The organism is Streptomyces yangpuensis, assembly GCF_001005295.1.
In the GTDB taxonomy this organism is placed as follows: domain Bacteria; phylum Actinomycetota; class Actinomycetes; order Streptomycetales; family Streptomycetaceae; genus Streptomyces; species Streptomyces yangpuensis.
The window spans coordinates 486,504-543,824 of sequence record NZ_LBMK01000002.1; the positions used below are offsets into that span (position 1 = coordinate 486,504).

The 57,321-nt window shown below is 70.8% G+C and carries 47 protein-coding genes and 2 pseudogenes (1 of these 49 cut by a window edge); 33 read left to right on the forward strand and 16 right to left on the reverse strand.

Annotated elements, in window-relative coordinates; genetic code table 11:
- The 5 genes and pseudogenes from AAT21_RS37940 to AAT21_RS07600 form a co-directional block, all read right to left on the reverse strand.
- The coding region (locus AAT21_RS37940; RefSeq protein ID WP_235438716.1) for an AMP-binding protein at positions 1 to 705 on the reverse strand (705 nt) is incomplete at both ends.
- A 1-nt stretch (position 706) separates the two neighbouring features.
- Positions 707 to 2,200, reverse strand: a pseudogene (locus AAT21_RS39975) (condensation domain-containing protein); the annotation flags it as partial.
- Positions 2,197 to 3,177 carry a 2,3-diaminopropionate biosynthesis protein SbnA gene (gene sbnA, locus AAT21_RS07590; RefSeq protein ID WP_046775972.1) on the reverse strand — a complete coding sequence of 327 codons (981 nt, stop codon included), beginning with the start codon at positions 3,175 to 3,177 and terminating at the stop codon, positions 2,197 to 2,199. The pseudogene AAT21_RS39975 and the gene sbnA, both read right to left, overlap by 4 nt.
- 21 nt (positions 3,178 to 3,198) lie before the next feature.
- Positions 3,199 to 4,002 (reverse strand): ABC transporter permease, encoded by an 804-nt coding sequence (locus tag AAT21_RS07595; protein WP_046775973.1) that lies wholly within the window; start codon positions 4,000 to 4,002, stop codon positions 3,199 to 3,201.
- Positions 3,999 to 4,985 (reverse strand): ATP-binding cassette domain-containing protein, encoded by a 987-nt coding sequence (locus tag AAT21_RS07600; protein WP_052757692.1) that lies wholly within the window; start codon positions 4,983 to 4,985, stop codon positions 3,999 to 4,001. Before AAT21_RS07600 ends, AAT21_RS07595 begins: the two co-directional genes overlap by 4 nt.
- Positions 4,986 to 5,342: 357 nt before the next feature.
- Here AAT21_RS07600 and AAT21_RS07605 point away from each other — a divergent pair, with 357 nt between their 5' ends.
- Together AAT21_RS07605 and sbnB are read left to right on the forward strand one after the other, a co-directional pair.
- Positions 5,343 to 7,595 carry an MMPL family transporter gene (locus AAT21_RS07605; protein WP_046775974.1) on the forward strand — a complete coding sequence of 751 codons (2,253 nt, stop codon included), beginning with the start codon at positions 5,343 to 5,345 and terminating at the stop codon, positions 7,593 to 7,595.
- Positions 7,596 to 7,649: 54 nt separating this feature from the next.
- Positions 7,650 to 8,657, forward strand: coding sequence for a 2,3-diaminopropionate biosynthesis protein SbnB (gene sbnB, locus AAT21_RS07610; RefSeq protein ID WP_046775975.1), 1,008 nt, complete (start codon positions 7,650 to 7,652; stop codon positions 8,655 to 8,657).
- A gap of 161 nt (positions 8,658 to 8,818) precedes the next feature.
- On the opposite strand, the gene AAT21_RS07615 is transcribed toward sbnB, so the two are convergent.
- Positions 8,819 to 10,744, reverse strand: coding sequence for a serine hydrolase domain-containing protein (locus AAT21_RS07615; protein ID WP_046775976.1), 1,926 nt, complete (start codon positions 10,742 to 10,744; stop codon positions 8,819 to 8,821).
- A gap of 176 nt (positions 10,745 to 10,920) precedes the next feature.
- Between AAT21_RS07615 and AAT21_RS07620 the strand changes: the two genes are divergently transcribed.
- From AAT21_RS07620 to AAT21_RS07640, 5 genes are all read left to right on the forward strand, one after another.
- Positions 10,921 to 12,168 carry a sensor histidine kinase gene (locus tag AAT21_RS07620; protein ID WP_235438718.1) on the forward strand — a complete coding sequence of 416 codons (1,248 nt, stop codon included), beginning with the start codon at positions 10,921 to 10,923 and terminating at the stop codon, positions 12,166 to 12,168.
- Positions 12,153 to 12,797 carry a LuxR C-terminal-related transcriptional regulator gene (locus tag AAT21_RS07625; RefSeq protein WP_046775977.1) on the forward strand — a complete coding sequence of 215 codons (645 nt, stop codon included), beginning with the start codon at positions 12,153 to 12,155 and terminating at the stop codon, positions 12,795 to 12,797. Before AAT21_RS07620 ends, AAT21_RS07625 begins: the two co-directional genes overlap by 16 nt.
- Before the next feature lie 132 nt (positions 12,798 to 12,929).
- Complete coding sequence (locus AAT21_RS07630; RefSeq protein WP_046775978.1) at positions 12,930 to 13,538, forward strand: HdeD family acid-resistance protein; 609 nt, start codon at positions 12,930 to 12,932, stop codon at positions 13,536 to 13,538.
- A gap of 68 nt (positions 13,539 to 13,606) precedes the next feature.
- A complete protein-coding gene (locus AAT21_RS07635; RefSeq protein WP_046775979.1) occupies positions 13,607 to 13,987 on the forward strand; it encodes a PadR family transcriptional regulator in 381 nt (126 codons plus the stop codon).
- The gene (locus AAT21_RS07640; RefSeq protein ID WP_046775980.1) at positions 13,984 to 14,553 is read left to right on the forward strand and encodes a hypothetical protein; all 570 of its coding nucleotides are present in this window, start codon (positions 13,984 to 13,986) and stop codon (positions 14,551 to 14,553) included. The genes AAT21_RS07635 and AAT21_RS07640 overlap by 4 nt, the downstream gene beginning before the upstream one ends.
- Before the next feature lie 30 nt (positions 14,554 to 14,583).
- Here the strand turns inward: AAT21_RS07640 and AAT21_RS07645 are convergent, their stop codons facing one another.
- The gene (locus tag AAT21_RS07645) at positions 14,584 to 15,633 is read right to left on the reverse strand and encodes an SMP-30/gluconolactonase/LRE family protein (RefSeq protein ID WP_235438719.1); all 1,050 of its coding nucleotides are present in this window, start codon (positions 15,631 to 15,633) and stop codon (positions 14,584 to 14,586) included.
- 90 nt (positions 15,634 to 15,723) lie between these two features.
- Between AAT21_RS07645 and AAT21_RS07650 the strand changes: the two genes are divergently transcribed.
- The 4 genes from AAT21_RS07650 to AAT21_RS07670 all read left to right on the forward strand — a co-directional run bounded on the left by AAT21_RS07650 (position 15,724) and on the right by AAT21_RS07670 (position 19,660).
- Entirely contained in the window at positions 15,724 to 16,161 is a 438-nt protein-coding gene (locus AAT21_RS07650; protein ID WP_200904349.1) for a MarR family winged helix-turn-helix transcriptional regulator, read from the forward strand.
- A gap of 399 nt (positions 16,162 to 16,560) precedes the next feature.
- Positions 16,561 to 17,571, forward strand: coding sequence for an alpha/beta hydrolase (locus AAT21_RS07660; protein WP_046777150.1), 1,011 nt, complete (start codon positions 16,561 to 16,563; stop codon positions 17,569 to 17,571).
- 248 nt (positions 17,572 to 17,819) lie between these two features.
- Entirely contained in the window at positions 17,820 to 18,872 is a 1,053-nt protein-coding gene (locus AAT21_RS07665; protein ID WP_052757693.1) for an alpha/beta hydrolase, read from the forward strand.
- Complete coding sequence (locus tag AAT21_RS07670) at positions 18,869 to 19,660, forward strand: trypsin-like serine peptidase (RefSeq protein ID WP_046775984.1); 792 nt, start codon at positions 18,869 to 18,871, stop codon at positions 19,658 to 19,660. The genes AAT21_RS07665 and AAT21_RS07670 overlap by 4 nt, the downstream gene beginning before the upstream one ends.
- Before the next feature lie 36 nt (positions 19,661 to 19,696).
- Here AAT21_RS07670 and AAT21_RS07675 read toward each other — a convergent pair whose 3' ends face one another.
- The 3 genes from AAT21_RS07675 to AAT21_RS07680 form a co-directional block, all read right to left on the reverse strand.
- Positions 19,697 to 20,689, reverse strand: coding sequence for an EamA family transporter (locus tag AAT21_RS07675; RefSeq protein ID WP_079025501.1), 993 nt, complete (start codon positions 20,687 to 20,689; stop codon positions 19,697 to 19,699).
- A gap of 44 nt (positions 20,690 to 20,733) precedes the next feature.
- Positions 20,734 to 20,895, reverse strand: coding sequence for a hypothetical protein (locus AAT21_RS37385; RefSeq protein ID WP_157879651.1), 162 nt, complete (start codon positions 20,893 to 20,895; stop codon positions 20,734 to 20,736).
- 79 nt (positions 20,896 to 20,974) lie between these two features.
- Positions 20,975 to 22,087: a threonine synthase gene (locus AAT21_RS07680; RefSeq protein WP_046775986.1), complete on the reverse strand. Its 1,113-nt coding sequence runs from the start codon at positions 22,085 to 22,087 to the stop codon at positions 20,975 to 20,977.
- A gap of 201 nt (positions 22,088 to 22,288) precedes the next feature.
- Here AAT21_RS07680 and AAT21_RS07685 point away from each other — a divergent pair, with 201 nt between their 5' ends.
- The 7 genes from AAT21_RS07685 (at position 22,289) to AAT21_RS07715 (ending at position 30,652) form a co-directional block, all read left to right on the forward strand.
- Entirely contained in the window at positions 22,289 to 23,863 is a 1,575-nt protein-coding gene (locus tag AAT21_RS07685; RefSeq protein WP_046775987.1) for a S8 family peptidase, read from the forward strand.
- A 161-nt stretch (positions 23,864 to 24,024) separates the two neighbouring features.
- A complete protein-coding gene (locus tag AAT21_RS07690) occupies positions 24,025 to 25,209 on the forward strand; it encodes a DUF4190 domain-containing protein (RefSeq protein WP_046775988.1) in 1,185 nt (394 codons plus the stop codon).
- Between the two features lie 159 nt (positions 25,210 to 25,368).
- Complete coding sequence (locus AAT21_RS07695) at positions 25,369 to 26,121, forward strand: GntR family transcriptional regulator (RefSeq protein WP_030966263.1); 753 nt, start codon at positions 25,369 to 25,371, stop codon at positions 26,119 to 26,121.
- 452 nt (positions 26,122 to 26,573) lie between these two features.
- Positions 26,574 to 26,759, forward strand: coding sequence for an SPOR domain-containing protein (locus AAT21_RS07700; RefSeq protein ID WP_030664389.1), 186 nt, complete (start codon positions 26,574 to 26,576; stop codon positions 26,757 to 26,759).
- 39 nt (positions 26,760 to 26,798) lie between these two features.
- Positions 26,799 to 27,230 (forward strand): (deoxy)nucleoside triphosphate pyrophosphohydrolase, encoded by a 432-nt coding sequence (locus AAT21_RS07705; RefSeq protein WP_046775989.1) that lies wholly within the window; start codon positions 26,799 to 26,801, stop codon positions 27,228 to 27,230.
- A 154-nt stretch (positions 27,231 to 27,384) separates the two neighbouring features.
- The gene (locus AAT21_RS07710; RefSeq protein ID WP_046775990.1) at positions 27,385 to 27,825 is read left to right on the forward strand and encodes an ATP-binding protein; all 441 of its coding nucleotides are present in this window, start codon (positions 27,385 to 27,387) and stop codon (positions 27,823 to 27,825) included.
- A gap of 232 nt (positions 27,826 to 28,057) precedes the next feature.
- Positions 28,058 to 30,652, forward strand: coding sequence for a SpoIIE family protein phosphatase (locus AAT21_RS07715; RefSeq protein WP_063838070.1), 2,595 nt, complete (start codon positions 28,058 to 28,060; stop codon positions 30,650 to 30,652).
- A gap of 38 nt (positions 30,653 to 30,690) precedes the next feature.
- Here AAT21_RS07715 and AAT21_RS07720 read toward each other — a convergent pair whose 3' ends face one another.
- The 6 genes and pseudogenes from AAT21_RS07720 to AAT21_RS07745 all read right to left on the reverse strand — a co-directional run bounded on the left by AAT21_RS07720 (position 30,691) and on the right by AAT21_RS07745 (position 37,631).
- Positions 30,691 to 31,404, reverse strand: coding sequence for a PspA/IM30 family protein (locus tag AAT21_RS07720; protein WP_046775991.1), 714 nt, complete (start codon positions 31,402 to 31,404; stop codon positions 30,691 to 30,693).
- 188 nt (positions 31,405 to 31,592) lie between these two features.
- Positions 31,593 to 33,589 (reverse strand): annotated as a pseudogene (locus AAT21_RS07725) (TPM domain-containing protein); the annotation flags it as partial.
- Between the two features lie 174 nt (positions 33,590 to 33,763).
- Positions 33,764 to 34,534 (reverse strand): succinate dehydrogenase/fumarate reductase iron-sulfur subunit, encoded by a 771-nt coding sequence (locus tag AAT21_RS07730; RefSeq protein ID WP_046775993.1) that lies wholly within the window; start codon positions 34,532 to 34,534, stop codon positions 33,764 to 33,766.
- Positions 34,531 to 36,432: a fumarate reductase/succinate dehydrogenase flavoprotein subunit gene (locus AAT21_RS07735; protein ID WP_046775994.1), complete on the reverse strand. Its 1,902-nt coding sequence runs from the start codon at positions 36,430 to 36,432 to the stop codon at positions 34,531 to 34,533. The genes AAT21_RS07730 and AAT21_RS07735 overlap by 4 nt, the downstream gene beginning before the upstream one ends.
- Position 36,433: 1 nt before the next feature.
- Entirely contained in the window at positions 36,434 to 37,258 is an 825-nt protein-coding gene (locus AAT21_RS07740; protein ID WP_046775995.1) for a hypothetical protein, read from the reverse strand.
- Between the two features lie 148 nt (positions 37,259 to 37,406).
- The gene (locus AAT21_RS07745; protein WP_046775996.1) at positions 37,407 to 37,631 is read right to left on the reverse strand and encodes a hypothetical protein; all 225 of its coding nucleotides are present in this window, start codon (positions 37,629 to 37,631) and stop codon (positions 37,407 to 37,409) included.
- A gap of 346 nt (positions 37,632 to 37,977) precedes the next feature.
- Here AAT21_RS07745 and AAT21_RS07750 point away from each other — a divergent pair, with 346 nt between their 5' ends.
- The 15 genes from AAT21_RS07750 to mshB all read left to right on the forward strand — a co-directional run.
- Positions 37,978 to 40,347: an ABC transporter family substrate-binding protein gene (locus AAT21_RS07750; RefSeq protein WP_063838071.1), complete on the forward strand. Its 2,370-nt coding sequence runs from the start codon at positions 37,978 to 37,980 to the stop codon at positions 40,345 to 40,347.
- Positions 40,348 to 40,681: 334 nt separating this feature from the next.
- The gene (gene typA / locus AAT21_RS07755) at positions 40,682 to 42,586 is read left to right on the forward strand and encodes a translational GTPase TypA (RefSeq protein ID WP_046775998.1); all 1,905 of its coding nucleotides are present in this window, start codon (positions 40,682 to 40,684) and stop codon (positions 42,584 to 42,586) included.
- A gap of 472 nt (positions 42,587 to 43,058) precedes the next feature.
- On the forward strand, positions 43,059 to 44,714 hold the full coding sequence (locus AAT21_RS07760; protein ID WP_235438720.1) for a peptide ABC transporter substrate-binding protein: 1,656 nt from the start codon (positions 43,059 to 43,061) through the stop codon (positions 44,712 to 44,714).
- 199 nt (positions 44,715 to 44,913) lie between these two features.
- A complete protein-coding gene (locus tag AAT21_RS07765; RefSeq protein WP_046775999.1) occupies positions 44,914 to 45,840 on the forward strand; it encodes an ABC transporter permease in 927 nt (308 codons plus the stop codon).
- A 23-nt stretch (positions 45,841 to 45,863) separates the two neighbouring features.
- Positions 45,864 to 46,787 (forward strand): ABC transporter permease, encoded by a 924-nt coding sequence (locus AAT21_RS07770; protein WP_046776000.1) that lies wholly within the window; start codon positions 45,864 to 45,866, stop codon positions 46,785 to 46,787.
- A 9-nt stretch (positions 46,788 to 46,796) separates the two neighbouring features.
- A complete protein-coding gene (locus AAT21_RS07775; RefSeq protein ID WP_079025504.1) occupies positions 46,797 to 47,888 on the forward strand; it encodes an ABC transporter ATP-binding protein in 1,092 nt (363 codons plus the stop codon).
- Positions 47,881 to 48,933, forward strand: coding sequence for an ABC transporter ATP-binding protein (locus AAT21_RS07780; protein WP_046776001.1), 1,053 nt, complete (start codon positions 47,881 to 47,883; stop codon positions 48,931 to 48,933). The genes AAT21_RS07775 and AAT21_RS07780 overlap by 8 nt, the downstream gene beginning before the upstream one ends.
- Positions 48,934 to 49,072: 139 nt before the next feature.
- On the forward strand, positions 49,073 to 49,999 hold the full coding sequence (locus AAT21_RS07785) for a GNAT family N-acetyltransferase (protein ID WP_046776002.1): 927 nt from the start codon (positions 49,073 to 49,075) through the stop codon (positions 49,997 to 49,999).
- A 107-nt stretch (positions 50,000 to 50,106) separates the two neighbouring features.
- Positions 50,107 to 51,735: a peptide ABC transporter substrate-binding protein gene (locus tag AAT21_RS07790; protein WP_046776003.1), complete on the forward strand. Its 1,629-nt coding sequence runs from the start codon at positions 50,107 to 50,109 to the stop codon at positions 51,733 to 51,735.
- Between the two features lie 88 nt (positions 51,736 to 51,823).
- Entirely contained in the window at positions 51,824 to 52,747 is a 924-nt protein-coding gene (locus tag AAT21_RS07795) for an ABC transporter permease (RefSeq protein ID WP_046776004.1), read from the forward strand.
- 85 nt (positions 52,748 to 52,832) lie between these two features.
- Positions 52,833 to 53,759: an ABC transporter permease gene (locus AAT21_RS07800; RefSeq protein ID WP_200904351.1), complete on the forward strand. Its 927-nt coding sequence runs from the start codon at positions 52,833 to 52,835 to the stop codon at positions 53,757 to 53,759.
- Positions 53,760 to 53,771: 12 nt separating this feature from the next.
- Positions 53,772 to 54,755 (forward strand): ABC transporter ATP-binding protein, encoded by a 984-nt coding sequence (locus AAT21_RS07805; protein ID WP_046776006.1) that lies wholly within the window; start codon positions 53,772 to 53,774, stop codon positions 54,753 to 54,755.
- Positions 54,748 to 55,812: an ABC transporter ATP-binding protein gene (locus AAT21_RS07810; protein WP_046776007.1), complete on the forward strand. Its 1,065-nt coding sequence runs from the start codon at positions 54,748 to 54,750 to the stop codon at positions 55,810 to 55,812. The genes AAT21_RS07805 and AAT21_RS07810 overlap by 8 nt, the downstream gene beginning before the upstream one ends.
- 360 nt (positions 55,813 to 56,172) lie before the next feature.
- Positions 56,173 to 56,367, forward strand: coding sequence for a hypothetical protein (locus AAT21_RS07815; protein WP_030036986.1), 195 nt, complete (start codon positions 56,173 to 56,175; stop codon positions 56,365 to 56,367).
- A 107-nt stretch (positions 56,368 to 56,474) separates the two neighbouring features.
- A protein-coding gene (gene mshB, locus AAT21_RS07820; protein ID WP_046776008.1) for an N-acetyl-1-D-myo-inositol-2-amino-2-deoxy-alpha-D-glucopyranoside deacetylase crosses the window boundary here: on the forward strand, positions 56,475 to 57,321 show its 5' portion. The gene runs 50 nt beyond the window's last position; only the first 847 of its 897 coding nucleotides appear in the window; it begins with the start codon at positions 56,475 to 56,477; its stop codon lies off the right edge, out of view.

Below are 57,321 nucleotides of genomic sequence, written 5' to 3' on the forward strand. Positions count from 1 at the left end.
CCAGGAGTCGATGGCGGCGCGGAGGAGGGAGGGGACGACTTCGAGGATGGTGACGTTGTCGGTGGTGATCCGGCCGAAGAGTTCCTGGGGGTCGGCGGCGGTGTCGCGGTCGACGACGAGGAGGCGTCCGCCGGTGACGAGGGGGGAGAGCATCTGCCAGACGGAGATGTCGAAGGTGACGGGGGCGTTGTGGACGACGACGTCGTCCGAGGTCAGGCCGAGGTCGTCGATCTTGGCGAGGAGGTGGTTGACCATGCCGGCGCGGTGGACCATGGCGCCCTTGGGGCGGCCGGTGGAGCCGGAGGTGAAGATGATGTAGGCGAGGTCGTCACCGCCGCCCACGGGCGGGGAGAGTTCGGTGTCGCAGGTGCCGTCCCAGGTGACCACGGCCGGTGTGCTCGATGTGGCGGCCAGCAGTTCGGCGGCCGTCTCCTGCAGTCCGGGTCCGGTGTAGAGGACGTCGGGCCGGGAGTCGTCGAGGAGTGCGGCGGTGCGGGCCGTGGGGGCCCGCAGGTCGAGGGGGACCCAGGCCGCTCCGGCGCCCAGGACGCCGAGGATGCCGGTGACGAAGGGGATCCCGGGCTCGCACAGCATCGCCACCCGCGATCCGGGACGCACTCCGGCCGCGGCCAGACGACGGCTCAGAGCCGAAGCGAGACCGACCAGCTCACCGTAGGAGACACAACCCTGCGGATCGCGCACCGCNGGCCGCGGCCAGACGACGGCTCAGAGCCGAAGCGAGACCGACCAGCTCACCGTAGGAGACACAACCCTGCGGATCGCGCACCGCAGTCTTCTCGGGCTCCTCGACAGCCAGTGCCCGTACACGCTCCACGACCCCGGCGTATGTCTCGTCGATCGCGGTGGCGTTCCACCCCGCGCGCAGCGCGGCCGACTCCTCCGGCAGCAGGATGCCGAGCTGGTCGACGACCGCGTCCGGCCCCGCCTCGGCCAGCGTCCCCAGCCAGCCGAACAGGCGGCGCTGGTGGAGTTCGAGCTCCTGCTGCGTATAGCGCGAGGGGTTCGCGTCGAGGCGCACCGCGTAGCCGTCCTCGGCCGAGTCGAGATAGATGATCTGCATGTCCTCGACCGGGCCGGTCGACAGATTGTGCAGGAGTCCGGCGCACTCGCCGAACGTGTAGTCGAAGCCCGATTCGAGGACGTTGACGGTCGGCCCGAGCGAGCGTCCCGCGTCCCCGGTGAAGCCGAGGTCGCGACGGATCCGGTCGCCCCGGTAGTTCTGGTGGCGCAGTGTGGCGCGCAGCTCGCCCGCACTGTCGCGCAGGAAGTCCGCGACCGTACGGCCCGGCAGCACCCGTACGGGATGCGGCACGAAGTTGGCGCGCATCCCCGGAACGGCGCGGGCGGCCGCCGTGGCACGGGCCGGCACCGCGAGGGTGAGCAGGGCGCGGTCCACACCGGCCGCCCGCTGGACGTACGCGCCGGTCGCGGCGATCAGCAGCGTCTGCCAGGTGATGCGGGAGTCCCAGGCCAGCGCCCGCAGCCGCTCGACCGCGGCCGCGGGCAGCACGGCCTCGCACCGCAGCGAACTGCGGGCAGGCCCGCCGGGGCGCGGCGAGAGGCTCACCGGCTCGGGCTGCTCCTCGAAGCGGCCCCGCCAGAACTCCTGCTCCCTGGCGTACTTGGCGGTCGCGGCGTACGCGTCCTCGTCGTCGGTGAGCGTGCGCGGATCGGGGAAGGCGCCCTCGGCGTCCGGATCCGCGTACAGCGCGGCGAGCCGGTTGTAGATGAGGACGCGGCTGAACCCGTCGACCAGGATGTGGTTGACCCGGATGTAGAACAGCAGGTGGTCCGGGCCGAGCCGCAGGAGTACCGAACGCAGTGTGCCCGCGGTCAGGTCCGGCGGCGTGAGCAGGTCCTGGCGCATGAACGCCTCTGCGGCGTCCCGCGGCTGCGGCTCCCGCGACAGGTCGAGCGTCTCTACGGGGAAGTCCCCGACGGCGGCGAGCTCCTGGCGCGGCTCGCCGTCGAGCTCGGTGAACAGGGCACGAAGGGTGCCGGCCTCCCGCAGCACCCCCTGCCACGCGGCCGTGAACCGGGCGGTGTCCAGGGGGCCGCGCAGTTCGAGGAAGTCGCCCATGGTGAAGACGGGGTTGCCCGGGTCGGCCTGCTGCCCGTACCACATCTCGCGCTGAGCGGCGGAGAGCGGCAGCTGCCGGGCGGGGGGTGCGGGGATCATGACTGCACTGCTCCAGTGGGAAGTTCGGACGATTCGATGCCGTACACGTCACGCACCCAGCTCGGCTGGTAGACGGTGTCGATGTAGCGCTCGCCCAGGTCCGGGGCGATGGCGACCGCCGTGACGTTCTGGCTCGGACGGTGCTCGGCGAGCCAGCGCAGCGCACCGCTCACCACCGTCCCGGTGGAGCCGCCGAAGAGGAATCCCCCGCGCGCCAGGGTGTTGCAGGCGCGCACGGTGTCGGCCTCGGGGACGTGCACGACGTCGTCGACGTACGAGGTGTCGAGCAGCGCGGGCCGTACCCCCGTGCCGAGTCCGGGGATCATGCGCGGACCCTCCGGGCCGCCGAAGGTGACGGAGCCGACGCTGTCGACCGCGACGACCGTCACCGGCCGCGGCAGCTCCTTGAAATAGCGGGCGCAGCCCATCAGGGTGCCCGTGGTGCCGGCGCCGATGAACAGCAGCTCCAGGTCGGGGAACTGCTTCTCGATCTGCGGGGCCGTGGTGCGGTAGTGCGCCCGCCAGTTGTCCGGGTTGGCGTGCTGGTTCAGCCACACGACCCGCGGGCTGCGGGCGAGCAGCGCCCGCACGTACTCGAGCCGCGCCGCCAGGAACCCGCCTTCCGCGGCGGGCTCCGTGACGGTGTGCACCTCACTGCCGAGCGACTCGATGAGCTTGCGGGTCGCGAGGTTGGTCCGCGAGTCGACCACGCAGATGAAGTGGTAGCCCTTGGCCGCGGCGATCACGCTGAGCGCGACCCCGAGATTGCCGGACGAGGACTCCACCAGCGTCGAGCCCTTGGTGAGCCGACCGCTGCGCTCGGCCGCCTCGATCATGCTCGCCGCAGCTTTGAGCTTGATGGAACCGGCGAAATTGAACCCTTCGCATTTGAGGTGCAGCGGATATCCGTACATCTCCCGGAGATCTACGTAGAGATCCTCGGTGTTGAATTCGTGCGGTGCCGAGATAACCGGCATGATCCCCCCATCAAGACAAGGCTATCGCGTGGCCGATGTGCGGTACACACGCAGGCTCAGAGGTATGAGAATGGCGATGAGCAGCCCGATGCTGGCCAGCGAGACAATCACCGGATGTTCCACCGGGAAACTTCCGGATGCGGCGACTCCGGTGTTTCCCCACAATTGCCGGCAGGCCTCCGATACCGCACTGACCGGATTCCACTCGGCGAGGACCTGCAGCCAGCCGGGAAGCCCGGTCAGCGGCATGAACGAGCTGGAGAGGAAGGAGAACAGGACCAGGAGCAGGGCGGCCACGCCGCTGATCGCCTCCAGGTTGCGCATCAGCATGCCGAGGAGCGCACCGACCCAGAGCATGGCGTAGGCGAAGGCGAGCAGCAGCAGGAAGCCGGCCGCGTTCTCGGCGAACGACCCGTGCACACGCCAGCCGACGGCGAGCCCGGTGGCGGCCACGAGCACGATGCTCAGGGCCGCGGCGGCGAGATCGGCGAGCGTATGGCTGACGAGGACGGTGGCCCGGCCCATCGGCAGCGAGCGGAACCGGTCGATCAGCCCCTTCTCCAGGTCGCCGGCCACACCGATCGCGGTGATGCCGATGCAGGAGAGTCCGATCTGCGCGAACACCCCGGCCATGATGTATTCGCGGTAGCTGCCGCCGGTGTTCTTCACCTCGACGACGGTCGCGAAGAGATAGCCCAGAATCACGACCATCGCGACGGGCGTCAGCGCCACACCGATGATCTTCTCCGGGGTGCGCCGCAGATGGCGCAGATGCCGGCCGGTGAGGGCCGCGACGTCACCGCCGTGGGCAAGCACCGAGCTCATAGGGACGCCTCCGCTTTCGCTGCGCCGGGGTGCGAGGCCGGCGCGCCCGTCAGCTCGCCGGTCAGATGGAAGAACACGTCGTCGAGAGAGGGCCGCCGCAGGGCGAACTCCTCGACGGTGACGCCCGCGTATTCGAGGGCGGTCGCGGCGGACGCCAGCGCGCCCATGCCGTCCGGCAGCTGTACGTGGAGGGTGCGCTGCCGCTCGTCCAGCTGCGGCGGGCCCACTGCGAGCGGCGCCAGTACGGAGGCGGCCTGCGCGAGCGCGGCCGCGTCGGCGACGGCAACCTCCAGGCGCTCGCCCCCGACCTTGCGCTTGAGCTCGTCGGACGTGCCCTCGGCGATCACCCGGCCCCGGTCGACGACCAGGATCCGGTCCGCGAGGAAGTCGGCCTCCTCCAGGTACTGGGTGGTCAGCAGGACCGTGACGCCCTGGTCGACCTGGTCCTGCACCATCCGCCACAGCGTGGCCCGGCTGGCCGGGTCGAGTCCGGTGGTGGGCTCGTCGAGGAACAGCACCTCGGGCGAGGAGATCAGGCTCGCGGCGAGATCGAGGCGGCGCCGCATGCCGCCCGAGTACTCCTTGGCGGGCTTGTCCGCAGCGGCCTCCAGCTCGAACTGTGCGAGAAGTTCGGCGGCGCGAACCGCTGCGCCCCTGCGGCCGAGCCGCAGCAGCCTGCCGAGCAGGATGAGGTTCTCGCGGCCGGTGAGGAGCTCGTCGACGGCGGCGTACTGCCCGGCGAGACCGATCCGGCGGCGCACTTCGCGCCGCTGCCGCACGATGTCGAAGCCCGCGACGCGAGCCGTGCCGGCATCGGGTTCGAGCAGGGTGGCGAGCATGCGGACCGTGGTGGTCTTGCCCGCGCCGTTGGGCCCGAGCAGACCGAGCACCGTGCCCGCTTCGACCGACAGGTCCACGCCGTCCAAGGCGCGGTGGCTGCCGTACTGTTTCGTCAGGCCGGCGGCCTCGATCGCGGTGTTCACGGAATTCCCCCTTTCATGTCCCAGGTAATTTGGCGAATTGTTTGGCTGGTTCCGGATTGGGGAGTTGTCCGGTGAGCAGGCATGCTGCGGGTTGCGTGGTTCCTGCATCGCGGTCCTTCTCACCCGTACCTCCCGACGAGAAGGAACCTAACCGGCGACCTGGCCGGATCGCGTCGTTCCCGGTGGCCACAGACTGCCGCGGCAGCATGCTGCCGACGTCGCATTGCCTGCGTGCTGGCAGGATGCTGCAGCCGCATTGAGCTGACATGTCCGGAAGGGAGTTCGCCGGCGCCGAATATCTACAGTGAGAGACGTCGCTCAGCAACGCTCACCGCAGACGTCCCACTGGGAGAGGTAATGGCAAGGCAACGAAATCTGGCGGCTTCACTGGGAGCCTGGAGCGCCCGGCACCGCAAGACCGCACTTTTCGGATGGCTCTTCGCTGTCATCGCGCTCACAGTCCTCGGAGGTCTGACGGGGCAGAAGAGCCTGACCGAGGCCGACTACGGCACGGGGGAGTCGGGCCGCGCCGCCCGCATCCTCGTCGACGCCGGCATCAAGACCCCGGCGCCCGAGATGATCCTCGTCCACAGCGATCGACTGGCCGCCGAGGACCCCGAGTTCAAGAAGGCCGTCGCCGCCGCGATCGCGGCCGTGGACGGCACCGGCCTCGCCCAGAACATCGGCGACCCGTACGAGACCGGCGCGTTCTCCGAGGACAAGCACGACGCGCTGGTCCAGTTTGCGGTGAAGGGCGACCCGGACACGGCCGCCGACCGCATCCAGCCCGTCGTCGACGCGCTGGCCAAGGCGGACGAGGCCCACACGGACGTCACGTTCGGCCAGTACGGCGCCGCCAGCGGACTCAAGGGCATCAACGACTCGCTCGGCGAGGACTTCACCCGCGCCGAGTTCACCGCCGTGCCCGTCGCGCTCGGCATCCTGCTCGTCGTGTTCGGCGCGCTCCTGTCCGCCGTCCTGCCGCTGGTCCTCGCGATCACCGCGTGCGTCGCCGCCATGGGCCTGCTCGCGCTCTCCAGCCAGCTGGTCCCGGTCGACGCGATGACCAACTCGGTGCTGCTCCTGATGGGCCTCGCCGTCGGCGTCGACTACTGCCTCTTCTACCTCCGCCGCGAGCGCGAGGAGCGCGCCGCCGGCCGTGACAAGGAGAGCGCGCTGCGGATCGCCGCCGCGACCTCCGGCCGCTCGGTGCTGATCTCCGGTCTGACCGTGGCCGTCGCCATGGCCGGCATGTTCCTCTCCGGCCTCACGGTCTTCGAGGGGTTCGCCATCGCCACGATCGAGGTCGTCCTGATCGCGGTACTCGGCTCCATGACGGTGCTGCCCGCCGTGATGGCGATGCTCGGCGACAAGATCGACGCCGGCCGGATCCCGGGCCTGCGCCGCACGACGCGTGTACGCAGCGTGGGCGAGAAGCCGGGCCGGCTGCTCGGCGCCGTCCTGAAGGCGCCCGCCCTGTCCGCCGCCCTCGGTATCGCGTTCCTGCTCGCTCTCGCCGCGCCCGCGCTGTCCATGAAGACCGAGAAGCTGGGCTTTGACCAGCTGCTGCCCGCCGACAACGTCACCGCGCAGACCGCCCGGCGGATCGAGAAGGCCTTCCCCGGCGCCCCGGCACCGGCCCAGATCGTCTTCAAGACCGGGAACGTCACCTCGGCCGAGGCCACCGGCGCCATCACCGCCTTCAAGGAGCGGGCACTCGCCTCCGGCCATGTCATGAACCCCATCGAGGTGACCGTCCACAAGGACGAGAACATCGCGGTCATCAACGCCCCTCTCGCCGGTGACGGCCGCAACGCGACCTCGGTCCGTGCCCTGGAGCAACTGCGCGACGTGATCATCCCGGCCACCCTGGAGAAGGACGGGTCCAACCAGGCGCCGGTCGGTGGCGACCTCGCGTTCTCGACCGACTACAACGACCAGCTCAAGTCGTCGATCCTGCCCGTCTTCGCCTTCGTGATGGGCATCAGCTTCCTGCTGATGCTGCTCTGCTTCCGTTCCCCGGTCATCGCGATCACCTCGATCGTCCTCAACCTCCTGTCGGTGGCCGCCGCTTACGGTGTGATGACCGCGGTCTTCCAGAAGGGCTGGGGCGACGAGCTGGTCGGCACGACGGCCGTCGGCGCGATCGAGTCCTGGATGCCGCTGTTCGTCTTCGTCGTCCTGTTCGGCCTGTCCATGGACTACCACGTCTTCGTGGTCTCCCGGATCCGTGAGGCCTACGACCAGGGCGTCGGCAACCGGGCGGCCGTCGCCCACGGCGTCCGCTCCACCGCCGGGGTCGTCACCAGCGCCGGCCTGATCATGGTGGCCGTCTTCGCGGTCTTCGGCACGCTGTCCATGCAGGACTTCAAGCAGCTGGGCGTGGGTCTGGCCATCGCGGTCCTGCTCGACGCCACGCTCGTACGCGCCGTCCTGCTGCCCTCCGTGATGGTGCTGCTCGGCCGGTCCAACTGGTGGCTGCCCTCCTGGCTCAAGTGGCTGCCCGAGCTCTCGCACGGCGAGGAAGAGCCGGCTCCGGCACGGCAGCACGCCGCACCCGCCGGGCACCGGCGGCCCGAGCCCGCCGAGCACACCCTCGCGGGCCGCTGAGCGGCCGGAGGCCCTCACCCCCGTATCCGCTCACGACTCCAAGGAACCTTCTCCATGTACGAGTTCAGCGTCATCGGCGGCAAGACCGCACGGGAGATCATCTCGGCCTCCCGGCAGGACATCGTCGACGTCGTCCGCGACACCTACCTCGCCCACGAGGCGGGCGACTCGGTGAACCCCGACAGCTACTTCCTCCGCTTCCCCGAGAAGCCCGACGCCCGCATCATCGCGCTGCCCGCGCACCTGGGCGCCGGCGCCGACATCTCCGGGATCAAGTGGATCAGCAGCTTCCCGGCGAACATCGAGCGCGGCATCCCGCGTGCGTCGGCGGCCCTGCTGCTCAACGACCACGAGACCGGTTACCCCTTCGCATGCCTGGAGGCCTCGCAGATCAGCGCCGCCCGTACGGCCGCCTCGGCGGTGCTCGCCGCGGAGCAGCTGACCGGCGGGCGCACCGCGGGAAAGCTGACGGTCGTCGGTGCGGGCATCATCGCGCGCAACATCCTGGAGTTCTTCAAGTCCCGTGACTGGCAGTTCGGTTCGGTCACGGTGCACGACAAGAGCGAGGAGTACGGCTCCGCGCTCGCCGCCCACGCCGGAGACGTCCTCGGCTACCCGGCCGGCACGGAGCACGACCTCGCCGCAGCCCTCGCCGGCGCCGACGTGGTGGTCCTCGCGACGACCGCCGCCGAGCCGTACATCCTCGACCCGGAGGCCTTCGCACCCGGTCAGACCGTCCTCAACATCTCGCTGCGGGACATCGGCCCGGAGCTGATCGAGGGCGCCTACAACATCCTCGACGACGTCGAGCACTGCATGAAGGCCAACACCTCGCCGCACCTCGCGGAGCAGAAGTACGGCGACCGGCACTTCGTCACCGGCACGCTCGCCCAGCTCATCAAGGGCGAGGTGACCACCGGTGGCGACAAGCCGGTGATCTTCTCACCGTTCGGCCTGGGCGTCCTCGACCTGGCGGTCGGCCTGCACGTCTTCCGCGCGGCGCGCGCCTCGGGCGAGGCCGTGGAGATCGCGGACTTCTTCGGCGAGACCACCCGCTGGTAGTCACCGGCCCCCTCTGCACACGCGGCCCGGGCAGGAGCTCCTGCCCGGGCCGCCCCACGTCCGACGAAGGAACGATCGTGACCCCTACGCCGTGGGGCAGCCGCCCCCCGGGCCGACTCCTTCGGATCCTGCCGGCCCCGGCAGGATCCGAAAGGGACGGCCTAACCCACCAGCCGGTACGAGGCGCACACACCGAGGAAGATCAGTGCCGCCAGCGTGCTGCACGAGTAGTGGAGCCGGCCGGACAGGTGCCACCAGCGCCGCCGCCAGGAAAGGAACGCGCACACGACCATGGCGCCCGTGGTCGCGAGCGCGATGCCGGTCAGGGCCGGTACCGCGGTCAGGAGCGGCGAGTCACCCACGATGATCGTGCGGTTGAGGGCATTGGGGTCGGCGGACAGCAGCAGGAAGCAGACCGTCGCCGCGGTGATCAGCGCGCCGGACGTCCACAGCAGCAGCTTGGCGGCGCGCGCCCCGGCCGGCGCACCCGGCGAGCGTCGGCGCAGCAGGGCGAGCACCGGCAGCGCGAGTACCGTCAGGGCGAGGAACGCGAGCGAGCCGAGCAGCACCCGCTGGTGCAGCGTGGGGGAGAGGTACCAGGGCAGCCGCTCGTACGCGACGGAGACCTCGGAGGCGACGGAGAGGCGACCGTCACGGAAGGCGATCCGGTCCTCGCCGCCCTCCTCCTGGAAGAGCCCCGGGCTCAGCTGCACCCAGTGACGCTCGGTCACGTCCGGGTCGCGCGACAGCCCCGTGGTGGTCAGCGTCGCCCCTTCACCCGCGCTCACCCGCACCGAACCGGTCAGCGCGCTGACCCGGGTCAGCTCCGAGGAACTGGTGCGCGTGGAGCGGTAGTCGCCCTCGTACTGCCCGACATCGGCGAGCGACGTGGAGCTCCGCACGGCGGCGGGCCCACCGAAGTGGTCGGCGACGAGGTCGGCCAGCTCCTGCCCCGCGTAGATGGCGCGCCCGTTCTCGCCGTCGCCGTTGTAGACGACGTACACCGCGGCGTTCCGTTCGGGCAGCAGCGCCAGATTGCCGTGGAAGCCGGGCAGGTCGCCGTCCTTGACCAGCATCCGCTGTCCGCCGCGGACGCGCTCCTCGAGGATGTAACCGAGGCCGGGCAGCCGGTCGTCATTGCCGAACTGCCGTGCCAGCAGAGCGGAGTCGGAGCGTTCGCCCAGGACCGGACCGCCGCCGCCGAGCAGGGCGCGCAGCAGCTTCCCCATGTCCGCCGCCGTGGTGACGGCGCCGGCGCCGGTCGGGGACCAGTCGCCGTACTGGCCGTCCTGGACGCGCTGGTGGCCACCGTCCGGGCGGTGGCCGCGGGCGAGGTCCGCCTCGATGACGGGGGTGTGCGGCTGCGCGAAGCTCGTACGGTCCATGCCGAGGGGCCGCAGGATCGACTGGTCCACGTACGCGGCGAAGGGGGTGCCCGTCACCGTCTCGACGAGGTGACCGGCGAGCGCCACACCGTAGTTGTCGTAGCTCGCGACCTCGCCCGGCGGGCGCACCCGGCGCGGCTGGTGGTCGGCGAGGCTCTCGCCGAGCGGGCGCACGTCCTCGGGCCGGGTGGCGGCCCGCCCGATGATGTTGTTGTCGAAACCCGCCGTGTGCGTGAGGAGATCGCGTACGGTCACCGGATGCCCCGGATACGTGTCCTTCACCTTGAAGGAGGAGAGGTAGCGGTTGACGTCGGATCCCAGGTCGAGACGCCCCCGCTCGACCTGCTGAAGGACCGCGATCGCCGTGAACAGCTTGGCGTCGGAGGCCATGAAGAAGCCGGTGCGCCGGGGATCCACCGGTGTCCCCGAGGCGGCGTCCGCGACGCCGTACCCCTGGGTGAGGACCGGCTCGCCGTTCTCGACGACCACCACGGAGGCGCCGGGGATGCGGTAGTCGGTGAGCTGCCGCCGCACGAGGGCGTCGACCGCCCCCGAAAGCCCGGGCAGTTCGGACGGCCCGGCCGCGGAGCGGGCCCCCGTCCGGTGTGCCGGCCCCGCGGAGGCAGCGCTGGTGCCACCCGCCAGGAGCAGCAGGACACACAGCGGAAGGAGCAGGAGCCGCAGTCGCAGTCGCATCGTCATGTATACAGTCAAGTCGCCACGACAGCGCCGAAACAGACACCTCGGTGGCGTCCGATGGGGGACCTGGGTACACCACCGCACACGGCACACACGTCCCGTGTGTGCCGGGCCCGAGCCAAGAAGACTAGGGACATCACCACGGCAGCGAGCCGTGCGCAGAGGGGAATGGGACGATCGTGAACAACCTGGATGTACGTACCGGCTTCCGCTCCCTCGGCAGAGGGCTGCCCGTTCTCTTCCTCGCCATCGGGGAACTCGTCCTGTTCTGCCTCTTCGTGACGGCGGTCTCCCTGATCGGCATCGGCCTGGGCGTCCTGCTCGTCCCGGCGCTCGCCGTCGCCGTACGGGCCGTGGTGAACAACTCCCGCAGGAACGCGGCACGGTGGTCGGGCCGCACGGTCGAGGAGCCGTACCTTCCGGCGCCCGCCGCCGAGCCGGGTCTCAAGGGACAGTGGCAGCGCACGCACTGGGTGCTGACCGACCCGGCGACCTGGCGGGACCTGGCGTGGATGCTGGTCAACCCGGTGGTGGGGGTGGTGCTCGCGCTGTCGCCGCTCGTCCTCGTCGTCGGCGGACTCGGCGGCATGCTGATGCCGGCGATCTACCGGCCCATCGCCGACGCCGGCGAGAACTACTACCTGTGGGTCGAGATCAGCGACCTGACCTCCGCCTGGTACGCCGCCGCCCTCGGCCTCGTGACCCTGCTCGCCGGTCTCGCCGCCGGCCCCGCGCTGCTGCGCGCCCATGCCTCCCTGGCCCGTACGCTGCTCACCCCGACCCGCACCGCCGAGCGCGTCCGCCGCCTCACCGACAGCCGCAGTGACGCCGTCAACACCTCCGCGGCCGAACTGCGCCGCATCGAGCGGGACCTGCACGACGGCGCGCAGGCCCGTCTGGTGGCCCTCGGGATGAACCTCGGCGTCGCCGAGCAGCTGCTCGCCAAGGACCCGGAGGCCGTACGCGCCATCCTGGCCGACACCCGCAAGGCCTCCGCCGCCGCGCTGACCGAGCTGCGCGACCTCGTCCGCGGCATCCACCCGCCGGTGCTCGCCGACCGGGGCCTCGCGGACGCGGTGCGCGCCCTGGCCCTGGACAGCCCGCTCGACGTCACCGTCAACGCCGACCTGACCGGCCGGCTGGAGGCGCCCGTCGAGTCCGCGATGTACTTCGCGGTCGCCGAAGCCCTCACCAACGCCGCCAAGCACGCCTCGCCGACGACCGTGAGCATCGACCTCTGGCACGAGGGCGGCGCGCTGCGCAGCCAGGTCGTCGACGACGGCCAGGGCGGCGCGGACCCCTCGCGCGGCACCGGACTGCGCGGCATCGAGCGCCGCCTGGCCGCCTTCGACGGGCTCCTCGCGATCAACAGCAAGCCGGGCGGACCGACCACCCTCACCATGGAGCTGCCGTGCGCGTTGTCCTAGCCGAAGACCTGTTCCTGCTGCGGGACGGTCTGGTCCGCCTGCTGGAGTCGTACGACTTCGAGGTGGTCGCCGCCGTGGACAACGGGCCCGGACTGCTCCAGGCCCTCCTCGACCACAAGCCGGACGTCGCCGTCGTCGACGTCCGGCTCCCGCCGACGTTCACCGACGAGGGACTGCGGGCCGCCCTCGAGGCCCGGCGCCAGGTCCCCGGCCTGCCGGTCCTGGTCCTCTCCCAGTACGTGGAGCAGCTCTACGCCCGCGAACTCCTCGCCGACGGCAGCGGGGGCATCGGCTACCTGCTCAAGGACCGGGTCTTCGACCCCGACGGCTTCGTGGACGCGGTCCGCCGTGTCGCGTCCGGCGGCACGGCCATGGACCCCGACGTCGTCGCCAAGCTCTTCGCCAAGGAGCTCCACCGCGACGGCCCCCTCTCCCGCCTCACCCCACGCGAGCGCGAGGTGCTCGGCCTGATGGCCGAGGGCCGCTCGAACGCCGCGATCGCCCAGGAACTGGTGATCACCGAACGCGCGGTCATCAAGCACACGTCGAACATCTTCACCAAGCTCGACCTGCCCCCGTCGGATGCGGACAACCGGAGGGTGCTCGCGGTCATCGCGTACCTCAAGTGACACGGCGGCCGCCCAGGGCCTGAGGCCGCAGGGCCTGAGGCCGGGTGGCCGCGGCGCCGGCCGGGGCCGCGGGTTTGGATGTATCGGCATAAAATAGGTGTAAAGGTACTCCAGGTGAGTCCGGGAGGTGTGATGTCCGTACATCCCGACGCGGCACCGCAGCGCGCGCAGCATGACCCCGAAGACACGCTCAACCGGCTCGGGAGTTCGTGGCACTGGGCGCTCGGCGTCGCCCTCGCGACCCTGATCCCCGGCATCCTCGTGCTCGTCTGGCCCGACGAGACGCTGCACGTCCTGGCCGTGCTCATCGGGCTGCAGTTGCTCGTGGCGGGCGGGTTCCGCTTCGTCGGGGCCTTCTCGCACAGCAACGACGTCGGCGGCAGCAGGCTGGCGAGCGTGCTGATCGCGATCCTGGCCTTCCTGGCCGGCGTCCTCGTGCTGCGCCATCCCATGCAGACGATCGGCGCGCTGTCCCTGATCGTCGGGGTGTTCTGGCTGATCACAGGGCTGCTCACGGCCTACGTCGCCATCGCCGACCGCCTCCTCCTCCACCGCGGGCTGCTCTTCGGCCTGGGCGCGCTCGGCACCGTCGCCGGAATCGTCGTGCTCTGCTTCCCGGTGGACTCCGCGGTCGCCCTGACCCGGCTGCTCGGGCTGTGGCTCGTGCTGCTCGGAGTGTTCGAAGTGGTGATGGCCCTGGTGATGCGTTCCGCCACCCGTCGGGCCGCCGCGTCCAGGTAGGCGGCCGTCCGCCGCCTCCTCCCTCGTTGTCTTGCGGTACAAGATAGTTGGCCACTATCTTGTACCGCATGACAAAGGGGCGGCAGACGACCGGTGACCAACGGCGCAGTCAGCTCCTGCGCGGAGTGCTCGACCTCTGCCTGCTGTCCCTGATCGCCGAACGGCCCAGGTACGGCTTCGAGTTCGCCGAGGCGCTCGCCGCCGGCGGGCTGGAGCTCGTCAGCGACGGCAGCATCTATCCGCTGCTCACCAGGATGGAGCGGGCGGGGCTCATCTCCTCGTACCGCGCCCCGTCCCCGACCGGCGGCGCCCCGCGCAAGTACTACCGGCTGACCGAGGCGGGCCAGGCCGAACTCGGCCGCGGCCGCGCCGACTGGCATGCCTTCGCCGGGCCGGTCGGCCGGATCCTCACCGCCACCACGCCATCCACGGGGGAGACCATGCCATGACGAACGCGCAGATACTCGCCGCCTGCCGCAGCAACTGGGAGTACCGCGGGATCGACGACGCGTCCATGCGGGAGATGCTCGACGAGCTCTCCGCGCACCTGGAGGACGCGGAGGCCGCGGGCCGCACCGGGCAGGACGTCGTCGGCCACGACGTACGCACCTTCGCCGCGGCCTGGGCCCGGGCGCGGGCGCCGCTCCCGCGCCGACTGCTGCGCATGGCCTGCCTGGGCAGCTTTGTGCTCGGCTGTCTCCTGCTGCTGGCGTGCCTGAGCCGGTGGACCACCGAGACGGCCTTGACCCCCGGCAAGATCGCCTTCTGGGTCGTCCTCGGCGTGGCCACGGTCGTCTGGGAGCTGCGGCGGGGCAGCCTGGGCATGCTCCGGAGCTGGGCGATCGGCCTCTGTGCCGCCCTGCCTGTAGCCCTCCTGACCGGCCGTCTGGCCGGTGAGGCTCCGGTGTTCACGGCGCCGTTGTGGGTGGCGCCTCTCCTGCTGCTGCCGGGACTGCCGTACGCCTTCGCCGACGTACGGGCCCGTAGGAACGCAGCCCCCGCCGTCCAGGCCTGACGGCGGGGGCGGGGGTAGGGTCCCGGGCCGTCAGAGGCCGCGTACCGAGGCCACCGTGAAGGTGGTCGGGGTGCCCGAGCCGGGGTTCATCGGGCCACCCTTGTCGAACTGCGAGCGGACCACCAGGGTGCGTCCCGGGACGCGTGCCAGGGTCGTGGGGATCTGCAGGGACGGGTCCGTGACCGTACGGGTCAGCCGGGCGCGGGTGCCGTCCGCGCCGAGCTGCCAGCGGGTCAGCGTGTTGGTGGTGTTGTGCGCCACGCGCAGGGTCCCGTCCGGGGCCAGGTCGAGGCCGTCGGCGGCCTTCATGTCACCGCCGGTGAGCGCGACCCGGCGGACGGCCCCCGTACGCAGGTCCACGCGGAAGAGGTCGCCGGTCGGCATGTCCACGGTGAGGAGATAGCGGCCCGTGCGGTCGGAGGTGATGCCGTTGAGGCTGAAACCCCCGGCCGGGCGGGGACGCAGGGCCGGGGTGAGGTCGTAGGCCTCGGTCAGGACACCGCTGCCGGCGGCCAGTTGCCGCGGGGTCACGCGGTAGATCACACCGCGGACGCTGTCCGTCAGGTACGCGGTGCCGTCCGGGGTGACGGTCAGGTCGTTCACGAAGCGTGCGGAGGCCCCCGAGGCCACTTCGAAGTGGGCGAGCCGGGTCCCGGTCACGGTGTCGTAGACGGCCACGCCCTTGGTCGAGTCGGTGACCCACAGCCTGCCGCGGGTGTCGACCCGCAGGCCGTTGGCCGTCCGGCGGCCGTCGGTACCCGAGGGCAGGAACACCTCGGCCTCGGACCGGCCGGGCCGGGCCCGGTAGACCGTGCCGTCCGCGTACGAGCCGACGTAGACCGTGTGCGTGCGCGGATCCGCGGCGATGCCCTCCGGGTAGACCTTCGCCCCCGGCAGCGAGAAGGCGGTGGATATCCGGGGCTCGCCCGACGGGCCCGCGGCCCGGGCCGCCGCCGGAGCCGGCCCCGCCGCCCCGAGGGCGAGCACCCCGGCCACCGCCGCGACCAGGACCGACCTCGCGGCCTTCTGCTTCCTCGGCGCCTTCGTCTTCATTTCCGCCTGCGTCGTCTGCCGTGTCATCGCATCCCCCATTGGACGTCCTCTACCCATCAAGTGAGGGCGAATCTATGTTAGAGCTCTAATGTATGGCAAGGGTCATAGGATGCCGTCATGACCTCCATGGCCCCCGAGGAGCGCATCGGCTCGCATGTGAAGCGCGCCGAGCAGGCACTTCTCGCGGCGAAGAACGCGGCCTGCAAACCGGCCGCCGTAACGGTTCCGCAGTACGCCGCGCTGCTCTGGCTGGCCGAGAAGCCCGGCATCTCGGCCGCCGCGCTCGCGCGCCTGTGCGGGGTGACACCGCCGACCATGAACACCGTCCTGAAGAACCTCCAGGAGCGCGGGCTCATCGAGCGGACCCCGCACGAGTGGCACCGCAACGTGCTGGAGACCCGGCTCACCGACGAGGGGCGCGCGGTCATGGAACTCGCGGACGCGGGCGCGGTGCGGGTGGAACGGGCACTCGCCGCCGCATTCACCGAGGAGGAAAGGGAGTTGCTCATCGAGCTGCTCGGGCGGTGCGCGGAGGTGCTCGACGCCCAGCGGTGAGGTCGCGCCCGTGCGCGCATCGCCGTATGTTTTTTGCTCGAATTTGGAACTGTGCGGGTGGTTTGCTCATCAGGACTTAGGGGAGACAAGCCGTTCTGCCCTCGGGGGCAGTCAAGACCGTTCGGAGCGAAGTTCGTGCACCAGTACCCGCAGCGCCCGCGGCCTGATGACCAGCAGTCGTACCAGGACCACCCGCCCCAGGGGCAGGGCGGCCACCAGCAGTACCGGCACCCGCAGCAGCCGCAGCACGCGGAGCACCCGCAGCACCCGCAGCACCAGTCGTACGAGGCGCCGTACGGCTACCCGCCCGCCCCGGCCGGGCACCCGCACGACGTCGAGCCCCCGCAGCCCAAGCGGTCCCGGCGTCGAATATGGATCAGCGCCGTGGTCGCCCTCGCGCTGCTCCTCGGTGGCGGCGGGTTCGCCGCATGGAAGCTCGACTGGTTCTCGGGCAACGGCGAGGCCGTGACCTTCGGCAAGAACCCGCCGCCGGCCGAGGGCAAGCCGGACGCGGGTGCGCCGTCGGCCGAGGCCAAGCCCTCCGGCGACCCGGACGTGCTCATGCCGACCGGTCCGAGGTCGGACTTCAAGCAGACCGCCAAGCTCGACGACGGCACGATCATCGCCAAGACCCGCGTCGCGGGCGCGAAGTCGGGCTTCGAGGGCGACGTGTGGGTGTGGGCCCCCAAGCAGTACGACGACCCGAAGTACGCCAAGAGCGGCTTCCCGGTCCTCATCGCGCTCCCGGGCGGCAACGGCTTCCCGAACAACTACTGGGCCGACACCAGCCTCGGCCTGCAGAAGGCCATCAACGAGGGCGTCAAGGCGGGCACCAGCCTCCCGTACATCGTGATCATGCCGGTGCTCAACCCGGACGCCAAGTACTACTACGACGGCTCCGACATCCCCGGCCAGGCCAAGATGGGCACCTGGATCGCCGAGGACGTCCCGGCCTTCGCCAAGGCCAACTTCCGTACGTACAAGTCCCGTGACGGCTGGGCCTTCATGGGCTCCTCGTCGGGCGCGTTCGTCGGCATGAAGACGGTCCTCCAGCACCCGGACAAGTTCAAGGCCGTCATCGCCAGCGGTGGCGAGATCGTCCCCGACTCCCCGCTGTGGAAGGGCCACCAGGCGGAGATGGACGCGAACAACCCCGAGAAGCTCGCCCAGAAGCTGATCGACAGCAAGGGTCCCGAGGTCTACATCAACTTCCAGATCGGCACCAAGGAGTCCGGGAAGGAGCGGATGACGAAGTTCCAGCAGCAGTACGGCAAGGGGCCGGTCAAGACGACCATCCGCGACATCCAGAACGGTGAGCACAACGGCTGGCACTACGTCCGGGGCATGAAGGAAGGCTCCCTGGAGTGGGTCAGCAAGGTCCTGAAGGCACCGAAGCCGGAAGCGGGCTGAGCCGGGCGGCAGGTACGGGGGCACGCGCGGGCGGGCCCCCACCCCCGCGGCCCCGCCCCGCGTCCACCCCCGCCCCCGCGCGTGGTGCTCGCCACGTCACCCCCGTCTCAGGCAACCCGGGCCGTCGTTCATACCTCTGTAAGGGGTGTAAGGGGGACCGAGCGGTCCGGCCCGCGCTCCGAGGTGAGCGCCGGAGAAGGAACGGGACAACAAGCGTGCAGCATGACCAGCAAGGCGATGGCAGCCCCATGACCACGGGCCGCCGCCGCCCCACCCGCCGGCGCCTGCTTCTGATCAGCGGCGGTCTGGCGCTCGCCCTCGCCGGGGGCGGAGCAGCGTACAAGTTCGGCCTCTTCTCGGACATAGGGGATCCGGTCTCCTTCGGCAAGGTCCAGGTGCAGGAGAAGACGGCCACCGCCTCCGAGGCCCTGCCGGAGGTGCTCATGCCGACGGGGCCGGCGGCTTCGTTCGTCCGCACCAGCCGGCTCCCCGACGGCACCCAGATCGGCAAGGCCACCCTCACCGGCAAGAAGTCCGGCTTCACGGGTGACGTGTGGGTGTGGGTACCGAAGGAGTACGACGACCCGAAGTACGCCAAGAGCGGCTTCCCGGTCCTGATCTCCCTGCCGGGCGGCCGCGGCTACCCCACGAACTACTGGGGCACGGGCCCCGGCCTCGGCCTCCAGCAGGCCGTCGCCGACGGGGCCAGGTCAGGCAAAAGCCTGCCCTTCATCCTGATCATGCCGGTGACCAACGCGGACACGAAGCACCACTTCGACGGCTCCGACATCCCCGGCCAGCCCAAGATGGGCACCTGGATGGCCGATGACGTCCCCGATTTCGCGAAGGCCAATTTCCGCACCTTCACCTCCCGCGACGGGTGGGCCTTCATGGGCTCGTCGGCCGGCGGATTCAACGGCTTCAAGCAGCTCCTGAAGTACCCCGACCGGTTCAAGGCGGCCATCGCCAGCGGGACCGACATCGTCCCCGACTCCCCGCTGTGGAACGGGAACACGCAGGCCATGGACGCGAACAACCCCGAGAAGCTCGCCGCGAAGCTGATCGACGCGGGCGGCCCCGAGGTCTACATCAACTTCCAGATCGGGACCAAGGAGACCGGCCGCGAGCAGGCCGAGAAGTTCATGAAGGAGTACGGCAAGGGCCCCGTGCACACTTCCCTCCAGGTGATCCAGGATGGTGAGCACAACGGAAAGTCGTATGTGCGCGGCATGAGGGAGGGCTCCCTGGAGTGGATCAGCAAGGTGATGAAGGGACCGACACCCGACCCCGGCGTGCGATGAGCACGGTGGTGAAGGGAACATCGGCGGCCGCCGCCGCGGGCATCGCGGCGGTGTGCGCCGTGGCCTTCATGAAGGCGCCCGGCGAGCGTCCGGTGCTTCCCTTCCCCACGGTCGGCGTACTCATGGCGGGCGGCGAGCACTGGTGCACCGCGAGCGTCGTCGACAGCCCGAAGGGCAATGTCGTCGCCACCGCCGCGCACTGCGTCGCCCCCGCCGGCGAGGACGGGCAGCCGGGCGAGGTGGCCCACGACGGCCTGGCCATCGGTGAGCTCTCCTTCGCCCCGGCCTTCTCCGGCGAGGGCGACGGCACCCAGCCCCTGGGGGTGTGGAAGGTCAAGGCGATCCACGTCGACGAGCGCTGGACCAAGTGGGGCGAGGACACGGCCGACTTCGCCTTCCTCACCATCGAGCCGGACGAGGACGGGCGCAGCGTGCAGGAAGCCGTCGGCGGCCGCGCCGAGGCGCCGCGGCCGGAATGGACCTCCGGCTACGAACGGGACGTCACCGTCGTCGGCTACCCGGAGTCCGAGCACAACCCGGAGAACAGGCCCGTGTCCTGTACGACGCAGACCCGCCACGACGATGAGGACCCCGACATGCTCTACATGAGCTGCGCGGGCTTCTGGACGGGCACCAGCGGCAGCCCCTGGATCGCCGACCGGGGCGGGGCGGACCCCGCCGGGCACCTCATCGGGGTGCTGAGCGGCGGGGACACCGATGTGGACTCCACGGCCGCGCTGTTCGACGAGCGGGCGAAGGCGCTGTACGAGCGGGCCGCGCGCGACTGAGCGCCTGCGCCGCCGCCACTTCTTCCTGCGCCGCCGCTACTTCTTGCGCCGTTCCGTGCTGACGATCACGACGACCGCCGCCACGACGATCGCACCGCCGACCATGATCGGCCAGGTCAGGGCCTCGTCGAGGATCAGCGCGCCGAGTGCGACGGCGACGACGGGGTTGACGTAGGCGTACGTGGCCACCAGCGACAGCGGTGCGGCCTGGAGGAGCCATACGTACGCGGTGAAGCCGACGAGCGAGCCGAAGAGGACCAGATAGCCCAGGGCCAGCCAGGAGGCGGTGGAGAAGGCAGTCGGGTCCAGACCGCGGTGCTCGCCGCGCATCAGGCCGACGAGCACGCCCGCGACGCCGCCCGCGAGCATCTGGTAGGCGCTGCCCGTGAACGGGTTGCCGGGCAGGGACAGCTTCGATGCGGAGAAGGAGCCCAGCGACCACAGCATCGACGCGGCCACCACCAGCAGCACCCCCGACAGCCGTACGGTGCCGCTCAGCCCGGGGCTGGTCAGTACCGCGAGACCCGCGAGACCGACGAGCACCCCGGCCAGGGTGCGGCCCGGGGGCCGGTCCCCGGTGGCCGCGCGCAGCACCACCACCCACATGGGCACCGCCGCCACCAGCAGTGCGGCCAGGCTGGACGGTATGGAGGTCTCGGCGAGCACGACCAGGCCGTTGCCGCCGAGCACCAGCAGCAGCCCGACCAGGACCGCCGAGCCGACCTGCGCCCGGGTGGCCCGGAGCGCCGCCGTGCCGTGACGCCAGGCGACCACGGCGGCCAGCAGCAGGCCGGCGGTGATGAAGCGGGCTCCGGCGGAGAGGAAGGGCGGCATCGTCTCGACGACGATGCGGATGCCGAGGTAGGTCGACCCCCACACGACGTAGACCAGGGCCAGCGCGGTCCACACCGCGCCGGTGATCCTGCCGGGTGCGGTGGCCGTGGGCCCGCCGTCCACCGGGGCCGGGTCCGTGGCCGGGTCCGGGGCAGGTGTCGCGGGCGGAGGCGAGTCCGGCTTTGAGGTGCTCATGCCCGGATCCTATGGTCGTTGGCCCATGCAGGCATCTGGATGTCTCAGCCCTTGAGCAGGTTGTTCAGCTCGCCGTACGGGAGCGCGTGCGCGAGCGCGCCGTAGGTCCCGTCGGCGATCCGCCCCTCGGCGGCGCGGCGGACCACGGCGTACGCGGCTTCGGCCACCCAGGAGCCGAGGCTGACGCGGCGGACGCCGAGGGTCAAGCGCCGGCGGGGCTGGAGGGTGCGGTGGGGCTGGGGTGTGCATCGGGGTCGGGGGAGCGGGGACGGATGACGGGTGGGGTCAGGAGGCCAGGCCGGCTTTCGCGCCTGCGCCGCAGAGGGGGATGACCGCTGTGCGGCCCTGCAAGGGGTCGGTCGGGGAGGAGGGGCCCACCGCGGCCCAGCAGGCGGCGGCCGTCGGTTCCACGAACAGGCCGCGCCGGGCCAGGTCCCGCTGGGCCTCGCGCAGCCGGGCGTCCGGGACCGTCACGAAGGTGCCGCCGGACGCGCGGACCGCGGCCAGGATCTGGCGGGCGCGCGGTGGCGCCGGGATCGCGATCCCCTCGGCCAGGGTGGGCCGCTGCTCCACCGGCGCGGCATCCTCCGCGCCCGCCGCGAACGCCTCCGCCAGCGGGGCCACCGCCTCCGACTGGACCGCGATCAGGGCCGGCGGCCTGACGCCGCGTCGGGCCAGTTCCTGCGTCGCCAGCGCGGCGCCGAGCAGCAGGGTGCCGTTGCCCACCGGCACCACCAGCGCCTCGGGGAGCCGTCGGCCCATCTCCTCCCATACCTCGTACACGTAGGTCTTGGTCCCGTGCAGGAAGTACGGGTTGAACACGTGGCTGGCGTAGAAGACGCCGGGGGCGTCCGCCTCCTTGCGGGCGGCCAGGGCCGCGGCCTCGCGGCCGCCCGGGATCACGCGGACGACCGCCCCGTGCGCCCGCATCTGTTCGGTTTTCTTCTCCGACGTCCCTTCCGGTACGAAGATTTCGCAGTCGAGCCCGGCCCGTGCGCAGTACGCCGCCACCGACGTGCCCGCGTTGCCGCTGCTGTCCGCCACGACGCGCTGCGGCGCCAGCCGCCGGGCGAGTTCCACGAGCATCACGGCGCCCCGGTCCTTGAAGGACAGCGTCGGCATCAGGAAGTCGAGCTTGGCGTGGATCCGTTCCCCCAGCGGGATCAGCGGAGTGTGACCCTCCGCCAGGGAGAGGGAGAACGCCCCCGGCAGCGGCAGTACCGGCCCGTACCGCCACAGTGAATTCGGTCCGGCGGACGGGTCGAGCTCCGCGTCCGGGTCCGGCGTGAAATCGAGGTCCCAGGGTCCGCCGCACAGAGGGCACCCCCAGGGAGCGGTCCGGACGTCGGCGCGTGTACCGTCCTCGGAGCAGACGTAACCGGGGGGTGCGTGCGTCATGTGCAGAGCGCCTTTGCTCGGTCATGGCCGGTGTATGGCAAGGATGTTACGCGTTCGTCCGTCCTCCTGAGGTCTCGCCTGGGGCGGGTCGGCCTTTCGGGGGCGACCGCCCGGCAGGCCGTACGCATGGTCATGGCCACGTGTGCCACGAGGCCCCGCTGCGTCCCCCCGCAGTGCACCACCTAGGAGGAGGACCGTCACGTGCCAGTGATGCGTCATACGCGCCGGAAGATCACCGGCATCAGCGCGACCGCGGTCGTGGCCCTCGCGCTGGGCGCGGCCGTCGCGCTGCCCGCCTCGGCCGCCGGCAGCGGTGCGCGGGGCGTGGTCCAGAACGCCGGGGCCCCGGGGTCCGTGCCCAACAGCTACATCGTGACCCTGAAGGACACCGCGCCCCGTTCGACCACGGTGAGCGGCAAGCTCGTCGCGAAGAAGTACGGCGCGAAGATCGACCGGACCTACAGCGCGGCTCTCAACGGCTACTCCGTGGAGCTGTCGCAGACGCAGGCCGAGAAGCTCGCCGCCGACCCGGCGGTCCAGTCGGTCGTGCAGAACCGCACCTTCACCGTCAGCGCCGTCCAGCCGTCCCCGCCGTCCTGGGGCCTGGACCGCGTCGACCAGCGGACGCTGCCGCTGAACCAGAGCTACACCTACCCGGACAAGGCCGGCGAGGGCGTCACCGCGTACGTCATCGACACCGGTGTCCGCATCACGCACGAGGACTTCGGCGGCCGTGCCACCTACGGCTACGACGCCATCGACAACGACAACACCGCCCAGGACGGCCACGGCCACGGCACGCACGTCGCCGGCACGGTCGCGGGTGACTCGTACGGCGTGGCCAAGAAGGCCAAGATCGTCGGCGTCCGCGTCCTCGACAACAACGGCTCCGGCACGACGCGGGTCCAGCAGCGCGGCATCGACTGGGTGACCCGCAACGCCGTCAAGCCGGCCGTCGCCAACATGTCGCTCGGCGGCGGCGCGGACACCGCGCTCGACACGGCCGTCCGCAACTCCATAGCCTCCGGCATCACCTACGCCGTGGCCGCGGGGAACGAGTCGGAGAGCGCCTCCACCAAGTCCCCGGCCCGCGTCGCCGAGGCCATCACCGTCGGCGCCACCACCGGCTCCGACGCCCGGGCGAGCTACTCCAACTACGGCCCCGCCCTGGACATCTTCGCCCCCGGCTCCGCCATCACCTCCGCGTGGAACACGGGCGACTACGCGATGAACACCATCAACGGCACCTCGATGGCCACGCCGCACGTCGCGGGCGCGGCCGCCGTGTACCTCTCGCAGAACCCGGCCAGCACCCCGGCCCAGGTGGCTACGGCCCTGATCGGCTCCTCCACCGCGAACCTGGTCACGAACCCCGGCACCGGCTCGCCGAACCGCCTGCTGCACGTCACCGCCCTGGGCCCCGTCCCGCCGGGCAAGCGCTTCGAGAACACGACCGACCACGCGATCAACGACCAGGCGACCGTCGAGTCCCCGATCGCCGTCAGCGGCGTCGTCGGCAACGCCCCGACGACGCTGAAGGTCCCGGTCGACATCAAGCACACCTACATCGGTGACCTGAGGGTCGACCTGATCGCGCCCGACGGCAGCGTCTACAACCTGCACAACCGCTCCGGCGGTAGCGCCGACAACATCGTCAGGACCTTCACCGTGAACGCCTCCTCCGAGGCGGCGCCGAACGGCACGTGGAAGCTCCGGGTCCACGACAACGCCAACGGCGACACCGGGAAGCTCGACTCCTGGGCGCTCCAGTTCTGAGGAACGGGCCGCCGGCGATGACCGGGCCATGAGATGACAGCGGGGGCGACCGAGTGACGGTCGCCCCCGCTGCGTACTATTCGCGCATCCGTTCGCGCCCCCCCCGTGGTGCCTCCTGGTGCCCCGCGATGCCACTGCCACCTGCGATGGAGTCCGACCCCTTGAGCATCCCGCCGAGTCCTCCTCCCGGACCGGGCCACTCCTGGCCCCCGCCGTCACCGCAGCCGGGGTGGGGATGGGCGCCACCGCTCGACCAGGGGCCGCAGCCGCCGGCGCTCAACGGCTTCGCCCTCGCCTCGCTCCTCTCCGGCCTGCTGTGCTTCCCGCCGCTCGGCGTCGCCTTCGGTATCGCGGCCCTCGTGCAGATCGCGAAGAAGGGGGACCGGGGCAAGGTCCTGGCGATCACGGGACTCGTGGTGTCCGTCGTGATGACCGGCGTGATGGTCTTCGCGGTCGGCCGCTTCGTGGAGGGGGTCGGCAGCCGGTTCCCGGCCCCGGCCGAGTACACCGAGGTCGAGGGCGAGCTCAGGGACATCGACGACCTGAAGGCGGGCGACTGCTTCAACGTCCCCGGCGGCGACCTGTTCGACGAGCGGCCCCTGATGTACGCGGTCGACTGCGCGCAGGTGCACCACGGCGAGGTGACCGCGGCGAAGACGGCGGGCACCGTGGACGACCCCGATTCGGAGACGGCCGACCGGGCGTCGGAGGACGCCTGCTGGAAGGCGCAGGACGAGTACGCGATGGACACCTGGGCCCTGCCCGAGTTCGCGGAGATGTTCTACTACGCGCCCTCGCGCCAGTCCTGGCTGCAGGGGGACCGGCTGCTGCTCTGCGTGATCGGCACGACGGAGGAGGAGTGGCGCGGCAGCCTCCGCCGGGACGCCGCGATGCTGAAGCCGGAGCAGGCGGCCTTCCTGCGGGCGGCCAACGGCGTCGAGTTCGTCATGAGCCGGCCTCCCGAGGAGGACGCGGCGGACGCGCTGCAGAAGCACCAGGCGTGGGCGCGCGAGATGCACGCGGCGCTCGGCGAGGAGGCGAAGGTCCTCCAGCAGGACGCGACCCGGCCCGGGCTGGAGACGGCCCTGCCCGCGCAGCTCAAGGAGATCGAGATGGCCCGCGCGGCCTGGCAGCGTGCCTCCCAGGCGCGGACGGGGGCCGAGTTCGACCGGTGGTGGGACCGGGCCGTCGCCGCGATGTCCCTGGAGACGGAGCGGGCGCTGCGCGGCGCGTACGGGCTGTCGACGGAGGTTCCGCAGTGGCTGGAGGACAACCAGAGCAGCTCGGAGGAGGCGGATGAGCCGGAGGACGGGTCCGGCGGGGAGCCCTCGTCCGGGGCGGCGTGACGCCGGTGCGAGGGCGGAGGGACGCCGCCGGGGTAACGCGCGGTAACGGGTTTGAGTGACCTGGCTTCATCACTTCGGGTGAAACTCTGGCCCTTGCTTGCGGTCTTCAACCGTCGGTTGCCAGGGTGTAGCTGTCTGTCAACCTGATGGGAGTGGCCAGTGACTTTCGGTGAGCAGCCGGCCTATCTACGCGTGGCCGGGGATCTTCGACGGCAGATCGTCGACGGTTCTCTGCCCCCGCACGCCCGGCTCCCGTCCCAGGCCCGCATCCGCGAGGAGTACGGGGTCTCCGACACCGTGGCCCTGGAGGCGCGCAAGGTCCTCATGGCGGAGGGGCTGGTCGAGGGCCGGTCCGGGTCCGGTACGTATGTGCGCGAGCAGCCGGTGCCGCGGCGGGTGGCCCGCTCCGGCTACCGCACGGGCGGCACCTCGACGCCGTTCCGGCAGGAGCAGGCCGACTCCGGCGCGCGGGGGACGTGGGAGTCGAGCAGCGAACAGGCGGGCGCGCCCGCGGAGATCGCGAAGCGGCTCGGCATCGAGCCGGGCGAGCGGGTGATGCGGACGCGGTACGTCTTCCGCGACGCGGGTGAGGTGATGATGCTCTCGACCTCCTGGGAGCCCCTCGCCGTGACCGGGCGCACCCCGGTGATGCTGCCCGAGGAGGGCCCGCTGGGCGGCTCCGGGGTCGTGGACCGGATGGCCGCGATCGACGTCGTCGTCGACAACATGGTGGAGGAGGTCGGCGCGCGGCCCGGGCTGGCGGAGGAGATCCTCCTGCTCGGCGGGGTCCCGGGGCACGTGGTGCTGGTGATCGGCCGCACCTACTACGCCTCCGGCCGCGCGGTGGAGACGGCCGACGTGGTCGTCCCGGCCGACCGTTACCGCCTCTCGTACCACCTCCCGGTGCGCTAGACCCCGCCGTCCCTGCCGTCCCTGCGAGCCCCGGGCCCGCGCCTCGTCACGACGGCGGGTTTCGGCGCGATGCTGATCGTCCCGGCTGCCCCGAAGGGCGCATTCCGCGGGGTGCCGGGCGGTCGCACCCGCCGCCGGCGGGCGCGACCACGGCGGCCGGAACCGCCATGCTCCCGCGCCCTGGACCAGCCCGACAGCCCGTTCCCCCGAAGCTACCTGCGGGTATACCCGCTCGTAGGGAGTGGTGAGTGCGCGGTCGCGCTCCCCTGCCCTGTGCGTGCGCCCGCTGCGGACCGGCGCGCGCGGCGCACTCGTACGCGTGGCCGGATGCGTACGCCTGCCAGGTATCTCTTCGTGAAAAACCGTATCCGCTCTGTAAAGGTCGGGCGTAAGGTCGGGCATATGCGCAATGCGGTTTCCCGGGCAGATACGTCGGCGGAGGGTGAAACGCGATGAACGACAGCGGTGCCCTGCTCCCGTGGCTGGTCATACGTCAGGACGACAACGGCAACCGCTACCGGGTGGGCCGGTACGCCACCCGGGCCGAGGCCCAGAAGGTCGCCGACAGTCTCGACGACCGAGGACACAAGCAGCTCTACTGGGTCGAGCGGATCGGCCAGACCGCCACGATGAACTGAGCTCAGCGGCGCTTCGCGGCGCTGGCATAGGCTCCGCCCATGACTGAACGAGTGGTCGTGGGCGGAGCCCTTTGCCATGAGGGGCGCCTGCTGGCCGCCCGCCGCAGCGCGCCGCCGGAGCTCGCCGGACGCTGGGAGCTGCCGGGGGGCAAGGCCGAGCCGGGCGAATCCGTACCCGAGGCGCTGGTGCGCGAACTGCGCGAGGAGCTCGGCGTGGAGACCGAGCCGCTGGAGCGGATCCCGGGGGAGTGGCCGCTGAGGCCCGGGCTGGTCCTGCACGTGTGGACGGCCCGGCTGGTCTCCGGGGTGCCGGCACCGCTGGAGGACCACGACGAACTGCGCTGGCTGGGGCCGGAGGAGCTGGAGTCGGTGGACTGGCTCGACCAGGACCGGCCCGCGGTCGCCGAGGCCGGGCGCCGGCTGCGCGCGGACGGGCCCCAGGGCCGGCCGGCCGCCCGTGGGGGCGTGTGACGTCCGTCTTCTAGGCCGTCTGCGCCACAGTGCGCCGGTGGGTTCGGGATCGAGTGGTACGACGCCCCGAATATCGGGTATGTCGCTATTAATCCCTATCTCGTCCCTCTTTCGTCCCCGACGAACCGGACTGGGGTCACTGTTGGCCCGGGAAGTGATCGGCGTGATCGACACAGACGGTGAGTGCGCCGAGTGGGCCTTCCCCGCCGAGCCCGGCGCCGTCCGCACCGCTCGCCACGCCGTGCGCGGAACCCTGCACGACTGGGGTCTCGAAGCCGTCGGTGACGTCACCGTCCTGCTGGTCAGCGAGCTCGTGACCAATTCCCTGCGCTATGCCTCCGGCCCCATCGGCGTCCGCCTGGTACGGCGCAATCCGGCCGCGGACGGCACCGCGGAAGCCCTCGCCGGAGGCCCCGCACTGCTGGTGGAGATCTCCGATCCGCTTCCGGATCCGCCCCGTGAGAGGGTGGCGGACTCGGAGGACGAGGGGGGTCGTGGCCTGCACCTCGTCGCCGTCTCCTCGCAACGATGGGGAACGCGTCACGGGAAAACAGGGAAGACTGTGTGGTTCGAGTTGGCTCTTCCTGGTGAGTAACAAGGGGAGCGGTGGCGGGAGAACCCCCGCGGCGCCTTCCGGCGGTGGTCGGAAGGGGGCCGGGGGAGATCGCGCGACATGGCTCGAAATCATCGAGACCGTGCTGTGATCGTGAACGCCGTGCCGTCCGGGGTCGTGGTGCTGAATACTTCCGTCATGGCCGGTCCGGTTGCGGTGAGCTGGAGGGGACGGTCGCGTGAGCGAAATACCTGCGCAGGCACATCAGTCCGACGTGCCTCGGGAGACATGGCACGACGCCCTGTGGCACAGCAGTCCGCCTGGCTCGATATATGACTACATAAAGGTCGCATCCTTCTCGATCGGACCCGACGGGTACATCGACCAATGGAGCCTGCGCGCCGAGGAGCTCTTCGGACTGACGGCCGCCCAGACCGTGGGGCGCGACCCGGTCGACGCCTTCATGCCCCCGGAGTTGCGGCCCGACGCCCACCGCAAGGTCGCCGAGATCCTCGACGGCAAGGAGTGGACCGGCCTGATCCCCTTCCGGATCCCGGGCGGGAACGGTGCGCACGGCGTGGCCGAGATCTATGTGATGCCCACCCAGACCGAAACCGCGCAACGGGCCGCCCTCTGCGTCGTCGTCGACGTACGCGCGCTGCGCCGCATCGAATCCGACCTTGCCGCCTCACAGGCCATATTCGGCCAATCTCCCTTCGGCTTCCTGCTGTTCGGCACCGACCTCACCGTGCAGCGGGCCAACCGCCGCTTCGCCACCGTCTTCGGCGGCACCGCCGAGACGCACCGCGGCCGCACCGTGCACGACTACCTGCCCGCGCACGAGGCCGACCGGATGGCGGACGCCCTGCGCCGGGTGCTCGACACCGGCGACGCGGTCACCGACCTGCGCATCACCGGATCCACCCCGCGCAGCCGGGAGAACCGCCACTGGTCCATCAACCTCTACCGCGTGCACGGCGGCAGCGGCCGCCCCATCGGGGTCGCCGGCATCGGCACCGACGTCACCCGCCGCCACCTCGCCGCCCGCGAAGCCGCGGGGGTACGGCGCAATCTCGCCCTGCTCAACGAGGCCGGGCACCGCATCGGGAACTCCCTCGACCTGGAGACCACCGCCCGGGAGCTCCTCGACGTCACCGTCCCCGGCTTCTGCGACCTCGCCGCCGTGGACCTCTACCAGGGGCTGCTCATCGGCGACGACGACCGGCCGGCACGGCCGCAGGGCCCCGGCGTCCCCAGCCTGCCCGGCCAGGGCCCGGCCCGTACCCCCTCCGCCCCGCTGCGCCGGGTGGCCTTCGCCTCCGCCGTCTCGGACGCACCGCTGTCCGGCCCCGGCGCCCTGGTCGCCGTGGGCGACATCCACCGCTACCCGGCGGCCTCACCGGGCGCGCTCGCGCTGCGCACGGCACGGCCGCGACTGATCGAGGGCGGCGGGCCTGAGGACCTCGTGCAGTCCACCCTGGTCGTGCCGATGGTCGCCCACGACACCGTGGTCGGACTCGCGCAGTTCTCCCGTACCAAGGGCAGCGAGCCCTTCGGCGAACGGGACCGGGCGGTGGCCGTGGAACTGGCAGCCCGGGCCGCCGTCTGCATCGACAACGCCCGGCTGTACCGGCGCGAGCACGAACGGGCGCTCATCCTGCAACGCAGCCTGCTGCCCCCCGGCGATCCCGAGGCGGCCGGCCTGGACATCGCCTGCCGGTACCTGCCCGGCAACGCGGCGACCGAGGTCGGCGGCGACTGGTTCGACGTCATCGAACTCCCCGGCCACCGCACCGCACTGGTCGTCGGCGACGTCATGGGCCGCGGCCTGCGCGCCGCCGTCGCCATGGGCGAACTGCGCACCGCCGTAAGGACCCTGGCCCTGCTGGACCTCGAACCGGCGGAGGTGCTGACCGCACTCGACGAGATCGCGCGCGGACTCGGCGCCCCCGGCGGCTCCCAGCAGGCCTCCCGGGCCGCCCTGCACTCACGGGACGCGGACCGCTCGGAGGTGTACCTCGCCACCTGCGTGTACGCGGTCTACGACCCGGTCACGCGGCGCTGCACCATCGCCAACGCGGGCCACATGCCCCCGGTGCTGGTGTCGCCGAACCACGCCGGGCCCGGCGAGGACCGGGAACCCATGCCCGCCCTGCTGCTGGAGGTACCGCCCGGGCTGCCGCTCGGAGTCGGCGGCGAGCCGTTCGAGGAGGTCGAGGTCGAGCTCCCCGAAGGCGCCCTGCTCGCCCTGTACACCGACGGGCTCGTGGAATCCCGGGACCATCCCCTGGAGGAGGGCCTGCGCGGCCTGCGCGCGGCGCTCGCGGACCCGGTCCGCCCCCTGGAGGACGTCTGCGACCACGTGCTGAACACCCTGGACACCCGGCACGGCGAGGACGACATCGCCCTGCTGATGGCCCGGGTGCAGGGGCTGCCCGTGGACGCCGTCGGCGACTGGCAGCTGCCGCGCGAGGCCCGCTCGGTGGGCCGGGCGCGGGAACTGGCCCGGGCCAAGCTGCCGGCGTGGGGCCTGGAGGGCCTGCTGGACACCACCGAGCTCCTGGTCAGCGAACTCGTCACCAACGCCCTGCGCTACGGCGAGGGCGAGATCCGGCTCAGGCTGCTGCTGGACCGGACGCTCGTGTGCGAGGTGTGGGACGCGAACCTGGTCCAGCCGCGGCGCCGGCGCGCCCGCGACACCGACGAGGGCGGCCGGGGCCTGCAGCTGGTGGGCCTGCTCTCCGCCGGGTGGGGCACCCGGCGCACCCACCGGGGCAAGACCGTGTGGTTCGAACTGCCCCTGCCGGGCGGATCGGAGGAGGCCGTCACGGAACTCTCCGCGGAGCAGCTCCTCAACATGTACGGCTGACCGCTCCGGGCCGCGGGGCTCCACCCCCGCGGCCCGCCCTAACCGCCGCTCTTCAGGGCGGCCAGACGGGCCTCGATCTCCGAGGCCCTGCCGAGGTCCTCCAAGGACTCGAACTGCGCGTCCAGCGAGGACGCGGCCAGCTCCTGCTTGCCGAGCGCCATCGCCTCCTCGCGCCGCACCTTCTCCTCGAAGCGGTGGAGATCGCTCGTCGGGTCCATGACGTCGATGTTCTTCACCGCGTCCAGCATGGTGTTCTGCGCCTCGGCGGTCCGCGCCCGCGCCACCAGCTCGTCCCGCTTCGCCTGGAGCTCCGTCAGCTTGTTCCTCATCGCGTCCAGGCCCGACTTCAGCCTGTCGACGACCGCCGTCTGCGCGGCGATCGTCGGCTCGGCCGTCTTCGCCTCCCTCTCCGACTGCAGCTGCCGGCCCAGCGCCACCTTCGCCAGGTTGTCGAACCGGTCGGCCTCCGCCGTCGCCCCCGACGTCCTCAGCCCGTCCGCCTTCCGGCTCGCCGCCAGGGCCTTGGAACCCCACTCGGCGGCCGCGTCCACGTCCTCCTTGTGGTCCGCCTCCAGCAGCCGCAGATTGCCGATCGTCGTCGCGACCGCCTGGTCCGCCTCCGAGATGTTGTTGCTGTAGTCCCGGATCAGCTGGTCCAGCATCTTCTGCGGGTCCTCCGCCTGGTCCAGCAGCGCGTTGATGTTGGCCTTGGCGAGCTGGGTGACCCGGCCGAGGATGGTCTGCTTGCTCATGACGGTTCTCTCCTGATCAGGGATGGACTTGTGTCCGGTACGGGACCCGCGCCGCGGGCGTTCAGAAGCGGCCGCCACCGCCCATGCGGCCCCGGGTGCCGCCGCCCCCGAAGGAGCCCGGGCCGCTGCCACCGCCGCCCCCGAAACCGCCGAACCCCCCCCCCCCCCCCCCCCAACCCCCCCCCCCNCCCCCGAACCCGCCGACCCCCCCCCCCCCCCCGCCGAAGCCGCCCCCCCGGCCGCCCCGCAGGATCTCGCCGAGGATGATCCCGCCCAGCACGGCGCCGCCCTGGCCGCCGCCCCGGCCCTCGTACGGGTCCCGGTACCCCCGCACGTCCTGCTCCGCCAGCTGCTGCGCCTGCCGCGCGAGCGCGTCCGCCTGCTGGGCCTCCGCCAGCGCCTCCGACGGGTCGCCCGCCGCCAGCGCCGCCGCCCGCTCCAGATGCCGGCCCGCCTCCGCCAGTCGCGTCCGCGCCCGGCTGCCCACCGCGCCCCGGGCCGTGGTGACGTAGTCCGTCGCCGCACCGATCTCACTGCGCGCCGCCAGCATGGCCCGGTCCAGCAGGGCCGCGGCCCGCTGCCGCCCCGACTCCCGCTCCCGGGCCCCGGCCAGTGCCTCGTCCAGGGCCGCGTCGGCCTCCTCCACCCGGCGCAGGGCGTCGATCGGGTCGTAGCGGCCGGCCGTCTCCTCCCGCCGTACGTCGGCCAGTACGGCCTCCGCCCGGCCGATGCGCCCGCGCAGGTCCGCCGTGGAGGTGCCCTCCGCCGTACCGGTCAGCAGCCCGCGGGCGTCCGCGAGGTCGGTCTCCGTCTCGGTCAGCGCGCCCGGCAGCTTCCCGGCCGCCTCCGCCAGCTCCTGCGCCCGCCGCTCCACCGCGTCCATCAGGGTCGCCGCCTGGTTCACCGCACCCTCGGCGGACCGTACGTGCACGGCCGCCGTACCGTTCTCCCCGGCGTCGACGGCCGCATGGGCCAGCCCCAGGTTGGTCGCCGCGAACAGCAGCCGGTCCTTGGCCTGTTCGGGGCCGGAGGAGACCGGCGCGGAAGCGGAATCCGCGTACCGCCGGGTCAGCGCGGTCAGGGTCGCCTCGGCGGTGGTGGTGCGCCCGGTCAGATCCAGGTAGCGCTGCTCCACGGCCGCCAGCGCCTGCGGGGCGTTCTTCTCCAGGTCCCGCAGCCGGTCGAAGTCCGCCGCCTGCGCGTCCAGCCGCCGGCTCGCCTCCGTGCAGCGGGCGACGATCTCGTCCAGCATCCGCCGCCGGGTCGCGTCGTCCTCCGGGTAGGCGTCGTCGAGCTGCTGGCGCAGCCGGAAGGCGTGCGTCAGCTCGCCCTTGGCGTACTCCACCGACGCGGTGAAGGGAGCCGCCGCCTCCTCACCGAACTGCGCGGTGGCGAAACCGAGTTCCTCGGTGCTGGTGCGGACCGCGTCGTCGGTCTCCACCAGCAGGGACTTCGCCCGGCCGTCCAGCTCCGGCAGCGGCAGGCGGTCCGGCGCCCCCTCGGGCCAGCCCGGCCCGGTCGTCGTGCCCCGGCCGCCGGCCGCCTCGTCCCGGCGCCGGCGCCGGGAGTACGCGTACACGCCGAGCGCCCCGGCCGCGCCGACCGCGACCACCGGGAGCACATAGTCCCCGGCGCCGCTCCCGCCGCTTCCGCCGCCGGGGTCCGCCGGGCCGGGGGTGATGGCCGGCGCCGGCACCGGCTGCCCGCCGAGGACCGCGTTGTAGCCGTTCGCCGCGCCGATCGCCGCACCCGCCCAGTCGTTCTGCCGCAGGGGCGGCTCGATCGCGGTCCGCGCCACCTCCGCCAGCTGCCGCTCGGTGAAACCGGAATCGACATCGGCCGAATAGGCGTACTGACGGGCCCCGGTGGCCACGGCCAGCAGGACGTCCTCCTGCCCGAGGCCGTTGCGCTGCGCGGTGGCGTCCGCCCAGCTCTGGGCCGAGCGCCCGGAGAAGTCCTGCACGTACACCACGAAGAGCTGGATCCTCCGGTCGGCGTACAGCTCGTCGAGGGCGGCGGTGACGGCTGGCTTCCGGTCGCCCAGCGCACCGACGAGATCCGTGATCTGCCCCTGCTGTGACAGGGCGACGGGATCCTCGGCCCGCGCCGCCGGGGCCCCGGCCACGACCGTCCCCCCGAACGCCAGCAGCGCCGCGGCGAGCGCGAGCCCGGCCCGTACGGACATCACGGCGGCGGTGCGCCTCTGCGTCCTGCTCCTCGGCGGCATCACATTTGGGAGGGTATGAGTGCTTCCCCGTGCCCGCACCCGGAGCACGGCCCGGCCGCCGGCCCGGCCGGGAGCCGGAGGACGCGGACCGGGAGCCGGGGCCCTCCGCGGGAGGACCCCGGCCGCCGCTCCTCAGCCCTTCCGGCGGCCGATCCGGCTGCCCAGCCACACCAGCGGGTCGTACTTGCGGTCCACCGCCCGCTCCTTCAGCGGGATCAGCGCGTTGTCGGTGATCCTGATGCCCTCGGGGCAGACCTCCGTACAGCACTTGGTGATGTTGCAGTAGCCGAGCCCGTGCTCCTCCTGCGCGGCCCGCTTGCGGTCCAGACCCGCCTCCGAGGCCGCGTCCAGGGGGTGCATGTCCAGCTCCGCCACCCGCATCAGGAAGCGCGGACCGGCGAAGGCCGGCTTGTTCTCCTCGTGGTCACGCACCACGTGGCAGGTGTCCTGGCACAGGAAGCACTCGATGCACCTGCGGAACTCCTGCGAGCGCTCCACGTCGATCTGCTGCATCCGGTACGCGCCCGGGGCCACCCCCTCCGGCGGCACGAAAGCCGGCACCTCCCGCGCCTTGCGGTAGTTGAAGGACACGTCAGTGACCAGGTCCCGGACGACGGGGAAGGCGCGCAGCGGCGTGATCGTGATCGTCTCGGTCCGCTCGAAGGTGGACATGCGCGTCATGCACATCAGCCGCGGCCGGCCGTTGACCTCCGCGCTGCACGAGCCGCACTTGCCCGCCTTGCAGTTCCAGCGCACCGCCAGGTCCGGGGCCTGGGTGGCCTGGAGCCGGTGGACGATGTCCAGGACCACCTCGCCGTCGTGCACCTCGACGGTGAAGTCCCCGAGTGCCCCGCCTTCCGCGTCGCCCCGCCAGATCCGGAAGCTCGCGTCGTACGTGCTCATTCGTGAAGCTCCTCTTCGGCGAGGTACTTGACCAGCTCTTCCTTGTCGAACAGCGCGAGCAGGTCGGGGCGGATGGGGTCGGTGCGGGTCCGGATCAGCTCGATCCGGTCGGCCGCCGGGTCCGCCGGTACGGGGTCCACCGGCCGGCACAGCAGGTTCACCGGGCGCCAGGTCCGCTCCATCGCCGGGCAGTCCTCGCGGGTGTGCCCGCCCCGGCTCTCGGTGCGCTCCAGGGCCGCGCGGGCCACGCACTCGCTGACCAGCAGCATGTTGCGCAGGTCCAGGGCGAGGTGCCAGCCCGGGTTGAACTGCCGGTGGCCCTCGACGCCGGCCCGGGAGGCCCGTACACGCAGGGTCGCGAGCCGCTCCAGGGCCTCGGCCATCTCGCCCTCCCGGCGGATGATGCCGACGAGGTCGTTCATGGTCGTCTGGAGCTCCTGGTGCAGGGTGTACGGGTTCTCCGCGCCGTCGGCGGCGTGGAACGGGGCCAGCGCCTCCGCGGCCGCCGTGTCGATCTCGGCCTGGGAGACGGCCGGGCGCCCCGAGGGCGCGGCCGCGTACTGGGCGGCGTGCAGCCCGGCCCGCCGGCCGAAGACCAGCAGGTCGGACAGGGAGTTCCCGCCGAGCCGGTTCGAGCCGTGCATCCCGCCGGCGACCTCGCCCGCCGCGAACAGTCCGGGCACCCCGACGGTGGCCGCGGTCTCGGAGTCGACCGCGATCCCGCCCATCACGTAGTGGCAGGTCGGGCCGACCTCCATCGGTTCCGCGGTGATGTCCACGTCCGCCAGCTCCTTGAACTGGTGGTACATGGACGGCAGCCGCCGCCTGATCCGCTCGGCGGGCATCCGGGTGGACACGTCGAGGAAGACCCCGCCGTGCGGGGAGCCGCGGCCGGCCTTCACCTCGGCGTTGATGGCCCGCGCCACCTCGTCGCGGGGCAGCAGCTCGGGCGGGCGCCGGTTGTGGTCGGGGTCCTCGTACCAGCGGTCGCCCTCCTCCTCCGACTCTGCGTACTTCTCCTTGAAGACGTCGGGGACGTAGTCGAACATGAACCGCCTGCCCTCGGAGTTGCGCAGCACCCCGCCGTCGCCGCGCACGGACTCGGTGACGAGGATCCCCTTCACCGACGGCGGCCAGACCATGCCGGTCGGGTGGAACTGCACGAACTCCATGTTGAGCAGGGGCGCACCCGCGAGGAGGGCCAGCGCGTGGCCGTCGCCGGTGTACTCCCAGGAGTTGGAGGTGGTCTTGAAGGACTTGCCGATGCCACCCGTGGCCAGGACCACGGCCGGGGCCTCCAGCACGAAGAAGCGGCCGGACTCGCGTTCGTAGCAGAAGGCCCCCGAGACGTCCGGTCCGTCCTTCAGCACCCGGGTGACCGTGCACTCCTGGAAGACCCTGAGCCGGGCCTCGTAGTCCCCGTGCTCCTTGAAGTCCTCCTGCTGGAGGGCGACGATCTTCTGCTGCAGGGTGCGGATCAGTTCCAGGCCGGTGCGGTCGCCGACGTGCGCGAGGCGGGGGTACTCGTGTCCGCCGAAGTTGCGCTGGGAGATCTTCCCGTCGGGGGTGCGGTCGAAGAGCGCGCCCCAGGTCTCCAGCTCCCAGACCCGGTCCGGGGCCTCCTTGGCGTGGAGCTCCGCCATCCGCCACTGATTGAGGAACTTTCCTCCGCGCATGGTGTCGCGGAAGTGCACCTGCCAGTTGTCGCCCTCGTTGACGTTGCCCATGGAGGCGGCGATCCCGCCCTCGGCCATCACCGTATGGGCCTTGCCGAACAGGGACTTGCAGATCACGGCCGTACGGGCGCCCCGTTCACGCGCCTCGATCGCCGCCCGCAGTCCCGCCCCGCCGGCGCCGACGACGACCACGTCCCACTGCTGCCGTTCCACTTGAGCCATCTCAAAAGATCCTCGGGTCGGTGAAGGCGCCGCTGGCCAGCAGGTACACGTAGAAGTCGCACAGGGCGACGCTGATCAGGGAGGCCCAGGCCAGTTGCATGTGGCGGGAGTTGAGACGGCTGATCCAGCCCCAGAGGCGGTAGCGCACCGGGTGCTCGGAGAAGTGCCTGAGGCGGCCGCCCATGATGTGCCGGCAGGAGTGGCAGGACAGCGTGTAGGCCCAGATCAGGGTGATGTTGACCAGGAACAGCAGGGTTCCCAGGCCCATGTGGCCCCACGCGTAGTGCTCGTCCCGGAAGGTCAGCACGGTGTCGTAGGTGAGGATGCCCGCGACGGGGACGGCCGCGTAGAAGAAGTACCGGTGGGCGTTCTGGAGGATGAGCGGGAAGCGGGTCTCGCCGGTGTACTTCGCGTGCGGTTCGGCGACGGCGCAGGCGGGCGGCGAGGCCCAGAAGCCCCGGTAGTAGGCCTTGCGGTAGTAGTAGCAGGTCAGCCGGAAGCCGAGCGGGAAGACCAGGATCAGCAGGGCGGGGGACAGACCCCACCAGCTGCCGAAGAGGTCCCAGTTGGGGCCGCCGCGCATCTCCACGCAGTTCTCCGCCAGGCACGGGGAGTAGAAGGGGGAGACATAGGGGGCCGCGTAGTAGCCGGCGTTCGCGAAGGCGCGCCAGGTCGAGTAGACGATGAAGGCGAGCAGCCCGGCCGCGGTGCCGGCGGGGGCCAGCCACCACCGGTCGGTCCGCAGGTGCCGGGCCGTGATCGCGGCCCGCGACGCGTCGTGGACGCCGCCGGGCCGCTGCTGGGGTCGTTCCGTGCCTGTGGCCAAAGAGGACTCCGGTAGGAGTGGTGAGGGGGCGCTCCCGCGGGGCCCGGCCGCGGGGCGGCCGGGCCGGACGGGGGTGCGCGATGGACGGCGTGCGGGACCCGGACGGCGTGCGGGACGCGGACGGCGTGCGGGACGCGCGGGTGCGGTGTCAGGGCGCGCGGCGGTCGCGGGCGCCCAGGCCCTCGTCGTCGGAGTCCGTCCACAGCGCGCTGTCGTAGGGGGTGTCCGGGACGGGAACCATCCGGGACTGGTCCGGCGCCGCCGACGCGGGCTGCCGGCGCGAGGCCGCGGCCTGCTGCTCCAGCCGCTCGACCTTCCGCGTCAGCTCGTCCAGGTTGCGTCGTACAGCGGTCAGATCGTCGTTCAGGGACATGATTTGCCCTCATTTCCGCCAGGGTGCGGTGGCAACGCTCATGTGCGCCTGCGAGTGTCGCGCTTCGCGTCCCCGGTTGTGAAGGGACGTGCAGCGATTGCGGGCGCGCAGGCGCGAACTGTGCGCCCCTCCCTGCCCCCATTCTCGTCCCTCTCCCGGTGGATCGCCCTCTTGCCGCGCAAGCGGGATTGGTCCGCACGGGTGGGGTTCGCGGCGTGGCGAGAGGCGGCTGCGGAGGGTGCGGAGCGGTGTCGATTTCAGTGGATTCCGGCAACCGGTGTGATCAGCCCATATACCGCCGAACGTGATCATGCTTCCCCCACGCCCCGCCCCGGAGGTACCACCCATGTCCCAGAGAAGGCGCAGGTCCTTGGCGCTCCTGACCTCGGGAGTCCTCGCACTGCCGCTGCTCACGGGCTGCGGCGCGGGTGACGACGAGGGCGGCCCGGCCGCCGCCGGGCAGGACATCGCGACGACCAAACGAGACAAGGTCGCGGACGGGGGTGTGCTGCGGTGGGCGGTGGACGCCCTCCCGGACACCCTCAACGCCTTCCAGGCCGACGCGGACGCCGCCACCAACAGGATCGCGGGGGCCGTGCTGCCGCATCTGTTCGTGCTGGACGCCAAGGGACGGCCGGTGGCCAATCCGGACTACCTGGAGAAGGCCGAGGTCATCGAGCGGGAGCCGAAGCAGGTCGTCCTGTACAAGCTGAACCAGCAGGCCGTGTGGAGCGACGGGCGGGAGATCGGCGCCCCCGACTTCGTGGCCCAGTGGCGGGCCCTGAACGGCAAGGACTCGGCCTACTGGACGGCGCGCAACGCCGGCTACGAGCGCATCGAGAAGATCGAGAAGGGCAAGACCGACCTGGAGGTCAGGGTCACCTTCGGCAAGCCGTACGCGGACTGGCGCTCGCTGTTCTCCCCGCTGTACCCCAAGCAGGTCACCGGCACCCCGGACGCCTTCAACGAGGGGGCCCGCGGCGCCCTGAAGGTCACCGCCGGGCCCTTCGGCCTCGGGGCGATCGACAAGAAGACCGGCACCGCCGCCCTGAACCGCAATCCGCGCTGGTGGGGGCAGCCGGCCAAGCTGGACACGCTGGTCCTGACGGCGGTTGCGCGAGCCGAGCGGCCCGCGGCGCTGGCCGCCGGGAAGCTGGACCTGGCGGAGATCGACCGGTCCGCGGCGGACCGCATCGCACTGGCCCGCCGGGACGCCGCCGGCAAGGGCACCACCGGAAAGGGCGCCCCCGGCCCGGGCGGCGCGGGCAGTGCGGTCGGTACGGGCGCGGGCGGAGCCCCGGCGCACGGCCCGGGCGCCGCGCTGACCCCGGCGCAGGCCACGCTGTCCTGGGCGACCGCCTACGGCACGGACGAGGAGAAGGCGGCGCAGGAGAAGGAGAACCGCACCAAGCACACCGAATCGGTGAAGCGGTACGCGGACGAGCAGAAGGCCCTGCGGGGCTTCACGGTCCGCAAGTCCCTGGAGCCGGCCTACACGCAGCTGGCGATGAACGGGGCGTCCGGCCCGCTGGCGGACGAGCGGGTGCGCCGGGCGGTGGCCCGCGCCCTGGACCGCCAGGCACTGGCCGACCTCGTACTGAGACCGCTCGGCCTGCCGGCGAAGCCGGTCGGCAGCCATGTGGCCCTGGCCGGGCAGCAGGCGTACGCCGACAACAGCGGCGCCCTCGGCGGCCAGGACACCAAGGCGGCCCAGGCCCTGCTCGCCGACGCCGGCTGGCGCCGGGGCGGCAGGCTCAGCGAACCGGCCGGCGCCAAGGCCGGACCGGAGAGCGCGCCGCAGGACGACGGCAAGACGCCCGCGGGCCCGGGCACCGGGAACGACGGCCTCTACATCGTGGGCCAGGACGACGGGGCCAACGGCGAGAACCCGGGCACGGCCGGCGCCGAAGCCGCGGGCGCGGCCGCCGGCACCGCCGCCTCCTCGGCGGGCGACGAGAGGGGGGTCTCCCCGGTGCTGGCGCCCGCCCCGTTCGGGGCCCAGCAGCAGGCCTCCCTGCTGGCCCAGGCGGCCAGGGTCCGCCCCGTCGACGACGCCAAGCGCAGCGCGGCCCGCGACGGCGACGGAGCCGACCCCGCCCAGGGCTCCCCGGCCCCGGCCCCGGCCAAGCCGGTCATCCGTACCTCGGGGAACATGCTCGCCAAGGACGGCAAGGCGCTCACCCTGCGGTTCGTCCTCCCGGCCGGACCCGGCTCGGAGTCCCTGCGCGCCGTCGGCGAGCGGATCTCCCGGATGCTGCGCAAGCTCGGGGTGAACACCGAGACGACCAAGGTGGCCGACGACAGCTTCTTCAAGGACCACATCGCCTCGGGCCAGTACGACCTGGCGCTGTACTCGTGGCCGGCGACGGCCTTCCCCGCCACCGACGCCCGGCCGATCTTCGCCAAGCCGGAGCCGGCGGCGGACGGCTCGCTCCTCGTCGAGCAGAACTACACGCGGGTCGGTACGGACCACATCGACCAGCTGTTCGACCAGGCGCTCGGCGAGCTCGACGAGGCGCACTCCCGTGAGCTGGTGCGCAAGGCCGACGCCCGGATCTGGGCCGCGGCCGGATCGATCCCGCTCTTCCAGCGCCCCGAGCTGGTGGCCGTCAAGCCCGGCCTGGTCAATGCCGGCGCCTTCGGTCTCGGGGCACCCCGCTACCAGGACATCGGCTGGAAGAAGGCGCCGACCGCCAAGGACAGCAAGAAGAAGTAGCCGTGGCGAAGATGTGGTGACAAAGCGGTGCCTGTCAGGTTGACCCGCGGGTCACAAGCTCAGATGTGACTCAAGTCCCTTGCCCGCCGGAAGTCCGGCGGGCAAGGTCGTGGATACCCGTTGACCCGCATGATTTCCCGCAGGAACGGCGGCCCGGGCACCCCACCACGCGCCCGGCCGCGATCATTCCTCCGGCCTCTTGACAGACCCCCCGGCAGGCGGTTCCCGCCATTCGACGTACCATGGGGTAAGGCCGTGGCAGGTTTTCGCCCGGTCGAGGCGCGCGTGCCAGGCCGTACGTGACGCCATCCACGATCCCGGGAGAAGCGCCGAAGTGCCCACGCGCCACGACATCCGTAACGTCGCCATCGTCGCCCACGTCGACCATGGCAAGACGACCATCGTCGATGCCATGCTCAAGCAGGCCGGTGCCTTCGCCGCCCACCAGCAGCTCGACGACCGCATGATGGACTCGAACGACCTGGAGCGTGAGAAGGGCATCACGATCCTCGCCAAGAACACGGCGGTGAAGTATCACCCCAAGGACGGCGGGGCCCCGATCACGATCAACATCATCGACACCCCCGGCCACGCCGACTTCGGTGGTGAGGTCGAGCGCGGTCTGTCGATGGTCGACGCCGTCGTTCTGCTGGTGGACGCCTCCGAGGGTCCGCTGCCCCAGACCCGCTTCGTGCTCCGCAAGGCGCTCCAGCAGCGGAAGCCGGTCATTCTCTGCATCAACAAGACGGACCGCCCGGACTCCCGGATCGACGAGGTCGTCAACGAGACCTACGACCTCTTCCTGGACCTGGACGCCGACGAGGACCAGATCGAGTTCCCGATCGTCTACGCCTGCGGCCGTGACGGCATCGCCTCGCTGACCAAGCCGGAGGACGGCACCGTCCCCGCCGACAGCGAGAACCTGGAGCCGTTCTTCTCCACCATCCTGGAGCACGTCCCGGCCCCGGTGTACGACGAGGAGGCCCCCCTCCAGGCGCACGTCACCAACCTGGACGCCGACAACTTCCTCGGCCGTATCGCGCTGCTGCGCGTCGAGCAGGGCGAGCTGCGCAAGGGCCAGACCGTCGCGTGGATCAAGCGTGACGGCTCGATCTCGAACGTCCGCATCACCGAGCTGATGATGACCGAGGCGCTCACCCGCAAGCCGGCCGAGGTCGCCGGCCCCGGTGACATCTGCGCGGTCGCCGGTATCCCCGAGATCATGATCGGTGAGACCCTGGCCGACCCGGAGAACCCGATCGCCCTGCCGCTCATCACGGTGGACGAGCCGGCCATCTCCATGGTCATCGGCACCAACACCTCTCCGATGGTCGGCCGCGGCGGCTCCGGCAAGGGCGCGGACGCCAAGGCCGCGGTCAAGGACCGCAAGGTCACCGCCCGTCAGGTCAAGGACCGCCTGGACCGCGAGCTGATCGGTAACGTCTCGCTGCGCGTGCTCGACACCGAGCGCCCGGACGCCTGGGAGGTCCAGGGCCGCGGTGAGCTCGCGCTGGCGATCCTCGTCGAGCAGATGCGCCGCGAGGGCTTCGAGCTGACCATCGGCAAGCCCCAGGTCGTCACCCGCGAGATCGACGGCAAGGTGCACGAGCCGGTCGAGCGCATGACGATCGACGTGCCCGAGGAGCACATGGGCGCCGTCACGCAGCTCATGGGTGTCCGCAAGGGCCGCATGGACAACATGTCGAACCACGGCTCCGGCTGGGTCCGCATGGAGTTCGTGGTTCCGTCCCGTGGCCTCATCGGCTTCCGTACGGAGTTCCTGACGCAGACCCGCGGCACCGGCATCGGCCACTCCATCCACGAGGGCCACGAGCCGTGGTTCGGCCAGCTGGTCACCCGTAACAACGGCTCCCTGGTCGCCGACCGAGCCGGTGCGGTCACCGCGTTCGCGATGACCAACCTGCAGGAGCGCGGTGTCCTGTTCACCGACCCCGGCACCGAGGTGTACGAGGGCATGATCGTCGGCGAGAACTCGCGCGCCGACGACATGGACGTGAACATCACCAAGGAGAAGAAGCTCACGAACATGCGGTCCTCGTCGGCCGACTCGTTCGAGGCGATCGTCCCGCCGCGCAAGCTCTCCCTGGAGCAGTCCCTGGAGTTCTGCCGCGACGACGAGTGCGTCGAGGTGACCCCGGAGGCCGTCCGTATCCGCAAGGTCGTCCTGGACCAGAAGGAGCGCTCGCGCACCGCGTCGCGCGCCAAGTCCGCCAAGTAGTAACCGCGTTGGGGCCGTCGCCCCGGGTTCGCCCGGGCGGCGGCCGCGGCGGCCCGGCCGGGCCGCATGGGTGCGGTGGAACAGCAGCCCCTTTCCGTCACGGACTCCGTGCGGGAAGGGGCTGTTCGCATCTGTCAAGCGGATTTTTGCGTTCAGGTGTCCGGATACCGACCGTGACACTCCGGATGATGAGCTAACCGTCCGTTTCGCACGTGTCTGTCTCCTATCCGTTTGTCCGGATTTCGGGTTTCTGCCGCGGATCGATGTTGTGAAAACGAGACCACTTAAGTGTGGTTTACGGACTAGCAGTCCCCGAGGATGGCTCCATTGAGCTCGGGTCAATGGGTCACGCGATGTGGGGATCGCGCCGACTCACGAGCACACTACGGGCAGGAAATCACTCGCCGTCAGGGGTGTCGGCGAGGTTTTCGTGCCCCTCAAGTCGATCAGTGGACTCATGAGGAGGAAACCCATGCGCGGTGCCAAGAGCGCCAAGTGGGTCGTGGGCGCGGTTGTCGTCGCCCTGGCCGCTACCGCCTGTGGCGGCGGTGACGGTGACAGCAAGGACAAGGGCAACGCTGCCGGCGGCGGTACGTTCCGCCTGGGCAGCACGGAGCCGGACACCATCGACCCGGGGCGCTCCCACGAGTCCACGGGCACCCTGGTGGCGAACGCCCTGTTCACCGGCCTGTACTCGAACACGCCGGACGGCCTGGCCGAGCCCGCGCTGGCCGAGTCGGCCAGCTCGGACGAGGGTTGCACCTCCTGGACCTTCAAGGTCAAGCCGGACACCAAGTTCTCCAACGGTGAGGTCGTCGACGCCGAGGCGTTCGCCCGCGGCTGGGCGCGTGCCGCGCACAAGGCCGCCGCGTCCGACGTGGCGTACCACCTCGCCGGCATCAAGGGCTACGAGCAGCTGCAGGACGGCTCCGCCAAGACCTTCGCCGGTGTCACCACCCCGGACCCGCACACCATCAAGGTCGACCTGACCAAGGCCGACTGCGAGTTCGTGCTGAAGACGGCGCACACCGCCTACAGCCCGGTCCCGAAGGTCGCCAAGGTCGGCGAAGAGGACAAGGCGTTCGGCGAGGCCCCCGTCGGCAACGGTCCGTTCAAGATGGACGGCAGCTGGGAGCACAACAAGGCCATCAACCTCGTCCGCAACGACGACTACGGCCTGACGAAGGCGAAGCTGGACAAGGTCCAGATCACCCTCCTCAACGACAAGACCGCGCACCAGCTCGAGTACGACGGCTTCCAGGCCGGCACCTTCGACTACGCGCACATCCCGACGCCGATGCTGAAGACGGCCGAGGCGAAGTTCAAGCCGCAGAACAAGTGGTTCGCCAAGGACACCAACGGCATGAACTTCGTTCTGCCGATCGGTGACAACGGTCCGACCAACAGCAAGGACGCCCGTCTGGCGATCTCCTACGCGATCGACCGTCAGGCCATCGCCAAGGGTGTCTTCCAGGGCTTCCAGACCCCGTCGACGACCATCGTGCCGCCGGCGTTCCCGAAGGCGTACCAGAAGGACCTGTGCGGTTCCTGCGTCAAGCAGGACGTCGCCAAGGCCAAGGAGCACGCCGAGAAGGCGGGCCTGAAGCCGGGCACCGAGATCAAGTTCTCCTTCAACACCGGTGCGGGCCACGAAGAGTGGGTCCAGGCCATCGCGCGTCAGCTCGAGGACGTCCTCGGCCTGAAGGTCAAGCTGGACGGCAAGGACTTCCCGGGTCTGCTCAAGGAGCAGCAGGGTGCCACCGCCAACGGTGTCTACCGCTTCGCGTGGGGTGCGGACTACCCGACCCCGGAGAACTTCCTCTTCCCGCTGCTGCACTCGGCCTCGATGAACAAGGACGCCGAGGGCAACGTGGTCGGTGACAACCGCGCCCGTTACAACAACCCCGAGTTCGACAAGCTGGTCGACACGGCCCGCGCCACGAAGGACGAGGCCGCGCGTACCGCGATGTACAAGCAGGCCGAGAAGATGGCCATGGAGGACATGGCCCTCATCCCGACCTTCAACCGTTCCCAGTTCCGCCTGATGGCGACCGACAAGTTCAACGGTCTGGACGACATCAACTTCAACGAGGACCCGATCCTCGAGAAGATCTCGCTCAAGAAGTAATCGGTTCGGACGGTATATCCGTCAGGAGCGAACGTGCCGCGGCCCCCGGGTGACCGGTGGGCCGCGGCCCCGCTCGGCAGGCCGTTTTTACTTCGGCACCCCTCACATCCGCGGGCAATCCCCGCCGGCCGAGAGCCGGCCCCTTTCGTCGGGCCGGAGGCCGCTGCTCCCAGAAGCGGCCAGGTAGAGAGGCACAAACATGGGAAGGTACGTCGCCCGTCGCCTCGGGCAGATGGTCATAGTCCTCATCGGCGCGACCATGGTTCTGTTCGCTTGTCTTTTCGTTCTCCCCGGTGACCCCGTGGGCTCGATCGCAGGCAGCGACAAGGCTCGTGACCCAGCGGTGGTCGCGGAGCTCAAGGCGCGGTACGGGCTCGACAAGTCGCTGCCCGAGCAGTATGTGAACTACGTGTCGAAGGTCGCGACCGGAGACCTCGGCGAGGACTTCATCCAGCGCCGCGAGGTGTCCGAGATCCTCGGCCCCAAGCTGGCGAACACCGCGAAGCTGGCCCTGCTGGCCATCGCTCTCGTCACGGTGTTCGGTATGGGCGTCGGCATCATCGCCGCCCTGTACAGATACAGCATCTTGGACATGGCCACGACATTCTTCACGACCATGATGGTCGGATTCCCGACCTTCGTGATCGGCATGCTGCTCATGAAGTGGTTCGCGGTGGAGCTCCAGTGGTTCCCGCAACTCGGCGGAGACAAGCTTGAAGGAATGATCCTGCCGGCGGTCACCCTCGCCATCACCGACATCGCGTTCGTCGCCCGCCTCACCCGCGGCACGATGCTTGAGGTGCTGCGCGCGGACTACGTGAAGACCGCCGTGGCCAAGGGACTTCCGCGCCGTCGCGTGCTCTTCAAGCACGTGCTCCGCAACTCGTCCATCCCGGTCGTCACCTACCTGGGCATCTCGTTCGGCGCACTTCTCGGTGGCGCGCTCATCACCGAGGCGATCTTCAACTGGGACGGTGTCGGTCTGGCACTGGTTCAGGCGATCCAGCAGCAGAACAACCCGATCGTGATCGGTGTAGTGACCTACAGCGTCGCCATCTTCGTCGTCCTCAGCCTCATCGTGGACCTGCTGTACGCGGCCCTCGACCCGCGTATCCGCCTCAGCTGACCGCCCCCAAGGAGGATTTCCTCATGTCTGAGCTCGTCAAGAGCCCGGCGATCGGGGACGAGAGCCCCGTGCCGGCCACCTCGGCCGCCCCCGAAGCAACCCCCAAGCAGCTCACCCAGTGGGGCGAGATCCGCCACCGCTTCGTCCAGAACAAGCTGGCCGTCGTCGGTCTCGTGATCATCACCCTGCTGTTCATCACCGCGGTCTTCGGCAACATGTTCACGCCGTACGATCCGGGTGCGCAGGACCTGGAGAACACCCTCGCGTCGCCCAACGCCGCGCACTGGATGGGCACCGACGCCCTGGGCCGCGACATGTTCTCGCGCCTCATCGCCGGTACCCGCGTGGCCATGTTCGTCGGCCTCGCCTCGATCTTCTTCGCCGTGCTGATCGGTGTCGCCCTCGGCGCCATCGCCGGTTACTTCGCCGGCTTCGCCGACACCCTCGTCATGCGCATCGCGGACGTCTTCCTCGCGTTCCCGCTGATGATCGGTGCCGTCGTCATCATCCTGGTCACCGGCCGCGGCATCACCCCGGTGATCATCTCGCTCGCGGTCTTCTCGTGGGCGACCGTGTCGCGACTGCTGCGCAGCTCGATCCTGTCGGTGCGCGAGATGGACTACGTCCACGCGGCCAAGGCGCTCGGCGCCAGCGGCGGCCGGATCGTCCGCACGCACATCCTGCCCAACTCGCTGACGCCCGTCCTGGTCTACGCGACGTTCAACGTCGGCACCACGATCATCGGCGTCGCGGCCCTCTCCTTCCTCGGCGCCGGTGTCCCGGTCGACGTCCCGGAGTGGGGCAACATGCTGGCGGCCGGTCAGGCCTTCATCGGCGTCCACGACTACCTGTGGCTGTACCCCAGCGCCTTCGTGGTCGTCACCGTGCTCGGCTTCGCCTTCGTCGGCGACGGCCTGCGCGACGCGCTCGACCCGAAGCTGCGGTAGGGCCGCCCGATGCTCCGAGACAACATCAGCAAGCAGGACGAAGGTGGCGGCGTGACGACGTCGGAGATTCTCAGCGTTGCGGAGACGGGCGGCGGGACCGCCGTGCCGCTGCTGGAGGTGGACAACCTCCAGGTCGAGTTCAAGACCCGTGACGGGGTCGCCAAGGCCGTCAACGGCGTGAGCTACAGCGTCAGCGCCGGCGAGACCCTCGCCGTGCTCGGCGAGTCCGGCTCCGGCAAGTCGGTCACCGCGCAGGCGATCATGGGCATCCTCGACAGCCCGCCCGGCCGCATCGCGGGCGGCGAGGTGCGCTTCCACGGCCGGGACATCCTCAAGATGTCCGACGAGGAGCGCCGCAAGCTCCGCGGCGACAAGATGGCGATGATCTTCCAGGACGCGCTGTCCTCCCTGAACCCGGTCTACTCGGTGGGCGACCAGCTCGGCGAGATGTTCCGCGTCCACCGCGGCATGTCCAAGAAGGACTCGAAGGCCAAGGCCATCGAGCTCATGGACCGCGTGAAGATCCCCGCCGCCAAGGCGCGCGTGGGCGACTACCCGCACCAGTTCTCCGGCGGTATGCGCCAGCGCATCATGATCGCCATGGCGCTGGCCCTGGAGCCGGACCTGATCATCGCCGACGAGCCCACCACGGCTCTCGACGTGACCGTCCAGGCCCAGGTCATGGACCTGCTCGCGGAGCTCCAGCGCGAGATGAACATGGGTCTGATCCTGATCACCCACGACCTCGGCGTGGTCGCCGACGTCGCGGACAAGATCGCGGTCATGTACGCGGGCCGGATCGTCGAGACCGCTCCGGTCCACGAGATCTACAAGCGCCCCTCGCACCCGTACACCCGGGGCCTGCTGGACTCGATCCCGCGCCTGGACCAGAAGGGCCAGGAGCTCTACGCGATCAAGGGCCTGCCGCCCAACCTGCTCCGCATCCCGACGGGCTGTGCCTTCAGCCCCCGGTGCCCCAAGGTGCAGGACATCTGCCGTACGGAGATCCCGGTCCTGCACCCGGTCACCGAGCAGGACGGCACCGAACTGCCCGGCCGCGGCAGCGCGTGCCACTTCTGGAAGGACCAGATCCATGGCTGAGCTCAGCAAGACGACCACCGAGCGCGAGCCGATCCTCCAGGTCCGCAACCTGGTCAAGCACTTCCCGCTGACCCAGGGAATCCTGTTCAAGAAGCAGGTCGGTGCGGTCAAGGCCGTCGACGGGGTCTCCTTCGACCTGTACCAGGGCGAGACCCTCGGCATCGTCGGTGAGTCCGGCTGTGGCAAGTCCACGGTCGCCAAGCTCCTGATGAACCTCGAGCGGGCCACCGCCGGCGAGGTCTTCTACAAGGGCCAGGACATCACCAAGCTGTCCGGGCGTGCGCTGAAGGCCGTCCGCCGCAACATCCAGATGGTGTTCCAGGACCCGTACACCTCACTGAACCCGCGTATGACGGTCGGCGACATCATCGGGGAGACCTTCGAGATCCACCCCGAGGTGGCTCCGAAGGGCGACCGGCGCCGCAAGGTCCAGGAGCTCCTGGACGTCGTCCCGGACTTGGGCCTGTACATCAACCGCTACCCGCACCAGTTCTCCGGCGGCCAGCGCCAGCGCATCGGCATCGCCCGCGGCCTCGCGCTCAACCCGGAGATCATCATCTGCGACGAGCCGGTCTCCGCGCTCGACGTGTCGGTGCAGGCCCAGGTCATCAACCTGATGGAGAAGCTGCAGGACGAGTTCAACCTGTCCTACATCTTCATCGCGCACGACCTCTCGATCGTGCGGCACATCTCCGACCGGGTCGGCGTCATGTACCTCGGCAAGATGGCCGAGATCGGCACCGACGCCCAGATCTACGACCACCCGACGCACCCCTACACCCAGGCGCTGCTGTCGGCGGTCCCGGTCCCGGACCCCGAGGTCCGAGAGTCCCGCGAGCGCATCATCCTCACCGGTGACGTCCCGTCCCCGGCCAACCCGCCGTCGGGCTGCCGCTTCCGCACCCGCTGCTGGAAGGCCCAGGACAAGTGCTCCACCGAGGAGCCGCTGCTGGCGGTTCCGGAGCGCTTCAAGGGCCAGGACACCCTGGCCGCGCACGACTCCGCGTGCCACTTCGCGGAGGAGAAGGCCATCCTGGCCGTCTGACGTACGCGCTCTGCCCGAACGGCCGGTCCCCGGCGCCCTACAGCGCCGGGGACCGGCCGTTCGCCGTACCCGGTCAGGTGCGCCCCGGCCTCGCGGAAACCGGTTGCGACCCCGGGAGTGCGGGCCCGAGAGTGACGCAATGACCATCACCGTACGACCCGCCGGCCCGGGGGACGCGGCCGACATCTGCGCCCTCCTCAACGCCGTCGACGTGATCGAGATAGGCCGGCCCGAAACCGACCTCGGCACCGTCGAGTCCGACCTCAACGCACCCGACGTGGACCTGGCCACCGACTCCTGGCTCGCCTTCGAGGACGGCCGGCTCCTGGCCTACGCCATGGTCTGGGCGGACTCCGGACCCGGCCGCGTCGACGGGGACCACTACGTCCTGCCCGGCCACGACGAGGCCGCGACGCTGCTGCTGGAGCGGATGGAGGCCCGCGCCCGCGAGATCACCGGCGGGACCGGCACCCTCAAGATCCAGCTCAACGTGAAACCCACCATCGACCTCGGCCTCCTCGCGGGCCGCGGCTACCGCACCGTCCGCCGCTACCAGGTCATGACACGCCCCCTGTCCGCGGCCGCCGACCCCGCGCCCGCGGCGCCCGCCGGACTCGCCCTGCGCCACTGCGGCGACGACGAGGCCGACCGCCACCGGGCCCACGCCCTGGTCGAGGAGACCTTCGCCGCCCACTTCGGCCATGTGGACCGCCCGTACGAGACATGGCTCGACCACATCGAGGGCCGGTCGCTCGACTGGTCGCTGGTGTGGATCGCGAGCCTGCCGGGCGAGGGCGACGTGGCCGTACTGCTCACCCGGGACGACCGGACGAGCATGGCCTGGGTCAGCCACATAGGCGTACGCAAGGAGGCGCGCGGCCGGGGCGTCGGCGGCTTCCTGCTGCGCCACGGCTTCGCCACCTACGCGGCGCGCGGCCGGGACACCATCGGCCTGGGGGTCGACACCCTCAACGCGACCGGCGCACTCGCGCTCTACGAGGCGCACGGCATGACCCGGCACTACGGCGTCGACGCGTGGGAGCTGGCTTTGCACCCCCAGGGGTGACAGGGGCGCAACGCGCGGGTGCAATCGGTCCAACAAGGCGTGTGCCGCACCCCTCATAGGGTGACATTGGCCCCTAAGTCAGTCTTGGGAGCCATAGGAGGCACTCCATGCGCGGAGCCACCCACGCCCAGTGGGCCGCATGTGCGGTGGCCGTCGCCCTCGCGGCGACGGCCTGCGGCGGCGGGAGCGACAGCGGCGGAGGCGGCGAGGCGGGCATCATCAGCTCCTCGTGGGGCGACCCGCAGAACCCGCTGGAGCCCGCCAACACCAACGAGGTGCAGGGCGGCAAGGTCCTCGACATGCTCTTCCGAGGCCTCAAGCGCTACGACCCCAAGACCGGCGAGGCCACGAACATGCTCGCCGAGTCCATCCAGACGACGGACAGCCAGAACTTCACCATCACGCTGAAGGACGGCTGGAAGTTCAGCAACGACGAGCCGGTCACCGCGCAGTCCTTCGTGGACGCCTGGAACTACGGCGCGGACGTGCGCAACAAGCAGAACAACTCGCCGTTCTTCTCCGACATCGTCGGCTACGACGACGTGCACCCGGCGTCGGGGGATCCCAGGGCGAAGACGATGTCCGGACTGGTGGTCAAGGATCCCAAGACCTTCACCGTCGCCCTCAAGGACAAGTTCTCCACCTGGCCGGAGACCCTCGGCTACCAGGCCTTCTCCCCGCTCCCGAAGTCCTTCTTCACCGACCACAGCGGCTGGCTGGACAAGCCCGTCGGCAACGGCCCGTACACGGTGGACTCGTACAGCAAGGGCACCGGGATGAAGCTGCGCAAGTGGGACGCGTACCCCGGTGCGGACAAGGCGCAGAACGGCGGTGTGGACCTGAAGGTCTACACCGACAACAACACCGCCTACACCGACCTGATCTCCGGCAACCTCGACCTCGTCGACGACGTCCCGGCGCAGCAGCTGAAGAACGTCAAGAACGACCTCGGCGACCGGTACATCAACCAGCCGGCCCTGATCATCCAGACCCTCACCTTCCCGCTGTACGACCCGCAGTGGAGCAAGCCGGGCATGGAGAAGGTCCGCCAGGGCATCTCGCGGGCCATCAACCGTGACGAGATTACTAAGCAGATTTTTCGGGAGACCCGGACGCCCGCCAAGGACTGGACCTCGCCGGCGCTCGGGGAGAAGGGCGGCTTCTCATCCACGGTCTGCGGCGACGCCTGCGTCTACGACCCGGCCGAGGCGAAGAAGCTGATCCAGGAGGGCGGCGGTCTGCCGGGCGGCAAGGTCACGCTGACCTCCAACGTGGACACCGGCTCGCACCGCGACTGGATGGACGCCGTCTGCAACAGCATCAACAACGCGCTGGGGGAGGGACCGGTCTGCACGGTCAACCCGGTCGGCACGTTCGCCGACTTCCGCAACCAGCAGAGCAGTTACAAGCTGACCGGCCCCTTCCGCTCCGGCTGGCAGGCCGACTACCCGCTGATCCAGAACTTCCTGCAGCCGCTCTACTACACCGGCGCCTCCTCCAACTACGGGAAGTTCAGCAACAAGCAGTTCGACGACCTCGTCGACCAGGCGAACCGGGAGAGCGACGCGGCCAAGGCGATCGCCAGTTTCCAGGAGTCGGAGAAGATCCTCGCCGAGCAGATGCCGTCCATCCCGCTCTGGTACCAGAACGGCAGCGCCGGCTACTCCGAGCGCCTGGAGGACGTGGCCCTCAACCAGTTCAGCGTCCCCGTCTACGACCAGATCAAGGTGATCTGACCCCCACCCGGATCCCGGCCCCCCGAGGGGCGGCCCCCCGGCCCGCGGGGGGCCGCCCGCCGCGCCCGCCCACAGCATGGAGCATTCCATGGGACGTTATGTGATCCGGCGGCTGCTCCAGATGATCCCGGTGTTCATCGGCAGCACGTTCCTGATCTTCTTCATGGTGTACGCGCTCGGTGACCCGGTCGCGGCCCTCTTCGGCGACAAGGCCCCCGACCCCGCCACCGCCGCCCGTATCCGCAAGGACCTCTACCTCGACCAGCCCCTGTGGAAGCAGTACCTCCACTACATGGGCGCGATCTTCCGGGGCGACTTCGGCACCGCCTTCAACGGACAGTCCGTCACCGAACTGATGGCCGCCGCCTTTCCCGTCACCCTGCGCCTGACGCTGGTCGCGATCTTCTTCGAGATCGTCATCGGCATCACCCTCGGCGTGATCAGCGGCCTGCGCCGCGGCCGGACCGTCGACACCACGGTGCTGGTGATGACCCTCGTGGTCATCTCGGTGCCCACCTTCGTGACGGGCTACCTCCTGCAGTACCTCTTCGGCGTCCAATGGGGCTGGGTACGGCCCACCGTCTCCCCGGACGCCCCGCTGAACGAGCTGATCCTGCCCGGCATCGTCCTCGCGCTGGTCTCCCTCGCCTACGTCACGCGCCTGTCCCGCACCTCCATCGCCGAGAACGTCAAGGCCGACTACGTCCGCACCGCCACCGCCAAGGGCCTGCCGCGCAGCCGGGTCGTCACCCGCCACCTGCTGCGCAACTCCCTGATCCCGGTGGTCACCTTCATCGGGACCGACATCGGCGCCCTGATGGGCGGCGCCATCGTCACCGAGCGGATCTTCAACATCCACGGCGTCGGCTACCAGCTCTACCAGGGCATCCTGCGCAACAACTCGCCCACGGTCGTCGGCTTCGTGACCATCCTCGTCATCGTCTTCCTGCTGGCGAACCTGCTCGTCGACCTGCTCTACGCGGTCCTGGACCCGAGGATCCGTTATGCCTGATCCCGAGCGCCCCGAACCCGCCGGCTACGACCCGGTCGGCCCCCGCCCGAAGGAGGCGGTCTCACCCACGGGCCAAGGGGGACCCATGGATCTGGCACTGGACGAGGCCGAGAGCGTCGAGGGCATCGAGAAGACCGCCGGACCGGGCGCCTCCGGCCCCCGGGAGCGGGCCCGCTCCCTGTGGTCCGACGCCTGGCACCAGCTGCGCCGCAATCCCGTCTTCATCGTCTCCGCGGCCCTGATCCTCTTCCTCGTCCTCATCGCGATCTGGCCGCAGCTCATCGCGAGCGGCGACCCCCTGCAGTGCGACCTCTCCAAGTCCCAGCAGGGCTCCGCCCCCGGCCACCCCTTCGGCTACGACACCCAGGGCTGCGACGTCTACACCCGCACCGTCTACGGAGCCCGCGCCTCCATCACCGTCGGCGTCTGCGCCACCCTCGGCGCGGCCCTGCTCGGCTCCGCCCTCGGCGGCCTCGCCGGATTCTTCGGCGGCTGGGGCGACTCCCTGCTCTCCCGGGTCGCCGACATCTTCTTCGGCATCCCGGTCGTCCTCGGCGGCCTGGTCTTCCTGTCCGTCGTCACCAGCACCACCGTCTGGCCCGTGGTCGGGTTCATCGTGCTCCTGGGCTGGCCGCAGATCGCCCGCATCGCCCGCGGCTCGGTGATCACCGCCAAACAGAACGACTACGTCCAGGCCGCCCGGGCCCTGGGCGCCGGCAACGCCCGGATGCTGCTGCGGCACGTGGCGCCCAACGCCGTCGCGCCCGTCATCGTCGTCGCCACGATCGCGCTCGGCACGTACATCGCCCTGGAAGCGACCCTGTCCTTCCTCGGCGTCGGCCTGCGCCCGCCCACCGTCTCCTGGGGCATCGACATCTCCAACGCGGCCTCGCAGATCCGCAACGCCCCGCACATGCTGCTCTGGCCGGCCGGCGCGCTGAGCATCACCGTGCTCGCCTTCATCATGCTCGGCGACGCGGTGCGCGACGCCCTCGACCCCAAGCTGCGCTGAGGAGCCCCGTACATGCTGCTCGAAGTCCGCGACCTGCACGTGGAATTCACGACGCGCGACGGTGTCGCGAAGGCGGTCAACGGGGTCGACTACTCGGTGGAGGAGGGCGAGACCCTCGCCGTGCTCGGCGAGTCCGGCTCCGGCAAGTCCGTGACCGCCCAGGCCGTGATGGGGATCCTGGACGTGCCGCCGGGCCGGATCGCCGGCGGCGAGATCCTCTTCAAAGGCCGTGACCTGCTGAGGATGAAGGAGGAGGAGCGGCGCAGGATCCGCGGCGCCGAGATGGCGATGATCTTCCAGGACGCCCTGTCCGCCCTGAACCCGGTGCTGACCGTCGGCAAACAGCTCGGTGAGATGTACGAGGTCCACCGCGGGATGTCCCGCAAGGACGCCCGGGCCAAGGCCGTCGAGCTGATGGACCGGGTGCGGATCCCGGCGGCGAAGCAGCGGGTGGGGGACTACCCGCACCAGTTCTCCGGCGGTATGCGCCAGCGCATCATGATCGCCATGGCGCTGGCCCTGGAACCCTCGCTGATCATCGCGGACGAGCCGACGACGGCCCTGGACGTCACCGTCCAGGCGCAGGTGATGGACCTGCTGGCCGAGCTCCAGCGGGAGCTCAACATGGGCCTCATCCTGATCACCCACGACCTCGGCGTGGTCGCCGACGTCGCGGACAAGATCGCGGTCATGTACGCGGGCCGGATCGTCGAGGCGGCCCCCGTCCACGAGATCTACAAGGCGCCCGCGCACCCGTACACGCGCGGCCTGCTCGACTCGATCCCGCGCCTGGACCAGAAGGGCCAGGAGCTGTACGCGATCAAGGGCCTGCCGCCCAACCTGCTCCGCATCCCGCCCGGCTGCGCCTTCAACCCGCGCTGCCCGATGGCGCAGGAGCTCTGCCGCAGCGACGTCCCGCCGCTGTACCCGGTGACCGAGTCGCCCGTGGCGCGGGCCAGCGCCTGCCACTTCTGGAAGGAGTGCCTGCATGGCTGAGTCCCTTCTCGAAGTGAAGGACCTGGTCAAGTACTACCCGCTGACCCAGGGCGTCCTGTTCAGGAAGCAGGTCGGGGCGGTCAAGGCCGTCGACGGGGTCTCCTTCGGTCTGCGCGCCGGCGAGACGCTGGGCATCGTCGGCGAGTCCGGCTGCGGCAAGTCCACCGTGGCCAGGATGCTGGTCAGCCTGGAACGGCCGACCGCAGGCTCGATCACGTACAAGGGCGAGGACATCAGCCGGCTGTCGGGGCGCGCGCTGAAGGCAGTGCGCCGCAACATCCAGATGGTGTTCCAGGACCCGTACACCTCGCTGAACCCGCGCATGACGGTCGGCGACATCATCGGCGAGCCGTACGAGATCCACCCCGAGGTGGCTCCGAAGGGCGACCGGCGCCGCAAGGTCCAGGAGCTCCTGGACGTCGTCCCGGACTTGGGCCTGTACATCAACCGCTACCCGCACCAGTTCTCCGGCGGCCAGCGCCAGCGCATCGGCATCGCCCGCGGCCTGGCCCTCCAGCCCGAGATCATCGTCGCCGACGAGCCGGTCTCCGCCCTGGACGTCTCCGTCCAGGCGCAGGTCGTCAACCTGCTGGAGAAGCTGCAGGACGAGTTCGGCCTGTCCTACGTCTTCATCGCGCACGACCTCTCGATCGTGCGGCACATCTCCGACCGGGTCGGCGTCATGTACCTCGGCCGGATCGTCGAGATCGGCACCGACGCCGAGATCTACGAGCACCCCACCCATCCGTACACGCAGGCGTTGCTTTCGGCCGTGCCGGTCCCCGACCCGCAGGCGCGCGCCCACCGTGAGCGGATCATCCTCTCCGGCGACGTCCCGTCCCCGGCCAACCCGCCGTCGGGCTGCCGCTTCCGCACCCGCTGCTGGAAGGCCCAGGAGCGCTGCACGACGGAGGTCCCGCTGCTCGCGGTCCCGGAGGTCTTCACCTCCGGCCCGGCGGCGCATCCCTCGGCGTGTCACTTCGCGGCGGAGAAGCGGGTGGTCCCGCACATGCCGCCGCAGGAGGGCGGGCGGCCCGTCGGGAAGGACACGGACTGAGACGATCCCCACGGGGACCGATGATTTCCGGCCACCCGCGGCGGTCCGGCTGCAAGGGCGGGCATCGAATCCCAACTCGGTTTACCTGCGGGCAACTTGACCGTTTCTGCCCCGAGATCTGGGGCAGGCAGCCTGGGTGCTGTGCGGCCGTGCGGGTGCCGACAGCCGGCCGGGGGGCGCAAACGCCCCCCGGCCGGCCCGCGTGTGACCCCGACCGTGCGCGGCATGCGCCCCTTGTGCTGCCGGATTTCGATCGATGCGCTGGCACGGATAGTTATGATCCGTAGCGCACGGTGGGTATGACTCTCGCCGAGCACGAATACGCGTACCGATGTCCGCTCGACGTGGAGGTGAAACGCCGTGGCACTCTCGATCTCTGCCGTGGTGCTGCTGGCGATCATCGTTTTCCTGCTGGTCCGCCGTGCGGGCCTGAAAGCGGGACACGCGGTGGTCTGTGTGCTCCTCGGCTTCTACCTGGCGAGTTCCACCATCGCCCCGACGCTCAGCCAGCTCACCTCGAACGTGGCCAGCATGATCAGCGGCATCAAGTTCTAGGTCGGACACCCTCTGGGCCGCGCCCCGGCGGTCGTTCGCCGGGGCCCGCCGGGCGGGGCGGGGCGGGCAGGCCGGGACCGGCGCGGGGCACCCCCTACGCTAGGCCCATGAACGGTCTTCCCGCCCGTCGTCTGCTCTTCGTGCACGCGCACCCCGACGACGAGTCGATCAACAACGGCGTCACCATGGCCAAGTACGCGGCCCAGGGTGCCCACGTCGCGCTGGTGACCTGCACCCTGGGTGAGGAGGGCGAGGTCATTCCGCCCGCACTCGCCCACCTGACGGCCGACCGCGACGACACCCTCGGCCCGCACCGGATCGGCGAACTCGCCGCCGCCATGGCCGAACTGGGCGTCCACGACCACCGGTTCCTCGGCGGCCCCGGCCGCTTCCGGGACTCCGGGATGATGGGCGCCCCGCAGAACCGCCGCCCGGAGGCCTTCTGGTCCGCCGACGTGGACGAGGCCGCCGCGTACCTCGTGGAGGTGATCCGCGAGCTGCGCCCGCAGGTGCTCGTCACCTACGACCCCGACGGCGGCTACGGCCACCCGGACCACATCCAGGCCCACCGGGTCGCCATGCGCGCGGCCGAACTGGCCGCGGAGACCGCCTACCGGCGCGACCTCGGCGACCCCCACACGATCGGCAAGATCTACTGGAACCGCGTGCCGCTCTCGGTGGTCGAGGAGGGTTTCGCCCGGCTGGGCGCCGCCCGGACCGAGGTGCCCTTCCCCGGAATGGCCTCGCCGCGTGACGTCCCCGGCGTCGTCGACGACGAGCGGATCACCGCCGAGATCGACGCCGACGAGGCCCTGGTGGCGGCCAAGACGGCCGCCATGCGGGCCCACGCCACCCAGATCGCCGTGGACGGGCCCTTCTTCGCGCTCTCCAACGACCTGGCGCAGCCGCTGTTCGCGCGCGAGTACTACGAACTGGCCGAGGGCCGGCCGGGCG

What these genes read in the sequence shown, in the direction of transcription:
- AAT21_RS07700 (WP_030664389.1), top strand. Translation starts at nt 26,574, where the DNA reads ATGAACGACAGCGGTGCCCTGCTCCCGTGGCTGGTCATACGTCAGGAC.
- sbnA (WP_046775972.1), bottom strand. Translation starts at nt 3,177, where the DNA reads ATGCCGGTTATCTCGGCACCGCACGAATTCAACACCGAGGATCTCTAC.
- AAT21_RS07780 (WP_046776001.1), top strand. Translation starts at nt 47,881, where the DNA reads ATGGCTGAGCTCAGCAAGACGACCACCGAGCGCGAGCCGATCCTCCAG.
- AAT21_RS07810 (WP_046776007.1), top strand. Translation starts at nt 54,748, where the DNA reads ATGGCTGAGTCCCTTCTCGAAGTGAAGGACCTGGTCAAGTACTACCCG.
- AAT21_RS07675 (WP_079025501.1), bottom strand. Translation starts at nt 20,689, where the DNA reads ATGAGCACCTCAAAGCCGGACTCGCCTCCGCCCGCGACACCTGCCCCG.
- AAT21_RS07665 (WP_052757693.1), top strand. Translation starts at nt 17,820, where the DNA reads ATGACCACGGGCCGCCGCCGCCCCACCCGCCGGCGCCTGCTTCTGATC.
- AAT21_RS07800 (WP_200904351.1), top strand. Translation starts at nt 52,833, where the DNA reads ATGGATCTGGCACTGGACGAGGCCGAGAGCGTCGAGGGCATCGAGAAG.
- AAT21_RS07615 (WP_046775976.1), bottom strand. Translation starts at nt 10,744, where the DNA reads ATGACGATGCGACTGCGACTGCGGCTCCTGCTCCTTCCGCTGTGTGTC.
- AAT21_RS07720 (WP_046775991.1), bottom strand. Translation starts at nt 31,404, where the DNA reads ATGAGCAAGCAGACCATCCTCGGCCGGGTCACCCAGCTCGCCAAGGCC.
- AAT21_RS07680 (WP_046775986.1), bottom strand. Translation starts at nt 22,087, where the DNA reads ATGACGCACGCACCCCCCGGTTACGTCTGCTCCGAGGACGGTACACGC.
- AAT21_RS07750 (WP_063838071.1), top strand. Translation starts at nt 37,978, where the DNA reads ATGTCCCAGAGAAGGCGCAGGTCCTTGGCGCTCCTGACCTCGGGAGTC.
- AAT21_RS07745 (WP_046775996.1), bottom strand. Translation starts at nt 37,631, where the DNA reads ATGTCCCTGAACGACGATCTGACCGCTGTACGACGCAACCTGGACGAG.
- AAT21_RS07705 (WP_046775989.1), top strand. Translation starts at nt 26,799, where the DNA reads ATGACTGAACGAGTGGTCGTGGGCGGAGCCCTTTGCCATGAGGGGCGC.
- AAT21_RS07785 (WP_046776002.1), top strand. Translation starts at nt 49,073, where the DNA reads ATGACCATCACCGTACGACCCGCCGGCCCGGGGGACGCGGCCGACATC.
- AAT21_RS07790 (WP_046776003.1), top strand. Translation starts at nt 50,107, where the DNA reads ATGCGCGGAGCCACCCACGCCCAGTGGGCCGCATGTGCGGTGGCCGTC.
- sbnB (WP_046775975.1), top strand. Translation starts at nt 7,650, where the DNA reads ATGTACGAGTTCAGCGTCATCGGCGGCAAGACCGCACGGGAGATCATC.
- AAT21_RS07645 (WP_235438719.1), bottom strand. Translation starts at nt 15,633, where the DNA reads ATGACACGGCAGACGACGCAGGCGGAAATGAAGACGAAGGCGCCGAGG.
- AAT21_RS07635 (WP_046775979.1), top strand. Translation starts at nt 13,607, where the DNA reads ATGACAAAGGGGCGGCAGACGACCGGTGACCAACGGCGCAGTCAGCTC.
- AAT21_RS07795 (WP_046776004.1), top strand. Translation starts at nt 51,824, where the DNA reads ATGGGACGTTATGTGATCCGGCGGCTGCTCCAGATGATCCCGGTGTTC.
- AAT21_RS07650 (WP_200904349.1), top strand. Translation starts at nt 15,724, where the DNA reads ATGACCTCCATGGCCCCCGAGGAGCGCATCGGCTCGCATGTGAAGCGC.
- AAT21_RS07630 (WP_046775978.1), top strand. Translation starts at nt 12,930, where the DNA reads ATGTCCGTACATCCCGACGCGGCACCGCAGCGCGCGCAGCATGACCCC.
- AAT21_RS07775 (WP_079025504.1), top strand. Translation starts at nt 46,797, where the DNA reads ATGCTCCGAGACAACATCAGCAAGCAGGACGAAGGTGGCGGCGTGACG.
- AAT21_RS07805 (WP_046776006.1), top strand. Translation starts at nt 53,772, where the DNA reads ATGCTGCTCGAAGTCCGCGACCTGCACGTGGAATTCACGACGCGCGAC.
- AAT21_RS07765 (WP_046775999.1), top strand. Translation starts at nt 44,914, where the DNA reads ATGGGAAGGTACGTCGCCCGTCGCCTCGGGCAGATGGTCATAGTCCTC.
- AAT21_RS07605 (WP_046775974.1), top strand. Translation starts at nt 5,343, where the DNA reads ATGGCAAGGCAACGAAATCTGGCGGCTTCACTGGGAGCCTGGAGCGCC.
- AAT21_RS07670 (WP_046775984.1), top strand. Translation starts at nt 18,869, where the DNA reads ATGAGCACGGTGGTGAAGGGAACATCGGCGGCCGCCGCCGCGGGCATC.
- AAT21_RS07640 (WP_046775980.1), top strand. Translation starts at nt 13,984, where the DNA reads ATGACGAACGCGCAGATACTCGCCGCCTGCCGCAGCAACTGGGAGTAC.
- AAT21_RS07735 (WP_046775994.1), bottom strand. Translation starts at nt 36,432, where the DNA reads ATGGCTCAAGTGGAACGGCAGCAGTGGGACGTGGTCGTCGTCGGCGCC.
- AAT21_RS07770 (WP_046776000.1), top strand. Translation starts at nt 45,864, where the DNA reads ATGTCTGAGCTCGTCAAGAGCCCGGCGATCGGGGACGAGAGCCCCGTG.
- AAT21_RS07760 (WP_235438720.1), top strand. Translation starts at nt 43,059, where the DNA reads ATGCGCGGTGCCAAGAGCGCCAAGTGGGTCGTGGGCGCGGTTGTCGTC.
- AAT21_RS07730 (WP_046775993.1), bottom strand. Translation starts at nt 34,534, where the DNA reads ATGAGCACGTACGACGCGAGCTTCCGGATCTGGCGGGGCGACGCGGAA.
- AAT21_RS07595 (WP_046775973.1), bottom strand. Translation starts at nt 4,002, where the DNA reads ATGAGCTCGGTGCTTGCCCACGGCGGTGACGTCGCGGCCCTCACCGGC.